52 protein-coding genes, 2 tRNA genes and 1 other RNA gene (2 of these 55 running past the window's edge) are annotated in these 57,071 nt (G+C 60.9%); 24 read left to right on the top strand and 31 right to left on the bottom strand.

The window, feature by feature from the left end; all coding sequences use genetic code 11:
• A protein-coding gene (locus HSS18214_RS0114200; RefSeq protein ID WP_016915942.1) for an aminotransferase class I/II-fold pyridoxal phosphate-dependent enzyme crosses the window boundary here: on the bottom strand, nucleotides 1-811 show its 5' portion. Its footprint begins 350 nt before the window's first position; only the first 811 of its 1,161 coding nucleotides appear in the window; it begins with the start codon at nucleotides 809-811; its stop codon lies off the left edge, out of view.
• 201 nt (nucleotides 812-1,012) lie between these two features.
• On the opposite strand from HSS18214_RS0114200, the gene dksA reads away from it, so the two are divergent.
• From dksA to HSS18214_RS0114145, 11 genes are all read left to right on the top strand, one after another.
• Complete coding sequence (gene dksA / locus HSS18214_RS0114195) at nucleotides 1,013-1,450, top strand: RNA polymerase-binding protein DksA (protein ID WP_016915941.1); 438 nt, start codon at nucleotides 1,013-1,015, stop codon at nucleotides 1,448-1,450.
• A gap of 120 nt (nucleotides 1,451-1,570) precedes the next feature.
• Nucleotides 1,571-2,470, top strand: a complete 900-nt coding sequence (gene gluQRS / locus HSS18214_RS0114190; RefSeq protein WP_016915940.1) for a tRNA glutamyl-Q(34) synthetase GluQRS — start codon at nucleotides 1,571-1,573, stop codon at nucleotides 2,468-2,470.
• 1 nt (nucleotide 2,471) lies between these two features.
• Nucleotides 2,472-2,648: a hypothetical protein gene (locus tag HSS18214_RS19270; protein ID WP_016915939.1), complete on the top strand. Its 177-nt coding sequence runs from the start codon at nucleotides 2,472-2,474 to the stop codon at nucleotides 2,646-2,648.
• Nucleotides 2,638-5,583, top strand: coding sequence for an ATP-binding protein (locus HSS18214_RS0114180; protein ID WP_016915938.1), 2,946 nt, complete (start codon nucleotides 2,638-2,640; stop codon nucleotides 5,581-5,583). Before HSS18214_RS19270 ends, HSS18214_RS0114180 begins: the two co-directional genes overlap by 11 nt.
• Complete coding sequence (locus HSS18214_RS0114175; protein WP_016915937.1) at nucleotides 5,561-6,946, top strand: sigma-54-dependent transcriptional regulator; 1,386 nt, start codon at nucleotides 5,561-5,563, stop codon at nucleotides 6,944-6,946. Before HSS18214_RS0114180 ends, HSS18214_RS0114175 begins: the two co-directional genes overlap by 23 nt.
• 821 nt (nucleotides 6,947-7,767) lie before the next feature.
• A complete protein-coding gene (pcnB, locus tag HSS18214_RS0114170; RefSeq protein WP_026001952.1) occupies nucleotides 7,768-9,153 on the top strand; it encodes a polynucleotide adenylyltransferase PcnB in 1,386 nt (461 codons plus the stop codon).
• Nucleotides 9,150-9,674: a 2-amino-4-hydroxy-6-hydroxymethyldihydropteridine diphosphokinase gene (gene folK / locus HSS18214_RS0114165; RefSeq protein WP_016915935.1), complete on the top strand. Its 525-nt coding sequence runs from the start codon at nucleotides 9,150-9,152 to the stop codon at nucleotides 9,672-9,674. The genes pcnB and folK overlap by 4 nt, the downstream gene beginning before the upstream one ends.
• A gap of 147 nt (nucleotides 9,675-9,821) precedes the next feature.
• Nucleotides 9,822-10,613 (top strand): 3-methyl-2-oxobutanoate hydroxymethyltransferase, encoded by a 792-nt coding sequence (panB, locus tag HSS18214_RS0114160; protein WP_016915934.1) that lies wholly within the window; start codon nucleotides 9,822-9,824, stop codon nucleotides 10,611-10,613.
• A gap of 21 nt (nucleotides 10,614-10,634) precedes the next feature.
• On the top strand, nucleotides 10,635-11,495 hold the full coding sequence (gene panC / locus HSS18214_RS0114155; RefSeq protein ID WP_016915933.1) for a pantoate--beta-alanine ligase: 861 nt from the start codon (nucleotides 10,635-10,637) through the stop codon (nucleotides 11,493-11,495).
• Nucleotides 11,496-11,527: 32 nt separating this feature from the next.
• Nucleotides 11,528-11,908 carry an aspartate 1-decarboxylase gene (gene panD / locus HSS18214_RS0114150; protein WP_016915932.1) on the top strand — a complete coding sequence of 127 codons (381 nt, stop codon included), beginning with the start codon at nucleotides 11,528-11,530 and terminating at the stop codon, nucleotides 11,906-11,908.
• A 224-nt stretch (nucleotides 11,909-12,132) separates the two neighbouring features.
• The gene (locus HSS18214_RS0114145) at nucleotides 12,133-13,311 is read left to right on the top strand and encodes an acetyl-CoA C-acetyltransferase (protein WP_016915931.1); all 1,179 of its coding nucleotides are present in this window, start codon (nucleotides 12,133-12,135) and stop codon (nucleotides 13,309-13,311) included.
• Nucleotides 13,312-13,374: 63 nt separating this feature from the next.
• On the opposite strand, the gene HSS18214_RS0114140 is transcribed toward HSS18214_RS0114145, so the two are convergent.
• From HSS18214_RS0114140 to rlmE, 16 genes are all read right to left on the bottom strand, one after another.
• Nucleotides 13,375-14,544, bottom strand: a complete 1,170-nt coding sequence (locus HSS18214_RS0114140) for an MFS transporter (protein WP_016915930.1) — start codon at nucleotides 14,542-14,544, stop codon at nucleotides 13,375-13,377.
• Nucleotides 14,545-14,663: 119 nt separating this feature from the next.
• Entirely contained in the window at nucleotides 14,664-16,826 is a 2,163-nt protein-coding gene (gene pnp / locus HSS18214_RS0114135) for a polyribonucleotide nucleotidyltransferase (RefSeq protein ID WP_040461223.1), read from the bottom strand.
• Between the two features lie 137 nt (nucleotides 16,827-16,963).
• Nucleotides 16,964-17,233: a 30S ribosomal protein S15 gene (gene rpsO / locus HSS18214_RS0114130; protein WP_016915928.1), complete on the bottom strand. Its 270-nt coding sequence runs from the start codon at nucleotides 17,231-17,233 to the stop codon at nucleotides 16,964-16,966.
• Between the two features lie 118 nt (nucleotides 17,234-17,351).
• Nucleotides 17,352-18,272, bottom strand: coding sequence for a tRNA pseudouridine(55) synthase TruB (gene truB / locus HSS18214_RS0114125; RefSeq protein ID WP_016915927.1), 921 nt, complete (start codon nucleotides 18,270-18,272; stop codon nucleotides 17,352-17,354).
• Nucleotides 18,272-18,685 carry a 30S ribosome-binding factor RbfA gene (gene rbfA / locus HSS18214_RS0114120; protein WP_016915926.1) on the bottom strand — a complete coding sequence of 138 codons (414 nt, stop codon included), beginning with the start codon at nucleotides 18,683-18,685 and terminating at the stop codon, nucleotides 18,272-18,274. The genes truB and rbfA overlap by 1 nt, the downstream gene beginning before the upstream one ends.
• 17 nt (nucleotides 18,686-18,702) lie before the next feature.
• Nucleotides 18,703-21,243: a translation initiation factor IF-2 gene (gene infB, locus HSS18214_RS0114115; protein WP_016915925.1), complete on the bottom strand. Its 2,541-nt coding sequence runs from the start codon at nucleotides 21,241-21,243 to the stop codon at nucleotides 18,703-18,705.
• 27 nt (nucleotides 21,244-21,270) lie between these two features.
• Entirely contained in the window at nucleotides 21,271-22,785 is a 1,515-nt protein-coding gene (nusA, locus tag HSS18214_RS0114110; RefSeq protein ID WP_026001951.1) for a transcription termination factor NusA, read from the bottom strand.
• A gap of 68 nt (nucleotides 22,786-22,853) precedes the next feature.
• A complete protein-coding gene (rimP, locus tag HSS18214_RS0114105) occupies nucleotides 22,854-23,315 on the bottom strand; it encodes a ribosome maturation factor RimP (RefSeq protein WP_016915923.1) in 462 nt (153 codons plus the stop codon).
• Nucleotides 23,316-23,597: 282 nt separating this feature from the next.
• A tRNA-Met gene (locus tag HSS18214_RS0114100) sits at nucleotides 23,598-23,674 on the bottom strand.
• Nucleotides 23,675-23,783: 109 nt separating this feature from the next.
• Nucleotides 23,784-23,870, bottom strand: a tRNA-Leu gene (locus HSS18214_RS0114095).
• Between the two features lie 30 nt (nucleotides 23,871-23,900).
• Entirely contained in the window at nucleotides 23,901-24,260 is a 360-nt protein-coding gene (gene secG / locus HSS18214_RS0114090; RefSeq protein ID WP_016915922.1) for a preprotein translocase subunit SecG, read from the bottom strand.
• Nucleotides 24,261-24,264: 4 nt separating this feature from the next.
• Nucleotides 24,265-25,014, bottom strand: a complete 750-nt coding sequence (gene tpiA / locus HSS18214_RS0114085) for a triose-phosphate isomerase (RefSeq protein ID WP_016915921.1) — start codon at nucleotides 25,012-25,014, stop codon at nucleotides 24,265-24,267.
• A gap of 77 nt (nucleotides 25,015-25,091) precedes the next feature.
• Nucleotides 25,092-26,456: a phosphoglucosamine mutase gene (gene glmM / locus HSS18214_RS0114080; protein WP_016915920.1), complete on the bottom strand. Its 1,365-nt coding sequence runs from the start codon at nucleotides 26,454-26,456 to the stop codon at nucleotides 25,092-25,094.
• A 1-nt stretch (nucleotide 26,457) separates the two neighbouring features.
• Nucleotides 26,458-27,369, bottom strand: coding sequence for a dihydropteroate synthase (folP, locus tag HSS18214_RS0114075; protein WP_016915919.1), 912 nt, complete (start codon nucleotides 27,367-27,369; stop codon nucleotides 26,458-26,460).
• 99 nt (nucleotides 27,370-27,468) lie between these two features.
• Nucleotides 27,469-29,463, bottom strand: coding sequence for an ATP-dependent zinc metalloprotease FtsH (gene ftsH / locus HSS18214_RS0114070; protein ID WP_016915918.1), 1,995 nt, complete (start codon nucleotides 29,461-29,463; stop codon nucleotides 27,469-27,471).
• Between the two features lie 213 nt (nucleotides 29,464-29,676).
• On the bottom strand, nucleotides 29,677-30,324 hold the full coding sequence (rlmE, locus tag HSS18214_RS0114065; RefSeq protein ID WP_016915917.1) for a 23S rRNA (uridine(2552)-2'-O)-methyltransferase RlmE: 648 nt from the start codon (nucleotides 30,322-30,324) through the stop codon (nucleotides 29,677-29,679).
• 114 nt (nucleotides 30,325-30,438) lie between these two features.
• Here rlmE and yhbY point away from each other — a divergent pair, with 114 nt between their 5' ends.
• On the top strand, nucleotides 30,439-30,765 hold the full coding sequence (gene yhbY, locus HSS18214_RS0114060; protein WP_016915916.1) for a ribosome assembly RNA-binding protein YhbY: 327 nt from the start codon (nucleotides 30,439-30,441) through the stop codon (nucleotides 30,763-30,765).
• A 129-nt stretch (nucleotides 30,766-30,894) separates the two neighbouring features.
• On the opposite strand, the gene greA is transcribed toward yhbY, so the two are convergent.
• The 9 genes from greA to grpE all read right to left on the bottom strand — a co-directional run bounded on the left by greA (nucleotide 30,895) and on the right by grpE (nucleotide 42,619).
• Nucleotides 30,895-31,371, bottom strand: coding sequence for a transcription elongation factor GreA (gene greA / locus HSS18214_RS0114055; RefSeq protein WP_016915915.1), 477 nt, complete (start codon nucleotides 31,369-31,371; stop codon nucleotides 30,895-30,897).
• Nucleotides 31,368-34,598: a carbamoyl-phosphate synthase large subunit gene (carB, locus tag HSS18214_RS0114050; RefSeq protein WP_016915914.1), complete on the bottom strand. Its 3,231-nt coding sequence runs from the start codon at nucleotides 34,596-34,598 to the stop codon at nucleotides 31,368-31,370. The genes greA and carB overlap by 4 nt, the downstream gene beginning before the upstream one ends.
• Nucleotides 34,599-34,673: 75 nt before the next feature.
• Complete coding sequence (carA, locus tag HSS18214_RS0114045) at nucleotides 34,674-35,819, bottom strand: glutamine-hydrolyzing carbamoyl-phosphate synthase small subunit (RefSeq protein ID WP_026001950.1); 1,146 nt, start codon at nucleotides 35,817-35,819, stop codon at nucleotides 34,674-34,676.
• A 387-nt stretch (nucleotides 35,820-36,206) separates the two neighbouring features.
• Entirely contained in the window at nucleotides 36,207-37,013 is an 807-nt protein-coding gene (gene dapB / locus HSS18214_RS0114040) for a 4-hydroxy-tetrahydrodipicolinate reductase (protein ID WP_016915912.1), read from the bottom strand.
• 113 nt (nucleotides 37,014-37,126) lie between these two features.
• Entirely contained in the window at nucleotides 37,127-37,408 is a 282-nt protein-coding gene (locus tag HSS18214_RS0114035) for a DUF2218 domain-containing protein (protein ID WP_016915911.1), read from the bottom strand.
• 80 nt (nucleotides 37,409-37,488) lie between these two features.
• Complete coding sequence (locus HSS18214_RS0114030; RefSeq protein ID WP_016915910.1) at nucleotides 37,489-38,433, bottom strand: DMT family transporter; 945 nt, start codon at nucleotides 38,431-38,433, stop codon at nucleotides 37,489-37,491.
• 209 nt (nucleotides 38,434-38,642) lie between these two features.
• Nucleotides 38,643-39,794: a molecular chaperone DnaJ gene (gene dnaJ, locus HSS18214_RS0114025; RefSeq protein ID WP_016915909.1), complete on the bottom strand. Its 1,152-nt coding sequence runs from the start codon at nucleotides 39,792-39,794 to the stop codon at nucleotides 38,643-38,645.
• 109 nt (nucleotides 39,795-39,903) lie between these two features.
• Nucleotides 39,904-41,838 carry a molecular chaperone DnaK gene (gene dnaK / locus HSS18214_RS0114020; protein WP_016915908.1) on the bottom strand — a complete coding sequence of 645 codons (1,935 nt, stop codon included), beginning with the start codon at nucleotides 41,836-41,838 and terminating at the stop codon, nucleotides 39,904-39,906.
• 151 nt (nucleotides 41,839-41,989) lie between these two features.
• Nucleotides 41,990-42,619, bottom strand: a complete 630-nt coding sequence (gene grpE / locus HSS18214_RS0114015; RefSeq protein WP_016915907.1) for a nucleotide exchange factor GrpE — start codon at nucleotides 42,617-42,619, stop codon at nucleotides 41,990-41,992.
• 200 nt (nucleotides 42,620-42,819) lie between these two features.
• Here grpE and recN point away from each other — a divergent pair, with 200 nt between their 5' ends.
• On the top strand, nucleotides 42,820-44,493 hold the full coding sequence (gene recN / locus HSS18214_RS0114010; protein ID WP_016915906.1) for a DNA repair protein RecN: 1,674 nt from the start codon (nucleotides 42,820-42,822) through the stop codon (nucleotides 44,491-44,493).
• Nucleotides 44,494-44,612: 119 nt separating this feature from the next.
• On the opposite strand, the gene fur is transcribed toward recN, so the two are convergent.
• Entirely contained in the window at nucleotides 44,613-45,065 is a 453-nt protein-coding gene (gene fur, locus HSS18214_RS0114005; RefSeq protein ID WP_016915905.1) for a ferric iron uptake transcriptional regulator, read from the bottom strand.
• 72 nt (nucleotides 45,066-45,137) lie between these two features.
• Here fur and HSS18214_RS0114000 point away from each other — a divergent pair, with 72 nt between their 5' ends.
• Nucleotides 45,138-45,605: an outer membrane protein assembly factor BamE gene (locus HSS18214_RS0114000; protein WP_016915904.1), complete on the top strand. Its 468-nt coding sequence runs from the start codon at nucleotides 45,138-45,140 to the stop codon at nucleotides 45,603-45,605.
• Nucleotides 45,606-45,608: 3 nt separating this feature from the next.
• Here the strand turns inward: HSS18214_RS0114000 and HSS18214_RS0113995 are convergent, their stop codons facing one another.
• Together HSS18214_RS0113995 and HSS18214_RS0113990 are read right to left on the bottom strand one after the other, a co-directional pair.
• Nucleotides 45,609-45,920, bottom strand: a complete 312-nt coding sequence (locus HSS18214_RS0113995; protein ID WP_016915903.1) for an RnfH family protein — start codon at nucleotides 45,918-45,920, stop codon at nucleotides 45,609-45,611.
• The gene (locus HSS18214_RS0113990; protein ID WP_016915902.1) at nucleotides 45,910-46,344 is read right to left on the bottom strand and encodes a type II toxin-antitoxin system RatA family toxin; all 435 of its coding nucleotides are present in this window, start codon (nucleotides 46,342-46,344) and stop codon (nucleotides 45,910-45,912) included. The genes HSS18214_RS0113995 and HSS18214_RS0113990 overlap by 11 nt, the downstream gene beginning before the upstream one ends.
• A 127-nt stretch (nucleotides 46,345-46,471) precedes the next feature.
• Between HSS18214_RS0113990 and smpB the strand changes: the two genes are divergently transcribed.
• The 4 genes from smpB to HSS18214_RS0113975 all read left to right on the top strand — a co-directional run bounded on the left by smpB (nucleotide 46,472) and on the right by HSS18214_RS0113975 (nucleotide 49,044).
• Complete coding sequence (smpB, locus tag HSS18214_RS0113985; RefSeq protein ID WP_016915901.1) at nucleotides 46,472-46,963, top strand: SsrA-binding protein SmpB; 492 nt, start codon at nucleotides 46,472-46,474, stop codon at nucleotides 46,961-46,963.
• A gap of 44 nt (nucleotides 46,964-47,007) precedes the next feature.
• Nucleotides 47,008-47,387: a transfer-messenger RNA gene (gene ssrA, locus HSS18214_RS18905) on the top strand.
• Nucleotides 47,388-48,082: 695 nt separating this feature from the next.
• Nucleotides 48,083-48,640, top strand: coding sequence for a Panacea domain-containing protein (locus tag HSS18214_RS0113980; RefSeq protein ID WP_016915900.1), 558 nt, complete (start codon nucleotides 48,083-48,085; stop codon nucleotides 48,638-48,640).
• A gap of 83 nt (nucleotides 48,641-48,723) precedes the next feature.
• A complete protein-coding gene (locus HSS18214_RS0113975) occupies nucleotides 48,724-49,044 on the top strand; it encodes a hypothetical protein (protein ID WP_156808524.1) in 321 nt (106 codons plus the stop codon).
• Between the two features lie 171 nt (nucleotides 49,045-49,215).
• Here HSS18214_RS0113975 and HSS18214_RS0113970 read toward each other — a convergent pair whose 3' ends face one another.
• Nucleotides 49,216-50,160: a sodium-dependent bicarbonate transport family permease gene (locus HSS18214_RS0113970; protein ID WP_016915898.1), complete on the bottom strand. Its 945-nt coding sequence runs from the start codon at nucleotides 50,158-50,160 to the stop codon at nucleotides 49,216-49,218.
• Between the two features lie 144 nt (nucleotides 50,161-50,304).
• Between HSS18214_RS0113970 and HSS18214_RS0113965 the strand changes: the two genes are divergently transcribed.
• Both HSS18214_RS0113965 and HSS18214_RS0113960 read left to right on the top strand, forming a co-directional pair.
• Nucleotides 50,305-51,273: a LysR family transcriptional regulator gene (locus HSS18214_RS0113965; RefSeq protein ID WP_016915897.1), complete on the top strand. Its 969-nt coding sequence runs from the start codon at nucleotides 50,305-50,307 to the stop codon at nucleotides 51,271-51,273.
• 97 nt (nucleotides 51,274-51,370) lie between these two features.
• Complete coding sequence (locus tag HSS18214_RS0113960; protein ID WP_016915896.1) at nucleotides 51,371-52,327, top strand: calcium/sodium antiporter; 957 nt, start codon at nucleotides 51,371-51,373, stop codon at nucleotides 52,325-52,327.
• On the opposite strand, the gene HSS18214_RS0113955 is transcribed toward HSS18214_RS0113960, so the two are convergent.
• Nucleotides 52,324-52,593 carry a TAXI family TRAP transporter solute-binding subunit gene (locus tag HSS18214_RS0113955; RefSeq protein ID WP_272942921.1) on the bottom strand — a complete coding sequence of 90 codons (270 nt, stop codon included), beginning with the start codon at nucleotides 52,591-52,593 and terminating at the stop codon, nucleotides 52,324-52,326. The genes HSS18214_RS0113960 and HSS18214_RS0113955 overlap by 4 nt on opposite strands.
• Before the next feature lie 275 nt (nucleotides 52,594-52,868).
• Here HSS18214_RS0113955 and HSS18214_RS0113950 point away from each other — a divergent pair, with 275 nt between their 5' ends.
• The 4 genes in view from HSS18214_RS0113950 to HSS18214_RS0113935 are tightly spaced (at most 45 nt apart) and all read left to right on the top strand, a layout consistent with a single transcriptional unit that may run on beyond the window.
• The gene (locus HSS18214_RS0113950) at nucleotides 52,869-53,636 is read left to right on the top strand and encodes an HAD family hydrolase (protein ID WP_016915894.1); all 768 of its coding nucleotides are present in this window, start codon (nucleotides 52,869-52,871) and stop codon (nucleotides 53,634-53,636) included.
• Nucleotides 53,637-53,655: 19 nt separating this feature from the next.
• Entirely contained in the window at nucleotides 53,656-55,254 is a 1,599-nt protein-coding gene (locus tag HSS18214_RS0113945; protein WP_016915893.1) for an ABC transporter substrate-binding protein, read from the top strand.
• A 14-nt stretch (nucleotides 55,255-55,268) separates the two neighbouring features.
• Nucleotides 55,269-56,228, top strand: coding sequence for an ABC transporter permease (locus HSS18214_RS0113940; RefSeq protein WP_016915892.1), 960 nt, complete (start codon nucleotides 55,269-55,271; stop codon nucleotides 56,226-56,228).
• A gap of 45 nt (nucleotides 56,229-56,273) precedes the next feature.
• Nucleotides 56,274-57,071 carry the 5' portion of an ABC transporter permease gene (locus HSS18214_RS0113935; protein WP_016915891.1) on the top strand. It continues 42 nt past the right edge of the window, so the window shows 798 of its 840 coding nt (coding positions 1-798); it begins with the start codon at nucleotides 56,274-56,276; its stop codon lies off the right edge, out of view.

Below are 57,071 nucleotides of genomic sequence, written 5' to 3'. Positions count from 1 at the left end.
ACTGGGAGGGCGTCGGCGCAGCCAGAAACACGTTCTGCGCCAGCCGCGTGAGTGGCTCGACCGCCTGCTCGGGCGCCCCCAGCCACCCCAGCCGCCAGCCCGTCATGCCGAAGTACTTGGAAAAGCTGTTCACCACAAACGCATTCTCCGACAGCGACAGAGCCGACAGCGGGGCATCGTCGTAATTCAGCCCCTGATAGATTTCGTCGACGATGAGATCGCCGCCCTTGGCGGCCACCGCCTGCATGACCTCCCTTAGCGCGGTAGCGCTGAGCGTATGCCCGGTGGGGTTGGAAGGCGTGGCCAGCATCGCCAGCCGCGTATCGGGCTGCCAGTGACGTTCGACCAGCGGTGCGGTCAGCTGCCAGCCGCTGTCACGGCCCACCGGTACGCTGTCGATGTGGGCACCGGCCAGCGCCATGAAGTGGCGATTGCACGGGTAATTGGGGTCGGCCATCAGCACGCGCTGACCGCTTTCCACCAGCAGCTGGCTGGCCAGCAGCAGGGCACCGGACGCGCCGGGGGTCACCAGAATCCGCGCCGGGTCCACCGTTGCCCCAAAGTGCTGGGCATAATGGTCGGCAATCGCTTCACGCAGTGTGGCCAGCCCCGCCGCCGGTGTATAGCGTGTACGGCCTTCCGCCAGCGCCTGCTGCCCTGCCGCCACGATGGGGGCTGGCGTGGCAAAATCGGGTTCTCCTACCTCCAGGTGGATGACATCATGACCCGCCGCCTCACGCGCCTGCGCCATTTCCAATAAGTGCATCACGCGAAAAGGTGCGACGTGTTCCACACGCGTATTCCAGGCCATAACGGTTCCTTTTCCTAGCAGTAGTCAAAACATGACCCATGGCGTACAAGATGTAGGACCATGGTCGAAAACGCACTATTATGCTTGCATCGCAGCTAATTTTCAGCTAAACAAGCACCCCTTTGGCGTGCGATCGTGACACACGCACATGGTCGATCAGCAGTCACAACGTTCAGTAGTCACAACGTAAGGGGCACTCCCATGCCAGTAGCGGAAAAGAAATCGGAAGCGTCCAAGTCCTTCATCCCGTACGAGCCGGCACCGGGTGAAGAGTATATGAACGAGAAGCAGCTCGCGCACTTCCGCCAGCTGCTTCTGGACTGGAAACAGGACCTCATGGAAGAGGTGGATCGTACCGTACGCCACCTGCAGGAAGACGCCAATAACTACGCCGACCCCGCCGACCGCGCGACCCAGGAAGAAGGCTTCAGCCTGGAATTGCGTACTCGGGATCGTGAGCGCAAGTTGCTGAAAAAGATCAACGAAACCATCGAAAAGATCGATGAAGACGACTATGGCTTCTGCGAGGCCTGCGGGGTCGAGATCGGTATTCGCCGCCTCGAAGCACGCCCGACGGCCACGCTGTGCGTCGACTGCAAAACGCTGGCCGAGCTGAAAGAGAAGCAGCTGGGCGGTTGACACCGCGGCCACCGCAACATGAGTGACGGCCGCTGACGGGCACCCTTGAGGTGCCCGTTTTTGTTTGTCATCTTGTGTCTTTCCACGCTTGTGCTCTTTGATTGCCAGAAACGGGTTGCCATGACCGCTACCGCTTCCTATCGCGGGCGTTTTGCCCCTACGCCCTCCGGCCCTTTGCATCTTGGCTCACTGGTGGCCGCCCTGGGTAGCTATCTGGACGCCCGTGCCGCCGGTGGCCAATGGCTGGTGCGCATAGAAGACATCGACCCGCCACGCTGCCCAGACGGCGCCGACCGCACCATCCTGCAGCAGCTGGAAAGGTTCGGCTTGTATTGGGACGAAGCGGTCTGCTGGCAGCACACCCGCTCAGACGCCTATCAGCGGGCGCTGGAGCAGCTGATCACTCAGCGCCTCGCCTACCCCTGCAGCTGTTCGAGAAAACAGTGGCAGGATTTCGACGTCTATCCTGGCTGGTGCCGAGACGGCGTGCGCGACGCAACTAAACCTATTGCCTGGCGGCTGCGCAGCGACCTCGGCCAGCGCCCTGTGGTCTGGCAGGACCGCCTGTTTGGTCGCCAGCAGTTCGACCCGGCGGCGCTGGGCGACGTGGTGCTCAAGCGTAAGGATGCCTTGTGGGCCTATCAGCTGGCGGTCGTGGTCGATGATGCAGACCAAGCCATCACCGATATCGTGCGCGGCTACGACCTGCTCGACAACACCCCCTGGCAGCGCCAGCTGCAAGCGGCACTGGGCTATGCCACGCCGCGCTACCTGCACCTGCCGCTGGTGGTATCTGCGGATGGTCAGAAGCTCTCCAAACAGAACCTCGCCCCGCCGCTGGCGGATGCACCAGACGCCGTGCGCCGCCAGCTCCACCAGGCGCTCACGCTGCTCGACCAGGCGCCCCCGGCAACCCTGGCAAGCGAGCCAGTCGACACTCAGCTGCAGTGGGCCATTGCCCACTGGTCGCCCGAGCGCCTGACGCCCCACGCCCATCGGCCCACGCCCGAGGAGCCCTGACATGTACGTTTACCGCATCATGCTGTTTCTGGTGTTTGGCGGCTATCTGCTGTCGCCTCTGTTCATGAACGGCTGGGGCGACCCGGACACGGCCTGGTATCGCCCTTTCGCCATCTGGGGTGGCCTGATCGCCCTGACCCTATGGCTCGAACAGAAGAGGAAACTGGATGAGCGTTGAGCTAGCGGGGGTTGCCCTGCTGGGCCTGGGCTATCTTGGCCTGCTGCTGGCCTGCGGCATGGCCGTCGAGCGCGGCTGGGTCCCTATTCGGGTCACGCGTCACCCCATGGTCTACACCCTGGCGCTAGGGGTCTATGCCAGCGCCTGGGCGGTCTACGGCAGCGTCGAGATGGCTTCCAAGGCCGGTTTCGGCTACCTGGCCTACTACCTGGGCGCGGCCGGTGCCTTCTTGCTGGCACCGGTACTGCTGGTGCCCATCCAGCGTATCACCCGCACTTACCAGCTCTCTTCTCTGGCCGACCTGTTTGCGTTCCGCTATCGGTCACGCTGGGCCGGTACGCTGGTCACGCTGCTGAGCCTGGCGGCCGTCCTGCCCTTGCTGGGCATTCAGGTGCAAACCCTCAGCGACACCATTGCGCTGCTCTCGGGCAGCCATTACAGCGGGGCCGTCACGCTGCTGCTCTGTGCCGCTATCGCTGCCTGCGCGGTGCTGTTTGGTGCCCGCCATAGCCACCGCCAGCGCCACGATACGCTGCTGACCGTGATTGCCTTCGAGTCGGTGATCAAGCTGCTGGCCCTGCTGGGGCTTGGCGTGATTGCGCTGTGGTGGGTGTTCGATGGCCCCCAGGACCTGCAGCGCTGGCTGGAAGGCCCGGGGGCCGCCGTGCAGGCCGCTACCCCACAGCTGGAAGCGCCACAGTGGAGAACCCTGCTGCTGCTGTTTTTTGCCGCCGCCTTCCTGATGCCGCACCTGTTTCAGATCACCTTCGCCGAAAGCCTCTCACGGCACACTCTGCTTCAGGCCAGCTGGTCACTGCCACTGTTTCTGCTGCTGATGGCGCTGCCCGTCCCGCTGATCTTATGGGCAGCCCAATCGACCCAGCCCGACGTGCCCGTCGCGGCCTACGCCGCCTATCTGATGAGCGAGCACTGGTGGGTCGGTGCGCTGGCTTTCATCGGCGGCCTGGCCGCAGCCAGCGGTACCATGATGATGATTGCGCTGGCGCTGTCGGGCATGGTGCTGAATCACCTGGTGCTCGTAGCCCGGCCGCCGGAAGCGCGCAGCGACCTCTATGGCTGGCTGCTGTGGCTACGTCGCGCGCTGGTGGTCGCGGTGATTGCCGGTGGCTGGCTGTTCGCCGAAAGCCTGGGCCGCTATCACTCCCTCACCAGCCTGGGGCTGGCCGCCTTCGTGGGCATGGCCCAGTGCCTGCCGGGAATGCTGGCACTGCTCTACTGGCCCGGCGCCAATCGCAAGGGCACCCTGGCGGGATTGGTCGGCGGCATCGTCATCTGGCTGTGGGGGCTTTGGCTGCCCCTGCTGCTCAACACCCCGCTGCCCGCCCTGCCCTTCACCCCGCTGATGAGCGCCGATGACCCTGCCTGGTTCAGCGTCACGCTGATCTCGCTGGCCATCAATATCGTTCTGCTGATGGTGGTATCGCTGTTCACGCGCATGTCCGAAGGCGAAAGCTCGTCTGCCGAGGCCTGCTCGGTGGACGCGGTCATTCGTTCCAAGCGCCTGCCGCTGGAGGCCGCCACCGCCGGTGATTTCACCGCACACCTGGCCCAGGCGCTGGGCGAGGAAGCCGCTGGCCGTGAGGTCAGTCGCGCCCTGAAGGCGCTCAACCTGACACCTCAGGAGCGCCGCCCCTACGCACTGCGCCGCCTGCGTGATCGTATCCAGGCCAACTTGTCCGGGCTCATGGGGCCTTCGGTGGCGCGCGACATCGTGGACCGCTACCTGCCCTATCGCCACGACGATGCACCGGTCACCGACGACATTCACTTCGTCGAAAGCCGCCTGGAAGCCTACCGTTCACGGCTGACCGGGCTGGCCCGCGAACTGGACGGTCTGCGCCGCCACCACCGCCAGACGCTGGCGTATCTCCCCGTCGGGCTCTGCGTACTGGGTGACGACGACGAACTCCTGATGTGGAATCAGGCGCTGTCGCAGCTCTCGGGTATCAGTGGAGACAGCGTGATCGGCTCACGCCGCGACAGCCTGCCCGCACCCTGGCCGGAACTGCTGGGCAGCGTACTGGAAGCAGACCAGACCCCGCTTTACAAGCAGGCCGTCTCGCTGCACGGCAAGGACTACTTTCTCACCCTGCATAAAGCGGTTCTGAGTGGCCATGACAGCCGTGGCGGCAGCGTGGTGCTGGTCGAAGACCACACCGAGATGAAGTGGCTGGAAGAGGAACTCGTGCACGCCGCGCGGCTGGCCTCGATTGGCCAACTGGCCGCCGGCGTGGCCCATGAGATCGGCAACCCGATTACCGGCATCTCATCGCTGGCCCAAAACCTGCGCTACGACACCGAGGACCCAGCACTGCTGGAAACCGCCGACCAGATCCAACAGCTGACCCAGCGCGTAACCCGCATCGTCAACTCGCTGGTCGGCTTTGCCCATGGCGGCCGAGCTGCCCTGCCCCAGCCCGCCGCTCCGGTCGCCCTGGCCAGCGTCAGCGACGATGCCTTGCACTTGATCCACCTGGCCCGCTCAGGGGAGGATGTGCGCTTTACCAATGCGTGCGCGGATGACATTGTGGTGCGTGGTGACGCCCAGCGGCTGACCCAGGTGATGGTCAACCTGCTGAGCAATGCCAAGGATGCCTGTGCCCCGCAAGGCAGCGTGGTGATCGAGGCTGGCCACCAGGCCAACCACGCCTGGTGGCGCGTGACCGACGACGGCCACGGCATCGACGACAGCGTCAAACACCGGCTGTTCGAACCGTTCACCACCACGAAACCGGCAGGCGAAGGTACCGGGCTTGGGTTATCGTTGGCATATCAAATCATCAATGAGCACCAAGGCAACATAGAAGTGGCTTCGCCACCTCCCGGACAGCCTCGCGGCACGGCCATCACGCTATGGCTCCCGCTTTACCGACAGGATGATCACTTGCCCCATGCCCCGGATACTGATTGTTGAAGATGAAGCGATTATTCGCAGCGCCCTCAAGCGCCTGCTGGAGCGTCATGACTATCGCGTCAGCGAGGCCGCCAGCGTCGAGGAAGCCCGCGAGCTCCCCCCCAGCGACTTCGATCTGGTGATCAGCGATCTGCGCCTGCCTGGGGAACCGGGCACGGCGCTGATCGCCCTGGCCGCCCCGGCCCCGGTGCTCATCATGACCAGCTATGCCAGCATGCGCTCGGCGGTGGATGCCTTGAAGCAGGGCGCCGTAGATTACGTGGCCAAGCCCTTTGACCATACCGAACTGCTGGAAACCGTCGAGCGCATTCTGCACAAGCAATCCATGCAGCAGGGTACTCCCCCGGACATCACCGACGATGGCGGTGGCAGGCAGACGATGATCGGTGATTGCAGCGCCATGCAGCAGGTCTATACGCGCATTCGCAAAACGGCGCCCGCCGATGTGACCGTGCTGATCCAGGGCGAGTCCGGCACCGGCAAGGAGCTGGTCGCCCGCGCCATTCATCAACAAAGCAAGCGTGCCAAGGCACCGTTGATCTGCGTGAACTGCGCGGCGATCCCCGAAACTCTGATCGAGTCCGAACTGTTTGGCCATGAAAAGGGAGCCTTTACCGGCGCCAGCGCCGCCCGCACCGGGTTGGTGGAAGCCGCGGACGGCGGGACGCTGTTTCTGGATGAAATTGGTGAACTGCCGCTGGACGCCCAAGCCAGGCTCTTGCGGGTGCTGCAAGAGGGCGAGATCCGCAAGATTGGCTCGGTCGAAACACGCCACGTGGATGTGCGCCTGATTGCCGCCACCCACCGGGACCTGCGCGCCCTCTCCAGGAGCGGCGAATTCCGGCTCGACCTCTACTACCGCCTGAACGTCATGCAGATTGCCCTGCCGCCGCTGCGGGAGCGCGAGGATGACGTGCTGAAGATTGCCGACATTCTGCTGGAGAAAGCGTGCAAGCGACATGAGCGGCCGGGGCTGAGGCTTTCACGGGCGGCACGCCAGGACCTGCGCGACTACCCATGGCCCGGTAACGTGCGCGAGCTGGAAAATGCCCTGGAGCGCGGCGTCATTCTGGCCGAGGGGCATCTGATCCATCCTGACGACCTGGGGCTTGGTCCAGTGACCAATCGCCCGGCGCCGTCCCCCACCGCCAGCGTCACACCCACGGCTCCTGCCAGCGACGGTGAACCGGAACCCAACGAGGACGACCTCTCTCTGGAGGACTATTTTCAGCACTTCGTGCTGGAGCATCAGGACCAGATGAGCGAAACGGAGCTGGCACAGAAGCTGGGCATCAGCCGCAAGAACCTCTGGGAAAGGCGTCAACGGCTAGGGATTCCACGTAAAAAAACGACACGCCGATAAACTTAAGTCGACAATAAGACTAACGTCCAATAGATTGATTTGCATAAGAATTATCCAAAAACCGTTACCCCTTCACTGTTACCTTCCCACACAACGACTCGGCAAAAAGGGCAATTTCGGGGTAACACTTCCTGTGCGGATAAGTTCCCTGGCCCGCCTTTAAAACGCCAAGCCCATGAAAAATAAACGCTATCTGATAGGTGGCACAGCGAGTGCAATATTACTCAGCAAGAAGAACAAACTGGGCCACGCGGCAGTCGCCAACAAAAACAACATGACGCCGCCCCCACCTGAGCCACAACAAGAACAACAGGGCCAGGTAGAGATAACGGTACTAACAAGAACAACAGGCTCGAGTCTCACTACTTGTAAGCACAGGGTTTGCAAACACGGCGCAGACCCTGATGTGACAACAAAAACAACAGCAACCTACAAGTGCCCAAATAAGGACGCGACGTACACAAAAAGCTGCACCCCAACAACAATAACAGCAGCATAGGTGTACACCCCCGGAGCCAATAACAACTCGCCGGGAGAGAAAAGTTCGCGGTTGGATTATTGTTTTGAATACGAGGCGGTCGGAATCAGAGTGGTTCTTACGCCTACCGACTGCGGTGCGTATTCAGGGCGATGTGCCATCATGAATAAAAACAGCAGCATGGATGCTGATTGTCTGCTTAGTAGGGGGAGGCTCATGTAGCCTCCCCTTTCCGCATTTGTCACCTGTTACCGCCCAAACGCTACCTCGGCGCTTTGCAAGCTATCGGGGGTCGGATACACTCAACGCCTTGATCGATACCCCTGCGAGTCGATATCGCCGCATGTTTAAAGGATTTACCCGTTTATTACATCGTCCGGGAGAGCACTTGAAATCACTGCTCGATTCCCCAGAGAGCGCTGACAACGCGCTCAGCCCACGTATTATTCCGCGCTCCGAGCATCCCGTTTCTCGTAAGCAAATCAGTGAAGCCGCGCTGAAGGTGCTCTATCGCCTCAATGGCGCTGGCTACGATGCCTACCTGGTGGGTGGCTGCATTCGTGATGCGCTGCTGGGCAAGATGCCCAAGGATTTCGACGTGGCCACCAACGCCACGCCGGAGCAGGTGCGTGATCTGTTTCGTAACTCGCGCCTGATCGGCCGTCGCTTCCGCATCGTACATGTGCGCTTTGGTCGTGAGGTCATCGAGGTGACCACCTTCCGCGGCAAGCCGCAGGACGAGCACGGCGACCACATTGCCCATCAGTCCGACGATGGCCTGCTGCTGCGCGACAACGTGTGGGGCAGTATCGAGGAGGATGCGCTACGGCGTGACTTCACGGTCAACGCGCTCTATTACAACATTGCCGACTTCACCATTCACGACTTCGCCAACGGCGCACAGGACATTGACTCACGCACTCTGCGCCTGATCGGTGACCCTGCCACGCGCTACCGGGAAGACCCGGTGAGGATGCTGCGGGCGGTCCGCTTTGCCGCCAAGCTCGATTTCACCATCGAGCCGGCCACCGAAGCGCCGATGTACGACCTTGCTCCGCTGCTGCTGAACATTCCTCCGGCACGCTTGTTCGACGAAGTGCTTAAGCTGTTCATGTCCGGCCATGGGCTGATTACCTTCCGCCTGCTGAGCCACTACAACCTGTTCGGCATGCTCTTCCCGGAAGCCGAAGAGGCCATGGCCGATGCCGCCTGGGCAGAGGAGTTGATCGAGCAAGCGCTGATCAATACCGACAAGCGTATTGCCGAAGATCGCCCGGTCACGCCCGCGTTTCTGCTGGCGGCGTTCCTGTGGGCACCGGTGGTGCATCGTCAGGCAGAACTCGAACGCGATGGCATGCCCCCAGTGCCCGCGCTGCAAAACGCCGCCCAGCAGGTCGTCTCACGCCAGTTGCAGCACACGTCGATTCCCAAGCGTTTCGGTATTCCCATGCGGGAAATCTGGGAGCTGCAATCGCGTCTGCCCATGCGGCGGGGCAAGCGCGCCTTCCAGACCCGCGAGCATCCACGTTTTCGGGCAGCCTACGACCTGCTGTTGCTCCGTGAGCAGGCGGGCGAGATCCCGCGTGGCCTGGGCGACTGGTGGACGGCCTTCCAAAAAGGTGACGAACACGAACAGCTGCGCCTGCTGCAAAAAGTCGGCAGCGACCCGGCAAGCCAGGGCGACCGGCGGCGCAAGAAAAAGCGTAAATCTCGCAAGGGCGAAGCGTGAGCCCGGTACGCGCCTATATTGGCCTGGGCAGCAATCTGGACGACCCCAAGGGGCAGCTCATTCGGGCCCTGGAGGCGCTGGCCGAGCTGCCCCTGTGCCAGATGCAGGGCCACTCCTCGCTCTACGCCACCCCGCCGATAGGCCCTCAGGACCAGCCTGACTTCATCAATGCCGTGGCCTGCCTGGAGACCCGCCTCTCGCCGCTGGCCCTGCTGGATCAGCTGCAGGCGCTCGAGCAGCGCCATCGGCGGCGGCGTTTGCGCCACTGGGGGGCCCGCACCTTGGACCTGGACCTGCTGCTCTATGGGTCACAGCACTGCCAATGGCCGCGCTTGACCGTGCCCCATGCGCAAATGCACTTGCGCGCCTTCGTACTGGTGCCGCTGGCAGAGCTTGCCAGCACGCTGGAGCCATCGCTCACCCTACATGGGCAGCCGCTCGACCAGTGGGCATCGACACTTCCGCTGGACGACATCCGTCGCTTACCCAATACGGCCGCCCCCTCGACGGCTAGCGTCTGACACAAATCTCGACACCATGCCCGCATTCAGGTGACAATTGCCGGTTAAACCCCTTCGCACACGCAGGGATGCCGCGATAATAACGGTCGAGCAGCGCTGACGTTCAGCCATGCCCTCGACCCCATGAAGAAACAACGAGAGCACGCCATGAAAACCGTTACCCTGAGCACGCTACAAGCCTATAAGCGCGCCGGCGAAACGTTCAGTTGCCTGACCGCCTACGATGCCTCTTTTGCTCACGCCGCCAGCGCCGCTGGTGTCGATGTGCTGCTGGTCGGTGATTCGTTGGGCATGGTGCTGCAAGGTCACAGCAGCACGCTCCCCGTCACCATCGACGATATCTGTTACCACACCCGCTGTGCCGCGCGGGGCAAGGGCCATAGCCTGCTCATGGTCGACCTGCCCTTCATGAGTAATGCCACTACCGCCCAACTGTTACAGGATGGCGCAGCGCTGATGCGTGCCGGTGCCGAGCTGGTCAAGGTGGAAGGCGAAGCCTGGATGGCCGACGGCATTCGCGAACTGACGCGCCGGGGCGTGCCGGTATGTGCCCACCTGGGTCTGACCCCGCAAACCGTCTATCAGTTGGGCGGCTATAAGGTGCAGGGCCGCGAGGCCGAGCAGGCAGCGCAGATCATCGAGGATGCCAGGGTACTGGTAGAGGCCGGTGCGTCAGTCATTCTGCTCGAATGCGTGCCTGCCAGCCTTGGCAAAGCCGTCACCGAAGCGCTGGATGTGCCCGTCATCGGCATTGGCGCAGGGCCGGATACCGATGGACAGATTCTGGTGATGCACGATGTACTGGGGGTTACCCATGGCCGCACGCCGCGTTTCGTGAAGAACTTCATGAGCGAGGCCAGCTCCATTCAAGGGGCCTTCGAAGCGTACCATCAGGCGGTCAAGCACCGCACTTTCCCCGCCACGGAACACTGCTTCTAAGCGAGTCATTGCGAATTTCCTATGCGCACTTTGCGAGATATCAACGAGCTACGCGCCATGCTGCGCGAATATCGGCGCCAGGGGCAGCGTATTGCGCTGGTGCCCACCATGGGCAACCTGCATGCCGGTCACCTGGCTCTGGTGGCCACCGCCCGGCAGCACGCGGACGTGGTGGTCTCCAGCCTGTTCGTCAACCCGATGCAGTTTGGCCCGGGTGAAGACCTGGATGCCTACCCGCGCACCTTCGAGGCCGACCAGGCCCAGCTCACCGAGGCGGGCTGCCATGTTCTGTTCGCCCCCACGGTGAGCGCGCTCTACCCCAATGGCCTGGCGGCACAAACCCGCGTTCACGTGCCGGTGGTGGGCGAAGGGCTATGCGGCGGGTCACGCCCTGGCCACTTCGATGGCGTCTCGACGGTGGTCAGTATGCTGTTCCACCTGGTTCAGCCCGATGTCGCCTGCTTTGGCGAAAAGGACTATCAGCAGCTGGCGGTGATCCGCAAGCTGGTCGCCGACCTGCACATGCCCATCGAGATTCTGGGCGTGCCCATCGTGCGTGCCGAGGACGGTCTGGCCCTGTCGTCGCGCAATGGCTACCTCAGTGCCGAAGAGCGCGCCCAGGCGCCTGCGCTATATCGCACGCTGTGCGCATTACGCGAGGCGCTGGGGCAAGGCGAACCCACCGAACAGGTACTACAACGCGGCAAGGCTGCGCTGTATGATGCCGGCTTTACGCCCGACTATCTGGAGCTGCGTGACACCGAACTCAGCCCGGTCACGCCGTCCACCCACCAGGCCGTTCTGCTGGCGGCTGCCAAACTCGGCCCGGCACGGCTTATCGATAACATCAGTGTGCAGCTACCCAAGGCTGCCCGGAGCTAGCCGTTAGGCTGGCTCGTCATCCAGGAGTTTTCATGCATACCATCATGCTCAAGGCCAAGCTGCACATGGCCCGCGTCACCCACGCCGTGCTCAACTACGAAGGCTCCTGCGCCATCGACGGCGAGCTGCTGGACATGGCCGGGATCCGCGAAAACGAACAGATCCAGATCTACAACGTGGAGAACGGCGAACGCTTCACCACCTACGCCATTCGCGGCGAGGAAGGCTCACGGCTGATCTCCATCAACGGCGCGGCGGCGCATTTGGCCTCGCCTGGGCACCGCATCATCATCTGCAGCTACGCCCACTACTCCGAAGCCGAAGTGGAGCAGCACCAGCCCGCGCTGGTCTACCTGCAGGAAGGCAACCACGTCAGCCACACCAGCAATGCCATACCGGTACAGCTGGCGTAAGACGCATGCATTGAGAAACGACAGTTCAGAAACGATGTTTCCAGCGGGCCGTTGATCGGCCCGTTTTTATTTGCCAAAAAAAGCGTATTGCCGCAATGCACAACCTTCCCCTATGCTGGTAGCCAAGCCTGACACGACACGCAGTAACGTCGCTAATAACAAGAGATAGGCGACACGTCTATCTGCCATAGGAACGATGCAACACTCACTCAAGGAGTCAATGTATGCAAGACGTGGTCATTGTGGCGGCTCGCCGCACAGCTGTAGGCTCATTTGGCGGTTCACTTGCCGGTATTCCTGCCAGCGACCTGGGCGCGCTGGTCATCAAAGACATCATGGCATCGACGGGCGTGGCTCCTGAACAGATCGATGAAGTGCTGCTGGGTCAGGTACTGACCGCAGGCGTTGGCCAAAACCCCGCTCGCCAGGCCGCCATCAAGGCAGGCCTGCCAGAGAGCGTGCCGGCCATGACCATCAACAAGGTCTGTGGCTCCGGCCTCAAGGCGCTGCACCTGGCCACTCAGGCCATTCGCTGTGGCGATGCCGAGATCATCCTGGCAGGCGGCCAGGAAAACATGTCAGCCTCCCCGCACATCCTGCCGAATTCGCGTAACGGCCAGCGCATGGGCGACTGGAAAGCCATCGATTCCATGGTCCACGACGGCCTGTGGGACGCGTTCAACAACTACCACATGGGCATCACCGCCGAAAACCTGGCCGAAAAATACGCCATCACCCGGGAAGAGATGGACGAATTTGCCGCCGCTTCGCAGCAAAAAGCCGCCGCCGCCATCAAAGAGGGCAAGTTCAAAGGCCAGATCGTGCCGGTGGAAGTCCCCCAGCGTAAAGGCGACCCGGTGGTTTTTGATACTGACGAAAACCCGCGCGAAGTGTCTGCCGAGAAGCTGGGCGGCATGCGCCCTGCCTTCAAGAAAGATGGCACCGTGACAGCCGGCAACGCTTCATCGCTCAACGATGGTGCTGCCGTGGTCATGCTGTGCTCCGCTGAAAAAGCCAAAGAGCTGGGCCTGGAGCCGCTGGCACGCATTGCCGCATACGCCAACGCAGGGGTCGACCCGGCCATCATGGGCATTGGCCCGGCACCGGCCACCCGCCGCTGCCTGGAAAAAGCGGGCTGGAGCCTGGATGACCTGGACCTGGTCGAAGCCAACGAAGCCTTCGCGGCTCAGGCGCTGTCGGTCAACAAGGAGCTGGGCTGGGATACCTCGAAGGTCAACGTCAACGGCGGCGCCATTGCCATTGGCCACCCCATCGGCGCCTCCGGCTGCCGCGTGCTGGTCACGCTGCTCCACGAAATGATCGCCCGCGATGCCAAGAAGGGCCTGGCCACCCTGTGTATCGGTGGTGGGCAAGGGGTGGCGCTGGCCATCGAGCGCCCCTGATACCGCGCACTCGCGCTGTGATGACTGCCCCCGCACACGCGGGGGCATTTTTTTGCCTGACGGCTAGCGGTGCTTTTCCCCCACGATGCGCGCGGGGGTGCGCCATACCAGCAGCATCCCCAGCAGGAACAGCCCCGCCGATGCCCACATGGTCACCGGCAGGCTGGTGCTGTCCACCACCTGACCGCCCACCATGGCGCCCAGGCCAATCGACATATTGAAGACAAACGCCATCAGCGCCGTGGCGGCTTCGGTATTGGGGGCCGTGCGCAGAATCCAGGTCTGGATACTGACCGAGACGCTGCCAAACACGGCGCCCCACAGCATCAGCAGCAGCACACCGCTGGTCGGTTGCACGCCCAGCAGCGGAAACAGCCCGACTACCACCAGCAGCAGGCTGGGGATGACCAACACCGCCCGATAAGGATGGCGCCCGGCAAAAGCCCCAGCGGCGATATTGCCCAGAATGCCTGCCGCCCCATAGAGCAGTAGCAGGCTGCCTACATGCCGCTGGGCCACGCCGCTGATCTCCTGCAGGATTGGGCTGATAAAGGTGTACGCCACGAAGTGCCCAACCACCACCAGACCGGTGGTCAGCACGGCGACCCGAACGCCTCGGTTTTGCAGCTGCTGCGCCAGCATGCGCAAGCGCACCGGCTCCCGGGGTGGAAGCGGCGGCAACCACACCCATAGCGCCACGGCGGTGAGCAGGCTCAAGCCGCCAAGGGCGCCGAAGGCCACCCGCCAGTGGCTGGCATCCCCCAGCAGGGTCCCCAAAGGCACGCCCAGCACCGAGGCTGCCGCCACGCCTCCGAAGATGATGGTCATGGCACGGGCCACCTGATGCGCCGGCACCAGGCGCGGCGCAATGCTGCCAGCAATGGCCCAGAAACCGCCAATACTCATCCCCACCAGCACCCTGGCGGCCAGGAGAAAGATAAAGGTCGTGGCCAGGGCCGACAGCAGGCTGCCAATGACCATCACCACCATCATCAGCGTCAGCATGATGCGGCGGTCCAGACGGCCGACGGCCACCGGCAGCAAGGGGGCAGAAAACGCCGCCACTACTCCCGGCACGGTAACCATCAATCCGGCCATGCCGGGGGTCACGCCCATGTCTGCGGCAACCTGCGAGAGCAGCCCAATGGGCAGCTGCTCGGCGGTTACCAGTAAAAAGATGCCGATCATCACGGCGACCACCGCCCACCAGCGCGGTGACTCCTGCTGCTCCATGCTGCTTCCTCTGTATGGGTCTATCAAAATACGTGGGGCTTCAAATATGCGGGGCTACCAAACGACACCGCCCCCACAGCCAGGGGCTGCAGGGGCGGTGGTCATACGCGGGTGGCCGATTAGCCTGCGATATCCGCCTCGGCAGCGGCAAACGCGGCCTTCTCTTCCTCGGTGATCTCTTTGATCGAGAGCTTCACGCGGTTGCGGTTGTCGATATCCAGCACCTTCACGACGACGTCGTCACCTTCGTTGAGGAAATCGCGCACGTTGTTGACGCGCTCGGCGACGATTTGCGAGATATGCACCAGGCCATCGGTACCCGGCATGATGTTCACGAAAGCACCGAAGTCGGCGATGCGCACGACCTTGCCCTGGTAGAGCTTGCCGATTTCCGCTTCTGCCGTGATGGCCAGTACGGTATCGATGGCCTTCTTGGCCGCGGTCTTGTCTTCGGCATAGATGCGCACGGTGCCGTCGTCATCGAGGTCGATGGACGCGCCGGTGTCTTCGCAAATCTTGCGGATGGTAGCACCGCCCTTGCCGATGACGTCACGGATCTTGTCCGGATCGATCTTGATGGTGGCCATGGAAGGCGCATTCTCGGAGACGTCGGTACGGCTTTGGCTGATCACGGCGTTCATCTGCGCCAGGATACCGATACGCGCATCGTGAGCCTGCTGCAGCGCGGTTTCCATGATCTCTTCGTTGATGCCTTCGATCTTGATGTCCATCTGCAGGGCCGTAACACCCTCTTCAGAACCCGCTACCTTGAAGTCCATGTCGCCCAAGTGGTCTTCGTCACCCAGGATGTCGGTCAGCACCGCGTAGCCGTCTTCGTCCTTGACGAGACCCATGGCAATACCCGCCACCGGGGCTTTCAGCGGAACGCCTGCATCCATCAGCGCCAGCGAGGAGCCACAAACCGAGGCCATGGAGCTGGAACCATTGGATTCGGTGATTTCCGACACCACGCGAATGGTGTAGGGGAAATCTTCTTCGGAGGGCAGCATGGCCTGGACGCCACGACGAGCCAAACGGCCGTGACCGATTTCACGACGCTTCGGGCCACCCATGAAGCCTGCTTCACCCACCGAGTAGGGAGGGAAGTTGTAGTGCAGCATGAAGCGGTCTTTACGCTCGCCTTCCAGCGACTCGATCAGCTGCGAGTCGCGCAGCGTGCCCAGTGTCGCCACGGCGATGGCCTGGGTTTCGCCACGGGTGAAGATGGCCGAGCCGTGAGTCTTGGGCAGCACACCGACTTCGATGGCCAGCGGGCGCACAGTGACGTTGTCGCGGCCGTCGATGCGCGGCTCGCCCTTGACGACGCGAGAGCGCACCACGCGCTTCTCCAGCGCCGCAAAGGCCCCCTTGACATCATCGGCACTGAACTTGCCTTCCGAGGAGTCGCCTTCTTCAGCTGCCAGCTGGGCCAGAGCAGCCTCTTTCAGCTCGGCCAGCGCATCCTGACGCGCCATCTTGTCGGTAATGCGGTACGCATCGCCCACTTTGGCTTCGAACGCGTCGGCCATGGCGGTTTTCAGCGCCACGTTTTCGGCGGGCGGCTGCCAGTCCCAGCGCGGCTTGCCTGCTTCAGCGGCCAGTTCCTTGATGGCGTTGACCGCCACCTGCATCTCCTGGTGGCCGAACAGTACGGCACCCAGCATTTCGTCTTCCAGCAGTTCCTGAGCTTCCGACTCCACCATCAGCACGGCGTTTTCGGTACCGGCCACCACCATGTCCAGCTCGGAGGTGGTCAGCTCTTCGACGGTGGGGTTCAGGAAGTAGCCCTGCTCTTCGTTGAAGCCAACGCGCGCAGCGCCAATCGGGCCATTGAACGGAACGCCTGAGATGCTCAGCGCTGCCGAGGTGCCCAGCATGGCCGCAATATCCGGATCATGGTTGCGGTCAGTCGACAGAACGGTACAGATCACCTGCACTTCGTTCATGAAGCCCTTGGGGAACAGCGGGCGAATGGGGCGGTCGATCAGCCGTGACGTGAGAGTCTCTTTCTCGGTGGGGCGACCTTCACGCTTGAAGAAGCCGCCAGGAATCTTGCCGACCGCGTAGGTCTTTTCCTGGTAGTGCACCGAGAGCGGGAAGAAGGATTGGGCGGGATTGACGTCTTTCTTCGCTACCACCGTACACAGTACGACGGTCTCGTCCATGGTGACCATGACGGCACCAGTGGCCTGGCGAGCGATACGCCCAGTTTCGAGGGTGACGGTGCTACGACCGTATTGGAACGTTTTCTTGACCGGATTCACGGCGACTTCCTTTAACATTAATAGCTACTTGTCTTTTCGCTTGGGTCGTTTTGACTCGCCACCATTCTAGGCGTTGACGCGGCTGACGGCTACCTCAAACAAAAAAACGGGCAGCTCGCAAGGAGCTGCCCGTTTTGAATCGTTGCCGTTACTGCTTAGCGACGCAGACCCAGTTTCTGGATCAGAGACTGATAACGCTCGAAATCCTTACGCTTCAGGTAGTCCAGCAGCTTACGACGCTGGTTTACCATGCGGATCAGACCACGACGAGAGTGGTGATCCTGCTTGTTGGTCTTGAAGTGGTCCTGCAGGCCATTGATGTTGGCGCTCAGCAGTGCAACCTGCACTTCAGGGGAACCGGTGTCGTTGTCGCCGCGGCCGTATTCGTTGACGATTTCGGCCTTTTTCTCAGCGGTTAATGCCATCTGTCTCTCCAGTAAGCAATATGCCTAAAAATGAATGGGTGAGACCACGCATATTTGCAGTCTCAAGCTGCTATTTTCGCGCAAATCGCCGCATCCTTGCAACGTTTTCACGGCGAAATTACGAACGAGCGACCGTACTCAACAGTCGCTTGGGAGCCACTTCCTGCGGCCCTTTTACAACGCCAAGGCCGATAAAGGTCTCGGCGTGATAAAGTCGTGCCAACGCATCTGCTGCCAACTCGCCACTGGCCAGCTGCACCGACTGCCCGTGGGCCAGCCTGTCATAGGCAGCATCGTCCACGCTGAGCGATGGCAGATGATCCACCAGCACATCGACGGGCATCAGTTCCGCCTCGCGATGGGCCTGACTTGCCAGCGCTTCCAGCGCCTCCAGGGTCCACATGGCGTCGCCACCGAAGGGGCCGGTCTTGAGCCTGCGCAGTTGACTGATGTGGGCACCACACCCCAACGCCAGGCCAATGTCTTCGGCCAGGGTTCGGATGTAAGTTCCCTTGCTGCAACTGACTTCCAGCTCGAAGGCATGACCCTCGAACGCCAGCAGGCGCGCATCATACACGCTAACCCGCCGTGCTGCACGTTCAACCTGCTTGCCCTCGCGCGCCAGCTCGTAGAGCTTCTTGCCCTGGTGCTTCAACGCCGAATACATGGGCGGCACCTGGTCGATCTCGCCACGAAAGCGGACCAGCACGGCCTCCACATCCTCGGCTGTGAGGCTTGGCACCTCACGCCGCTCGATGACGTTACCCTCGGCATCGCCGGTGTCGGTGATCACGCCCAGTTCGACCCGGGTGCGATACATCTTGTCGGCTTCCAGCAGGTGTGCGGAAAACTTGGTGGCCTCCCCCAGGCAAATGGGCAGCAAGCCCGTTGCCATGGGGTCCAGCGTGCCGGTATGCCCGGCTTTCTGCGCCTCGAACAGACGGCGCACACGCTGGAGTGCATGGTTGCTGGAAATGCCCTTGGGCTTGTCCAGCAGCACCACGCCATTCACCGGTAATCCGCGACGGCGACGAGCCATTAGCGCGTCTCCTCACCCTGGGCGTCGGTGTCGTCCTCGTCATCTGATTGGCGGGCACGGTCGGTAGAGACCGCCTCGTCGATCAGCGATGAGAGGTGCTGGCCACGCACCACGCTTTCATCGTAATGAAAACGCAGCTCGGGCACGTGGCGCAGCTTGATGCGCTTGGCAATCTGGCTTCTCAGAAACCCCGAGGCGCGCTTGAGCACCTGCAGGTTTTCCTTGATACGCTCGGGCTCCTGTTCACCCAGCAGGGTGACATAGATATCGGCGTAGCCCAGGTCACGGCTGACGGCAGCGCCGCTCACCGTGATCATGCCAAGACGCGGGTCTTTTACTTCCCGCTGGATCAGTACCGCCAGCTCCTTCTGGAGCTGGTCGGCTACCCGGTCGGTACGCTTGAATTCGCGCATGTTGACTCCTCGCTGCCTTACAGGCTGCGCTCGACCTTCACTTGGTCAAAGACTTCGATCTTGTCGCCGACCTGAACATCGTTGTAGTTCTTCACGCCGATGCCACACTCCATGCCGTTACGCACTTCCTGTACGTCGTCCTTGAAGCGGCGCAGCGATTCGAGTTCGCCTTCGTAGATGACCACGTTGTCACGCAGAACGCGGATACGCTTGCTGCGGGAAACCGTGCCTTCGACGACCATACAGCCGGCCACCGCACCGATCTTCGGCGCGCGGAAGACGTCGCGTACTTCGGCCACGCCCACGATCTCTTCTTTCCACTCGGGAGCAAGCATACCGCTCATCGCCTGCTTGACCTCGTCGATCAGCTGATAGATGACGCTGTAGTAGCGCAGATCCAGACCTTCACGCTCGATGATCTCACGGGCTGCGGCATCGGCACGTACGTTGAAGCCGACCACGATGGCTTCCGACGCCAGCGCCAGGTTGGCGTCGGTTCCGGTGATACCACCCACGCCGGAGGAGACCACCGCCACTTGCACTTCGTCGGTGGAGAGCTCTTCCAGAGCGCCCTTGATGGCTTCCAGTGACCCCTGAACGTCGGCTTTGAGGACGATGTTGACCTTGGCCACTTCGTCCTGGCCCATCTGGCTGAACATGTTCTCCAGCTTGGCTTTCTGCTGACGCGCCAGGCGCACTTCGCGGTATTTGCCTTGACGGAAGTTGGCCACTTCACGGGCTTTCTTCTCGTCGGCCACGACCATGAAGTCGTCACCGGCATCCGGCGTGCCGTCGAGACCCTGGATCTCGACCGGCATGGCGGGGCCAGCGGTATCGACCTGTTGACCCAGCTCATTGGTCAGCGCACGAACGCGACCGTAGTGCAGGCCTGCCAGCACGATATCACCCTTCTTCAGCGTACCGTTCTGAACCAGCACGGTAGCCACCGGGCCACGGCCTTTGTCCAGGCGAGACTCGACAACGACACCTTTGCCAGGCGCCGACGGAACGGCTGTCAGCTCAAGCACTTCGGAGGCCAGCTGGATCGCTTCCAGCAGGTCTTCCATGCCTTCGCCGGTTTTGGCGGACACGTGAACAAACTGCGTGTCACCGCCCCACTCTTCGGAGATCACGCCGTGCTGTGACAGCTCGTTACGAATGCGGTCAAAGTCCGCGCCCGTTTTATCGATCTTGTTCACCGCCACGACCATGGGCACTTCAGCCGCTTTGGAGTGCTCGATCGCTTCAACGGTTTGCGGCATCACGCCATCGTCGGCAGCCACGACCAGGATGACCACGTCGGTGGCTTTGGCACCACGAGCACGCATGGCGGTAAACGCCGCGTGACCGGGGGTATCCAGGAAGGTGACGCCGCCATGGTTGTCTTCCACGTGGTAAGCACCGATGTGCTGGGTAATACCGCCCGCTTCGCCAGTGGCGACCTTGGCACGACGGATGTAGTCCAGCAGCGAGGTCTTGCCGTGGTCAACGTGACCCATGACGGTCACCACGGGTGAGCGGGTGATCTCTTCGCCTTCGTAGGAGATGCCTTCCAGCATTTCCGTTTCCAGCGCGTCATCCTTCACCAGCTTGACCTTGTGACCCATCTCTTCCACGACGATCGCCGCAGTATCCTGGTCGATGGTCTGGTTGATGGTCACCGCCGCGCCCATGGTGAACATGGCCTTGATGACTTCGTTGGCCTTGATCGACATCTTGTCGGCCAGCTCGGCAACGCTGATCGATTCAGGGATCGAGACTTCACGCACGATCGGCTGAGTCGGCTTCTGGAAGCCGTGCTTGCCGTTGCCGCTCTGGCTGGCGCCGCCACGACGACCACCACGGCGCTCGGCACGCTTGACCTTCTTGCCGCCACCGCCACGCTTGCGCTCTTCGCGATCACCGCGATCGTCGTCATCGTCGCGGCCTTTTTTCTTGGCAGCGGTTTTCTTGGGCGGTGCCGTGCGACGGTCGGTACGGCCTTCCTTCGGCGGTGCAGGCGGCAGGTCTTCACCCGTCGGTGCATCGTCGATTTCCAGGTCAGGCACGGCGATGTCCGGCACTTCTGCCGCCTTGGCCTTGGCTTGCTCATCCGCTGCTTTGCGCGCTGCGTCTTCAGCCGCCTTGGCTTTTGCGGCAACGGCTTTCTCTTCCGCCGCCTGGGCTTCCTGCGCCTTGCGCTCGGCTTCCGCTTCGGCCATGTCGCCTACCAGCTGGCGCGGGCCAGAGTGCTGGGGCTCGGCGGCCTTGGGCTTCTCTTCTTCACGCTTGACGTAGGTCTTCTTCTTGCGCACCTGAACTTCGATGGTTTTACCGCGCTCGCCGGTCTTGATGCGGCTACGGGTTTTACGCGTCAGGGTGATGCGGTTCTTGCTCGGCTCGTTGTCGCTGCCGCCGTGGCTCTTCTTCAGAAAGCTCAGCAGCGTCTGCTTGTCTTCTTCAGATACGGCGTCGCTTTCCGAGGCGTGCTGCAAACCGGCTTCTTTCATCTGTTCCAATAGGCGGGGCACATCGCGGCCCACCTTCACTGCAAAATCTTTAACTGTCATATCCGACATAGTGACCCTCCTCAGCCCGTGACCTGTTTACTGTGTGTTCGAATCCGATGTGTCGTCGGTTTCGAACCAGGGCGCACGGGCAGTCATGATCAGTGCCGCTGCGCGCGCTTCGTCCAACTCCTCGATATCGACCAGATCGTCGACAGACTGCTCGGCGAGATCTTCCATTGTGACAATGCCGCGGCTGGCGAGAATGAAGGCCAGGTGGCGCTCCATACCGTCCATTTCCAGCAGGTCATCCGCTGGTTGGGCACCGTCCAGCGCTTCTTCCGAGGCAATCGCCATCGTCAGCAGCTCGTCTTTTGCGCGTGCACGCAGCTCTTCCACCAGCTCTTCATCGAACTCTTCGATTTCGAGCATCTCTTCCAGCGGCACGTAAGCAACTTCTTCCAGGGTGGTGAACCCTTCTTCAACCAGCAGGCGGGCAACGTCTTCGTCCACTTCCAGGTGCTGAACGAACGTGTCCACCAGGCTGTCGATTTCCTGCTCGCGCTTGGATTCCGCCTCGTCTTCGGTCATGACGTTGATACGCCAGCCGGTCAACTCGGACGCCAGGCGCACGTTCTGGCCGCTGCGACCAATGGCCTGGGCCAGGTTGTCCTGGGCGACCGCCACGTCCATCGCGTGGGCGTCTTCGTCCACCAGAATAGACGCCACATCGGCAGGCGCCATGGCATTGATGACCAGCTGCGCCGGATTGTCATCCCACAGCACGATATCGACGCGCTCGTTCTGCAGTTCGGAAGAGACCGCCTGCACCCGCGAACCACGCATACCCACACAAGCGCCCACCGGGTCGATACGGCGGTCGTTGGTTTTTACCGCGATCTTGGCCCGAGAGCCGGGGTCGCGAGCCGCCCCTTTGATTTCGATCAGCTGCTCGGCGATTTCCGGCACCTCGATCTTGAACAGCTCGATGATGAACTCCGGGCAGGTACGCGACAGCTGCAGCTGGGCACCGCGGGCATCCGGGTCCACCTTGACCAGCAGCGCACGCACTCGCTCGTTCATGCGGTAGCGCTCGCCGTGAATCATCTCGTTGCGCGGCAGGAACGCTTCGGCGTTCTCGCCCAGGTCGATGATCAGGCCATCACGGGTGGTTTTCTTGACGATACCGGCCACCAGCTCGCCTTCACGGTCTGCGTATTGACGCACGACCTCGGCACGCTCGGCTTCGCGCACCTTTTGGACGATGACTTGCTTGGCAGTTTGTGCCGCAATGCGGCCAAACATGGCGTTTTCGATCTTCTGCTCGACCACATCGCCCAACGCCAGCGGCGGATCCCGCTGCTCGGCGATGCTCTGCTTGATTTCGTAGTCGGGCGTCTCGAACTCATCGTCTTCCACGACGGTCCAGTAGCGGAAGGTGTCGTAGTCGCCGGTTTTACGGTCGATACGCACCCGCACATTGGCTTCTTCCTGCTCGAAACGCTTGCGCGACGCGCTGGCCAGCGCGGCTTCTACCGCTTCGAAAATTACATCACGGGGGACGCCTTTTTCGTTGGAGATCGCGTCCACGACCATTAAGATTTCTTTACTCATGCGTATGCCTCGCCAGAAAACCTGTCCTTTTGTGCGCCGACCCGGCATCTACCGGAAGCCGCCACCCGTTATTCTTCGAACTGCGGGACAACGTGCGCAGCGTCAATGCTTTCAATGGGAAAGCAGTACTCCTCACCTTCCATTTGCAGCAGCACTTCATCCCCTTCGACCCCAGCCAGCAGCCCCTGGAACTTGCGCCGACCATCGAAAGCGAGGCGTAGTTTCAGCGCCACCTGATGGCCCTGGTAACGGATGAAATGGTCCAGAGAATAAAGGGGGCGTGCCATACCGGGTGACGAGACTTCCAGGCGGTACTCGCCGGGAATCGGATCTTCCACATCCATCACGGCACTGACTTGACGGCTGATGTCGGCGCAATCTTCCACGCTGACACCGCTCTCGCGCTCGATATAAATGACCAGCCGCGAATGCTTGCCCTGGGAAACATGCTCGATGCCCCAAAGCTCGAAGCCCATGGCGGCAACGATGGGTTCGATAAGCGCATGAAGCGCAGCGTGTTTTGTGGCCACAGACAAAGCTCCTATAGCCGTTGCATCAGGCACCTGGCCAGGAGTCTTGATAAAAGCCAGGAGGCTGATTGGCATTACCTGGGAATGTGTCTCTGGCTACTGAACAACGTCCGCGCGTGAGACACTCTTGGCTCGCAAAAAAGCTACTAACAAAAAGCCCCTTCACAGGAAGGGGCTTTTCGAAAGAAACCTGTAATACCATTTTAGCAACATGCTGCGATTTTTCCGCTGCCTCGAAGCACATTGCGAACTGCTTCACGGCACTACAAGCTGCTAAATAAATGGTAGCGGGGACCGGATTTGAACCGATGACCTTCGGGTTATGAGCCCGACGAGCTACCAGACTGCTCCACCCCGCATCAATCTAGGTCGACGATAATAGACACTTAAACTACTGACGTCAAGTGCTGTTTTCGTCTCAGGTGCCAATCCTGATATTCTGGGAAGCTGGCAAGCCAGCGAATCAGATGGTGCCGAAGGCGGGACTTGAACCCGCACGACCATACGGTCACTACCCCCTCAAGATAGCGTGTCTACCAATTCCACCACTTCGGCATCAGGGGAGGCTAAAGAAAAGGCGGCTGATTACTCTCCGCTTTCCTCGAGCACTGGCGCGGTATTATCCATACTTGCAGGGCTGTCGTCAAGCGTAGGGATGCTACGCTGCTGCTCGATCAGGCGTGCGTCGGGAATCCCCGCTTCCGGTGCCTGGCCCGCCTGGGTGGCAAAGTACGCCAGCGCCATGGAGGTGACGAAGAAACCGGCTGCCAGCACACCCGTGGTGCGAGAAAGGAAGTTACCGCTACCCCGTGAGCCAAACACCGTTTGCGATGCGCCACCACCGAAGGCAGCCCCCGCTTCAGCGCCTTTACCCTGCTGAAGCAGGATGAGTACTACCAGGGCGACCGCAATCACCACATGAACCATAAGAATTGCAACTTGCATGGCGTTATCCTGCTGACTGACAAATGGCGTAGAAATCGTCGGTTTTAAGCGAGGCACCGCCCACCAAACCGCCGTCGATATCCGGCTGAGCAAGCAGCTCTGCCGCATTACTTGCATTCATGCTGCCGCCGTAAAGCAGTTTCAACTGCTCCGCCAGCGACGCATCGAACCCTGCCTGGTAGGCACGAATACCTGCCATGACTTCCTGAGCCTGCTCCGGCGAGGCCGTGCGCCCGGTACCAATGGCCCAGACAGGCTCGTAGGCAATCACCACCTGACGACGCTGCTCTGGTTCCAGTCGCGCCATGGCATAGCCCACCTGGCGCAGCACGACATCCATGGTCTGACCAGCGTCGCGCTCTTCAAGGGATTCACCAACACATAGAATCGGCGTCAAGCCGACATCCAGAGCGGCCACCAGGCGATTGAATACCTGCTCGTCGCTTTCACGGTAGAGCTGACGGCGCTCGGAGTGGCCCACCAGCACGTAGCCAACGCCAAACTCCTTGAGCATGCGGCCACTGACTTCACCGGTATGCGCCCCGGCGTGCTGAGGATTGAGCGTTTGCGCCCCCAGCTTCAGCGGCGTATCACCAAAGGCCTGACGCGCCATGTCCAGGTAAGGAAAGGGTGGAATAATCACCACCTCGACACCTTCCGGTAGCGTGGCGGAAGCAAACGTTTTACCAAACGACTCGATCAATGCCGCCGAACCGTTCATTTTCCAGTTACCGGCAATCAAGGGCGTGCGCATGGGTAATCCTCAATCCAGGTGGAGCGAAATGGTATAGGAGCCGCCTTGTCAAGACAACCGCTGTGACGCGTCCTGCGTTATTTGCTGGCGTCGTCACCGAGCAGCGCCTGGACCTCCTGGGCCAGCCGATTGGCCAGGCGGTCGACATCCAGATGGGCACGGCCTTCTACCATGACCCGAATCAGTGGCTCCGTCCCCGAGGCGCGCAACAGCACGCGCCCCTGGTCGCCCAACTCGGTTTCCAGCGCCGCCACGGCTTCCTGCAAGGGTGGAGCTGCCATCACCTGGCGAGCATCGGAGCCGGCCGGTAGCCGCACGTTGACCAGCGACTGGGGGACTTTTTCGAGCCCCTTGAGCAGGGTTGGCAGCGGCTTCTGCTCGCGAACCATCAAGGCCAGCACCTGCAGCGCGGACACGATGCCGTCGCCGGTGCTCTGCACATGGCCACACACGATATGCCCCGAAGCCTCGCCCCCCAGCTCCCAGCCGTTGGCAGCCATCATCTCCATGACGAAGCGGTCGCCCACCTTGGCACGTTGAAAAGGTATACCCAGCCGCTCCAGCGCCATGGCCAGCCCAAAATTGCTCATCAGGGTGCCCACCACACCACCGTCCAGCAGGCCACGCTCAAAACGGTCACGGGCGATCAGATAGAGAATGTCATCGCCATCCACTTCTCGGCCATCGGCATCCACCAGCAGCACACGGTCGCCGTCGCCATCGAAGGCGACGCCCAGATCGGCCCCTTGCTGAATGACCGCGGCACGTAGCGCAGCGGGATGGGTGGACCCCACCTGTTGGTTGATATTCAATCCGTCGGGAGACGCCCCAATCACGCTGACATCGGCCCCCAGCTCGCGGAATACGCTGGGGGCGATATGGTAAGTGGCCCCATGAGCGCAATCCAGCACCACTTTCAGGCCATGCAGGCTCAGCCTGTCCGGCAGCGTGGATTTACAGAACTCGATATAGCGGCCCGCCGCATCGTCGATACGCGTCGCCTTGCCCAGCTGCGCGGCCTCGGCCGTGGTCAGCGGCGCTTCCAGCATGGCTTCGATACGGTCTTCGATCTCATCGGGCAACTTCTTGCCTTCGGCAGAGAAAAACTTGATGCCGTTGTCATCGAAGGGGTTGTGCGAGGCCGAAATGACGATCCCGGCATCCGCGCGGAAGGTCTGCGTCAGGTAGGCAATACCGGGCGTGGGCATCGGCCCCAACAGCGCCACGTCCACCCCAGCAGCAGACAGCCCCGCCTCCAGCGCCGACTCGAACATATAGCCGGAAATACGCGTATCCTTACCGATCAACACCCGGGTGCGGCCTTTTTCGCGACGCAACACCTGCCCGGCGGCCCAGCCCAGCTTGAGCATGAAATCGGCCGTAATGGGCGCTTGCCCTACCGTGCCACGAATTCCGTCGGTGCCAAAATAACGACGCGTCATGTTACAGCTCCTTCTTCACGAGCGGCTCACAGCCTTCTTGCAGTACGGCCCAGGCCATATTCACGGCATCCACCGTGGGCCCAACGTCATGCACCCGAATCACCTTGGCTCCGCGCTCCACCGCCATGGCGGCTAGCGCCAGCCCTCCCGCCAGGCGCTCTTCCACAGGGCGGCCCAGCACCTTACCGATCATACTCTTGCGCGACATACCCACCAGCAGCGGCAGGCCCAACTCGTTCAGCGAGGCCATGTGCTTCAGCAGCTGCAGGTTATGCTCGACGGTTTTGCCAAAGCCAAAACCGGGGTCCAGCAGCAGCCGATGACGACGCAGCCCCACTGCTTCGCAGGCAGCGATCCGCTCCGCCAGATAGGCCGCCACGGCCTGCTCCACCGGCACATCGTAGCCAGGCGAGTGCTGCATATCCCGTGGCTCACCCTGACGATGCATCAGGCATACCGGTAGGCCACTGCTGGCTGCCGCAGCCAGCGCGCCATCACGCTCCAGAGCGCGCACATCATTGATCATGCCCGCTCCCAGCGCGCTCACCTCACGCATGACCAGAGCGCTGCTGGTGTCCACCGACACCAGCGCATCCAGCTCACGCACCAGCGCCTCCACCACCGGGGCAACCCGATCCAGCTCCTGCTGCTCGGACACCGGCGTAGCACCTGGGCGGGTCGACTCTCCCCCTACATCGATCATCGCCGCTCCTTCCGCCAGCATGCGCTCGGCATGGCGCAGCGCATCATCGAGGGCCACATGCTGGCCACCGTCGGAAAACGAGTCCGGGGTGACGTTCAATATGCCCATCACCCGGGGAAACGAGAGATCGAGCGAATGGCGCCCACAGCGCAGGTGAAAGGCATCTTCCGGGACGTGCGGAGCCGAGATAGGGTCAACGATCGGGTTCATCTTGCCGCCTGAAATCAAAAAAATTCACTGTCATTGGCCACAGGATAACAAAAAGGCGCCCCGCTGGGGCGCCTTTGCTGGTTGGCGTGATGGCCAGGCTCACGAGCCTGCCGAACCACCCAACGGGTCCGAAGGGCGACGACGCGGCTCGTCATCGTCTTCTTCGCTATCGCCTTCCGAGGGGGCTTCAGGCTCTTCTGGTTTCGCTTCCGGCTTGTCGCCACCTACCGGAGAGCCGCCACCCGACGAGTCGCCGTCACCCCAGCCTTCCGGCGGGCGAGGATCACGCCCTTCCATGATGTCTTTCAGCTGATGCGCATCGATGGTCTCGTACTTCATCAGCGCTTCGGCCATGGCATCCAGCTTGTCGCGGTTGTCATGCAAAATCTGGCGAGCCTGTTCGTAGCACTCGTCGATGATCTTGCGCACTTCCTTATCGAGGCGCGTGGTGGTTTCGCCGGACCTCAGCTTGCCGCCACCCTGACCCGGGCCACCGAGGAACTGGTGAGACTCGTCCTCGTCGTACATGAGCGGACCCATTTCATCGGATAGGCCCCACTTGGCCACCATGTTATGGGCCAGCTCCGTGGCGCGCTTGATGTCGTTGGAGGCACCGGTGGTGACGCCATTTGGCCCAAGCGTCATCTCTTCGGCAATACGACCACCGAACAGCGAGCAGAGCTGGCTGATGATCTGCTGGCGCGACAGGCTGTAACGATCCTCTTCCGGCAGGAACATCGTCACACCCAGGGCGCGGCCACGGGGAATAATCGTGACCTTGTAGACCGGGTCGTGCTCGGGCATGACCAGACCAATGATCGCGTGACCTGCTTCGTGGTAAGCGGTATTGAGCTTCTCTTTATCGGACATGACCATGGATTTGCGCTCGGCGCCCATCATGATCTTGTCCTTGGCCAGTTCAAGCTCTTCCATGCCTACCAGGCGCTTGTTACGACGCGCCGCAAACAGGGCAGCCTCGTTCACCAGGTTGGCCAGGTCGGCACCGGAGAAACCAGGCGTACCACGGGCAATCAGCTGCGGCTTCACGTCATCTGCCAGCGGCACCTTGCGCAGGTGCACGCCCAGAATATGCTCACGGCCACGGATATCCGGCAAGCCCACGGTTACCTGACGGTCGAAGCGGCCCGGGCGCAGCAGCGCGGGGTCGAGTACGTCCGGACGGTTGGTGGCCGCAATCACGATGATGCCTTCGTTGGCCTCGAAGCCGTCCATCTCGACCAGCAGCTGGTTCAGCGTCTGCTCGCGTTCATCGTTACCGCCGCCCATGCCGGTGCCACGCGAGCGCCCCACGGCATCGATTTCGTCGATGAAGATGATGCAGGGCGCCTGCTTCTTGGCCTGCTCGAACATGTCACGCACGCGGGACGCACCCACGCCCACGAACATCTCGACGAAGTCGGAACCCGAGATGGAGAAGAACGGCACCTTGGCCTCACCGGCAATGGACTTGGCCAGCAGCGTCTTACCGGTACCGGGAGGGCCGACCATCAGCACGCCACGGGGAATGGTGCCACCCAAGCGCTGGAATTTGGTGGGGTCGCGCAGGAAGTCGACCAGCTCTTCCACCTCTTCCTTGGCCTCGTCACAGCCCGCCACGTCAGCAAAGGTGGTCTTGATCTGGTCTTGCGAGAGCAGCTTGGCCTTCGACTTGCCGAAGCTCATCGGGCCACCCTTGCCGCCACCGGCACCGCCTTGCATCTGGCGCATGAAGAACATGAAGATCGCCAGGATCAGCAGGATCGGGAAACTGGCAATCAGCAGCCGCGTCCAGATGCTTTGCTGCTCCGGCGCCTTGCCGACCACCGTGACATTGTTGCTCAGCAGGTCGTCGATCAGCTTGGGATCTTCTGCGGCAGGGCGGATGGTCTGGAACTGCGAACCATCGGTCCGCTCACCAGTGATGGTATAGCCATCGATGGTGACGCTGCGGATCTGCTGATTTTGCACCTGCTGCACAAACTGGGAGTAGTTGGTGCTTTGCGGCGCGCTTTCCGTACTGAAATTGTTGAACACTGTCAGCAGAACGGCCGCGATGACCAACCACAGAATCAGGTTCTTCGCCATATCGTTCAAGGGGCTACCCTCATTACAAGAATCCGTCAGTTAACCGTTAGTACTCAGACCTTACACTAGAGTTTAACGTTCAACCATTGCCAAAGCGCATAACGCCCTGGGCCATCTGTGTCACGCTCGTCCAATGTGCATAATGTGACACACCTTACGCCTGCCTGTCTGGCAATCGTGGTGATAAATCGTCGCTATCGTGGCCATGCACGCGGTCACTTGCTAACCGCGAAAGCCTTCGGCCAGAAAATAGACTTCTCGTGAACGGGCCCGCGAAGCATCCGGCTTGCGGGTCACGACGCGCTGAAAGCTGCCGCGCAGCTCCTTCAAATAGGTGTCGAAGCCCTCCCCCTGAAACACTTTGACCAGAAAACGCCCCTTGGGCGAGAGCGTTTCACGCGCCAGCTCCAGAGCAAGCTCGACAAGGTACATGGCCTGTGGCTGGTCGATGGCGGCCATACCACTCATATTGGGGGCCATGTCGGACATAACAAGGTCTACCGGCCGATTTCCCAACCGCTCGAGAATCGCATTGAGTACACGTTCTTCGGTGAAGTCGCCCTGAATGAAGTCGACCCCTGCCAGGGCGTCCATCTCCAGAATGTCGGAGGCGATCACGACACCTTCCGGGCCGACTTTTTCGGCGGCGATCTGACTCCACCCGCCAGGCGCTGCGCCCAGGTCGATCACCGTCATGCCATTGCGAAACAGCTTGTCTTTCTCATCCAGCTCCAGCAGCTTGTAGCTTGCCCGGGAGCGATAGCCATCCTGCCAGCTCTGTTTCACGTACTGGTCGTCGAAATGTTCTTTCTTCCAGTTGTTGCTGGTTTTGCTCACTGAATGTTTACGGCTTGGAGGCTTTTGCTGCATAGAGGCATCTGACGCTGGAATAAGAGATGGGCGCATTGACGGGATTGCTTTCACTTGACGGCATTTCACCGTAAGATGGAACGTTAAGCGCTAACCGGGATACCGCAAGATACCATGAGCTTGTCACAGGCACAAAAGAAAGCATTTCGTAGCATTGGCCACCATTTGAACCCCGTGGTCACCGTTTCTGAGAACGGCGTCTCCGAAAACCTGCTCGCAGAACTCAGCCGCGCGCTCAACGACCACGAGCTGATCAAAGTGAAGCTCGCCCTGCCCGAGCGGGATGATCGCGCCGCGATGATCAACGAGCTGCTGGCTGACAGCAAGGCCGAGCTGGTGCAAACCATCGGCAAGATGGCGCTGCTGTACCGTCGCAACCCCAAGGCCAACCCCAAGCTCTCCAACGTGACCCGCTTCGAGAACCACCACGGGCGGCACTGACGCAGGAGCGTTTGGCTGAGCGGACGCTTGGCTGAACGGATCTGGCGCCCATCATAAAACAGCGCCAGACGAAAAGGCCCGATGCAGGAAACTGCACCGGGCCTTTTTCATGGCGCTAGCGGAACGTGATCAGAGGTGCTCGACACTCTCGATTTCGTACTCCACGTCGCCACCGGGGGTTTTCACCACCACCACGTCGCCCTCTTCCTTGCCGATCAGCGCGCGGGCAATGGGCGATGTCACGGAAATGCGCCCGGCCTTGATGTCCGCTTCGTCTTCACCCACGATGCGGTACGTCACGCTGGCGTCGCTGTCCAGGTTCAGCAGTGACACGGTGACGCCAAAGATCACCTTGCCGGTTTTCGGCAGCCTGGTGACGTCGATCACCTGGGCACCGGAGAGCTTGCTCTCGATTTCCTGAATACGGCCTTCGATGAAGCCTTGCTGTTCGCGCGCAGCGTGGTACTCGGCGTTCTCCTTGAGATCGCCGTGCTCACGCGCTTCGGCGATGGCGGCAATCACCTGAGGGCGAGCTTCGCTCTTCAGATGGTTGAGCTCATCGCGAAGGCTCTTCTCTCCCGCAACCGTCATCGGGACCTTGTTCATTGCGTTGCTCCTGCGTGCAGATCCTGAAGGCGCCGCACCGTAATCTCCCTACCGTACTCCACCGCCATGCAAACAGCATTAGCGCCCGCCAAGGTGGTCGCATAGGGCACCTTGCGCGCGAGAGCAGTACGGCGAATGATCGAAGAGTCGTTGATTGCCTGACGACCTTCGGTGGTATTCACGATGTAGGCGATTTCGTCGTTCTTCAGCAGATCGACGATATGGGGACGGCCTTCATTGACTTTATTGACGTGCTCCACGGGCAGCCCGGCGGCTTCGAGGGCCGCAGCGGTACCGCGTGTTGCACATAGCGTGAAGCCCAATGTTAGCAGAGAACGAGCCACTTCGATAATCCCCTGCTTGTCCGGCTCGCGTACCGACAGGAACGCCTTGCGGTCGCCTTCCAGCGCCGGAATCGCCTCACCCGCGCCCAGCTGCGCCTTGAAGAAGGCTTCGGCGAAGGTATCGCCCGAGCCCATGACTTCACCGGTGGACTTCATTTCCGGCGAGAGGATCGGGTCCACGCCCTGGAACTTGTTGAACGGGAAAACGGCTTCCTTGACGCTATAGAAGTGCGGCACGATTTCACGCTCGAAGCCCTGCTCCGCCAGGGTCTTGCCTGCCATGCAGCGGGCGGCAATCTGCGCCAGCGAGGTGCCGATGCACTTGGAAACGAAAGGCACGGTACGCGAAGCACGCGGGTTGACCTCGATCACGTAGATCTCGCCATCCTGCCAGGCCAGCTGCACGTTCATCAGGCCTTTCACGCCCAGCTCGACGGCCATTTTCTTGACCTGTGCGCGCATCTCGTCCTGCACGTCGGCGGGCAGCGAGTAGGGTGGCAGCGCACAGGCAGAGTCGCCAGAGTGAACGCCTGCCTGCTCGACGTGCTGCATGATGCCGCCGATGACCACTTGATGACCATCGGAGACCGCGTCGATGTCTACTTCCACTGCCGCGCTGAGGAAGTGATCCAGCAGTACCGGCGAGTCGTTGGAGACCTTGACCGCGTTGGTCATGTAGTTTTCGAGCTCGGAGGCATCGTAGACGATCTCCATGGCACGGCCACCCAGTACATAGCTGGGACGCACGACCAGCGGATAGCCGATCTTCTCGGCCTTGGTGAAGGCTTCTTCGAAGCTGCGAGCCGTGGCGTTGGGCGGCTGCTTCAGACCGAGCTTGTCGATCATCACCTGGAAGCGCTCGCGGTCTTCGGCGCGGTCGATGGCATCCGGCGTGGTACCGATGATCGGCACGCCTGCCGCTTCCAGCTCACGAGCCAACTTCAGCGGCGTTTGGCCGCCGAACTGGACGATGACGCCCACCGGCTTCTCCTTGTCGGCGATTTCCAGCACGTCTTCCAGCGTCACCGGCTCGAAGTAGAGGCGGTCGGAGGTGTCGTAGTCGGTGGAGACGGTTTCCGGGTTGCAGTTGACCATGATGGTTTCATAGCCGTCGTCGCGCATGGCGAAGGCGGCGTGCACGCAGCAGTAGTCGAACTCGATACCCTGGCCGATACGGTTCGGGCCACCGCCCAGCACCATGATCTTCTGGCGATCCGACACGTCCGCTTCGCACTCCTCTTCATAGGTGGAGTACATGTAGGCGGTATCGGAGGCAAACTCGGCGGCACAGGTGTCGACGCGCTTGTAGACCGGGCGAATCCCTGCTGCCTGACGCGTCTTGCGGAACTCCTTCTCGGAGACGCCCAGCAGCTTCGCCAGCCGCGCATCGGAGAAGCCCTTGCGCTTGAGCTGGAACAGCTCACGCGCCGAGAACTCTGCCAGGGCGCGCTTGGACACGGCGGCTTCGGTGAGAATCAGGTCTTCCATTTGCACCAGGAACCAGCGGTCGATGTTGGTCAGCGCAAAGATCTCATCCACGCTCATGCCCGCACGCATGGCGTCGGCGACGAAGAAGATGCGCTCGGCACCCGCTGCCTGCAGCTCGCCCTTGAGCTGGGCCATGGCTTCGTCGGTGAACTCGGTGATGATCGGGTCGAGGCCGTCGTTGCCGGTTTCCATGCCGCGCAGCGCTTTCTGCAGCGACTCCTGGAAGGTACGGCCAATGGCCATCACCTCGCCCACCGACTTCATCTGGGTGGTCAGGCGGTCGTTGGCCTGGGGGAACTTCTCGAAGGTGAAACGCGGAATCTTGGTGACCACGTAATCGATGGAGGGCTCGAACGAGGCCGGGGTCTGGCCGCCGGTGATGTCGTTCTGCAGCTCGTCCAGGGTGTAACCCACCGCCAGCTTGGCAGCGATCTTGGCAATCGGGAAACCGGTAGCCTTGGACGCCAGCGCCGAGGAACGCGACACCCGCGGGTTCATCTCGATCACCACCATGCGACCGGTTTTCGGGTCCATACCGAACTGCACGTTCGAACCCCCGGTTTCCACGCCGATCTCGCGCAGCACGGCCAGAGAGGCGTCACGCATGATCTGATACTCTTTATCGGTCAGCGTCTGGGCAGGCGCGACGGTAATCGAGTCGCCGGTGTGTACGCCCATGGGATCGAAGTTTTCGATGGCGCAGACGATGATGCAGTTGTCGTTGCGGTCACGCACCACTTCCATCTCGTACTCTTTCCAGCCCAGCAGCGACTCGTCGATGAGCAGCTCGTGGTTGTTGGAAAGCTCGAACCCACGGGTACAGATCTCTTCGAACTCTTCCTTGTTGTACGCCACGCCGCCGCCGGAGCCGCCCATGGTGTAGGAAGGACGAATGATGGTCGGAAAGCCCAGCTCTGCCTGAATCTCCCAGGCCTCGTCCATGGTGTGCGCCACTTTGGCCTTGGGGCACTCCAGGCCGATGTTCTTCATCGCCTTGTCGAACAGGTCGCGGTCTTCGGCCTTGTTGATGGCATCGGCGTTGGCACCGATCATCTCGACGCCGTACTTGGCCAGCACGCCGTGCTTGTCGAGGTCCAGCGCGCAGTTCAGCGCCGTCTGGCCGCCCATGGTGGGCAGAATCACATCCGGGCGCTCGGCTTCGATGATCTTCTCTACCGCCTGCCAGGTGATCGGCTCGATGTAGGTGGCATCGGCCATGGCCGGGTCGGTCATGATGGTGGCCGGGTTGGAGTTCACCAGAATGACCCGGTAGCCCTCCTCGCGCAGCGCTTTACAGGCCTGGGCGCCGGAGTAGTCGAATTCGCAGGCCTGGCCGATGACGATCGGACCAGCGCCAATGATGAGAATGCTGTTGATATCGGTACGCTTAGGCATAACGGTTCCCGCAAAAAGTGGTGACGATGAGCATCGAGGCGACGTAACTGGGCAATGAGCGGCAGCGCGGCTGACTTAGCGGCGCGCCTGCATCATCGCGATGAAGCGATCGAACAGCGGCGCTACATCGCGCGGGCCGGGGCTGGCTTCCGGGTGCCCCTGGAAGCTGAAGGCCGGGCGGTCGGTGCGCTCGATTCCCTGTAAGGTGCCGTCGAACAGCGAACGGTGCGTGGCGCGCACGTTGCTGGGCAGGGAAGCTTCATCGGCGGCAAAGCCATGGTTCTGGCTGGTGATCATCACCGTGCCGGTGTCCAGGTCTTGAACCGGATGGTTGGCGCCGTGGTGGCCGTGGCCCATCTTGACGGTTTTCGCGCCAGAGGCCAGCGCCAGCAGCTGGTGGCCCAGGCAGATACCAAACACCGGGGTGTCGGTTTCCAGCACTTCCTGGATCGCCTTGATGGCGTAATCGCAGGGCTCGGGGTCGCCGGGGCCGTTGGCCAGGAAGACGCCGTCCGGGTTCATGGCCAGCACGTCTGCCGCAGGGGTTTGCGCAGGCACCACCGTCAAGCGACAGCCGCGGGCCGCCAGCATGCGCAGGATGTTGAATTTCACGCCGTAATCAAAGGCCACCACATGGTAGGGACGCTCACCCTGGCTGGCATCCGCGTAACCTTCGCCCAGGGTCCACTCGCCTTCCGACCACTCATAGGCCTCCTTGCAGGAGACTTCTTTCGCCAGGTCCATGCCCTTCAGGCCCGGAAACGCCTTCGCCGCCGCCAGCGCACGCTCGACGGCATCATCACCTTCGGCCTCGGCACCAGCCAGAATCGCCCCGTTCTGGGCGCCCTTGTCACGCAGAATGCGCGTCAGGCGGCGGGTATCGATATCGGCAATGCCCAGCACGTTCTGGCTGACCAGATAATCGGAAAGGCTCTGTTCGGAACGGAAGCTGCTGGCCAGCAGGGGGAGATCGCGAATCACCAGGCCCGCCGCCGCAATGGACGCGGACTCGATGTCTTCGGAATTGATGCCGGTATTGCCGATATGCGGGTAGGTCAGGGTGACGATCTGGCGGGTATAAGAGGGGTCGGTGAGAATTTCCTGATAGCCGGTCATGGCTGTATTGAACACCACCTCACCGCTCGTGATTCCCTCCGCGCCGATGGCCGTTCCATGAAACACACTGCCATCTTCCAGGGCCAATATCGCGGGTTTGCTCAATGCGGGGTTATTCAAAACACGTTCTCCCATGCTGGTGGGAGCCTGTGGGCGCAGGCTCGGCGATCCGGTTACGGCGTTTGCGTACAAACGTCGGGTCGTAAAAAAGCGGGACGAAGCCGACAATAAAAAAATCGGTTTCATCCCGCTTGTTGTTCTCTTTCCGTGGCCTTCATAACGGTGTTGGCCATGGCGCAGCATGTCGCTGACTACTTTTCCCACTTGACGACCAGTGCAACAAGCGCGGTGCTCTTTCGACAGCTTGGTGCTTGACTGCCGATATGGTGCTGCTTTTTGCAGCCACTGGGCCAAAATTTTTGGAATGTTACAGCATTTAGCGCACCAGGGCCAGCGTTTTATGCCGACCCTGGTCTAACAAGAGCCCACGGCTCAGCTCAGTGCCAGCACGTCCTGCATGTCGTAGCGGCCTTGTGGCTGAGCGGCCACCCAGCGCGCCGCCCGCACGGCCCCTTTGGCGAAGGTCATGCGGCTGGACGCCTTGTGGGTGATTTCGATGCGCTCGCCTTCGGTGGCGAACATCACCGTGTGCTCACCGACGATATCGCCTGCCCGCACGGTAGCAAAACCGATCTCTTTATCGGTACGCGGGCCGCACTGCCCCACGCGCTCGAAAACGCCGTGCTCTTTCAAGGTGCGCCCCAGGCTCTCCGCCACCACTTCGCCCATCTTGATGGCCGTTCCGGACGGCGCATCGACCTTATGGCGGTGGTGAGACTCGATCACTTCGATGTCGTAGCCTTCGTCGCCCAACGCTTTGGCCGCCGTTTCCAGCAGTTTCAGGGTCAGGTTCACGCCGACGCTCATGTTGGGTGCAAATACCATCGCTACGCGGTCGCGGTAGCTGTCCAGCTCGGCCAGCTCGTCATCGTTCATGCCGGTCGTGCCGATCACGATGCGCTTGCCGTGCTCGGCACAAAACGCCAGGTTCGCCAGCGTCACCTTGGGTGCCGTGAAGTCGATCAGCACGTCGAAGTCGTCCACGATGGCCGCCAACGAGTCCACCGCCACCACTCCCCGCTTGCCTACGCCTGCCAACTCGCCGATATCCGCCCCCGCCAGCGAACTGCCCGGCTCGACGATTCCCCCGGCCAGTTGGGCACCGGCATCCTGTTCTATGGCGTTGACTAACGTGCGGCCCATACGGCCAGCTACGCCCACAATGGCAATTCGGGTCATGGGAACTCCTGTGCGTGTGCCGTTCGGCATCAGCGAGAAACAAAAAAGGTGGCCGCGATTATAGCAGACCACCTGACGGGATGCGGTGCTGACGGAAGCACGGCGGATGGCGCTCAGTTCTCCCAGACGATCTCCAGCGGCTCATCTTTCGCCATGCGCACCAGATGGCTTTCCACCACGCCTTCCAGCTGGTCCAGATGCTCTTCTTCGAGGGTTTCGATGGAGACCACCAGGCGCTCAGGCTCCGCGTGCATCAGGCAGGTGCCGCTGGCAAACACGATCCTGGCATGCTGCTCGCCCTGCTCCACCTCCAGCTTGTGGGCCCAGTGCTTGCACAACCGGTTGATCAATCGTGCCCCAGACGGGGTGGCAATCTCGGCGCGAGATAACGGCATACGCTCTACTCCTGTTCGATGACGGCTCAGCTCCCAAGCCTAAAGCCCGCCCTGCCAACCGCCAAGTGACCAATGAGAATTTACTGCAACGATACGTTCGCTTTCCTGCAAGCGCTGCCGCCTAACGCTGCCGACGCTTCGCCCCCCCGGCGCCCCTCCAGCGTGGCCAGGCCCACGCCGCCCAGCAAAAAGGGCAAGGCCATCAGGAAGCCGCTGGACACGGGCAGCCCGAACAGCCACGCATCGGCCAGCACCGGCCAGGCCAGCGCGATGTATTCGAACGGGGCCAGCCGCGACACTTCGGCGTAACGCAGCGCCAGCGTCATGGCGATATGCGCCGCGCCGCCGAACAAACCGGAAAGCACCAGCAGCCCGAACTGCCGTGCATCCAGCGCCGCCCACCCCAGCGGCAGAGTCAGCAGCCCGGCCAGCGCCGAGACCACGATAAAATAGAACGCGATGGACGCCGCCGTTTCCGTGCGGGAAATACGCCGTACCGTGAGCAGAGCCCCCGCCGTCAGCAGCGCGCTCAGCGCCCCCAGCCCATACCCCAACAGCGAGCCCTGCCCACTACTCCCCAGCAGCTGGGGCACTACCAGCACGCCCACCCCGCACAGCGCCAGACCAAACGCCCCGGCACGATAGAACGAAAAGCGCTCCCCTAGCAGCAGCACGCCCCCCAGCGCCATGAAGACCGGCGTCAATTGCGCCAACAGCGTGGTTTCCGCCACCGGCAGCAGCGCCACCGTGGCAAACGAAGCGAACATGGCCGCCGCCCCCAGCCCTGAGCGCAGCGCGTGCCCCAACGGCCGCCGCGTCGCCAGCCCGCGCGGAAACTCATGGCGCAGCACCAGAAACACCACGATGGGCAACAACGCAAACAGCGAGCGAAAAAACACCGACTGCCCCACGGGCACCGCATCACTGACGGCCTTGATGCACACCAGCATGCCGGTGAACAGCACCCCCGACAGCACCCGCAACACGATCCCCAAACCAGGGCGACCCATGGCCTCCGTGGTCATCCGGCTACATTCCTTTTTCGTTAGGCTGGCGGCAAACATCTTCGCTTGAGCCATTCTGACCCAACCCACCATTAGCTGCCTAATAAAAATACCGCGTGTTCAGGGCATGCAAAAGAGCCAGAGCGAACGCTTCCGAAGCCAGTGGCAGATACAAAGACGCCCCGGCACGTTACCGTGCCGGGGCGTCCCTGGTCGTCAGGCCGTAACCTTTACGGCTTCATCTCTTCGAAGAACTTCTTCACGCTGTCGAAGAAGCCGGTCTTCTTCGGTGAGTGGCTGTGGCTGTTGCTGCCATCGAAGCTCTCCTGCAGCTGGCGAAGCAGGTCTTTCTGCTCGTCGTTGAGATTGACGGGCGTTTCCACCACTACCCTGCACAGCAGGTCGCCGGGGGTGCCGCCACGAACGGGCTTCACGCCTTTGCCGCGCAGGCGGAAGAGCTTGCCGGTTTGGGTTTCCGGTGGGATCTTCAGCTTCACGCGTCCATCCAGCGTCGGCACTTCCAGCTCGCCTCCCAGCGCGGCGTCCACGAAATTGATCGGCACGTCGCACTGCAGGTGTTTGCCGTCGCGGCGGAAGATATGGTGAGGCTTGATGGACACCTGTACGTACAGGTCGCCCGCTGGGCCGCCATTCACGCCGCTTTCGCCTTCGCCATTGAGGCGAATGCGATCACCGGTATCGACACCCGGCGGAATTTTCACCGAGAGAGTGCGGGTTTCGCGTACACGCCCTTCGCCATTACATTTGTGGCACGGCACTTTGATGTGCTGGCCGCTGCCATGACACGTGGGGCAGGTCTGCTGAACCGCAAAGAAGCCCTGCTGCATGCGTACCTGGCCATGGCCGTGGCACGTGGGGCAGGTTTCCTTGGAGGAACCTGGCTCGGCACCGTCACCGTCACAGCGGTCACATTCGATATGGCGCGGAACGCGAATATCCACCGTGGTACCGGCCACGGCGCTTTCGAGGTCCAGCTCCAGGTTGTAGCGCAGGTCGGACCCTCGCGCAGGCGCATTGGGGCCCCGCCGACGGCCACCGCCACCCCCGAAGATGTCGCCGAACACATCGCCAAAAATGTCGCCAAAATCACCGGCTCCGCCGCCGAAGCCGCCGCCACCAAAGCCACCGCCCTGGCCATCCACACCGGCATGACCAAACTGGTCATAGGCGGCGCGCTTTTCGCCGTCGCTCAAGACTTCGTAGGCTTCAGACACCTCACGGAATTTTTCCGCTGCGGTGTTATCGTCCGGGTTTCGATCAGGGTGGAATTTTTGCGCCAGACGGCGATAGGCCTTTTTGATCTCTTTCTGATCGGCCCCTTTTTCGACACCCAGGACTTCGTAATAATCGCGCTTGGACATGGGTCCTACGCCTCCTGGTTAGCTACGCACTATTGGCGTCTCGGCCGCGGAAACAGCAACGCGGGAGTTGCCTCCCGCGTCACCGCTTTCCTTGGCAGAAAGAGGTGGGTTACTGCTTCTTCTGCTCGTCGTTGACTTCTTCGTACTCGGCGTCAACCACGTCGTCGTCCTGCTTGGCGTTGGTGCTTTCCGCGCCTTCTGCGCCTGCCTGCTGGGCAGCGTCTGCCTGCTCGGCGTACATCTTCTGCGCCAGTTGGCCAGAGGCTTCGGTCAGCGCATCCAGTTTCTTCTGGATGTTGTCCTGGTCATCGGTCTTGACCGCTTCTTCCAGTTCGGCGATGGCCGTCTCGATGGCTTGTTTCTCGTCATCGGTGGCCTTGTCACCTGCTTCCTGCACGGTCTTGCGGGTGGCGTGAATCATGCCGTCCGCCTGGTTGCGCAGTTGCACCAGCGCTTCGAACTTCTTGTCTTCGTCGGCGTGGGCTTCGGCGTCGCGAACCATCTGCTCGATCTCTTCGTCCGTCAGGCCGCTGGACGCCTTGATCACGATGGACTGCTCTTTGCCCGTCGCCTTGTCCTTGGCCGATACGTTCAGGATACCGTTGGCATCCAGATCGAAGGCCACTTCGATTTGCGGTACGCCACGCGGTGCCGGCGGAATGTCGGAGAGATCGAAACGACCCAGCGACTTGTTCTGCGACACTTGCTTACGCTCGCCCTGCACGACGTGAATGGTCACCGCCGTCTGGTTGTCATCCGCCGTCGAGAAGGTTTGAGTCTTCTTGGTGGGGATGGTGGTGTTCTTGTCGATCAGCGGCGTCATGACGCCACCCATGGTTTCGATACCCAGGGTCAACGGCGTGACGTCCAGCAGCAGAACGTCTTTCACGTCGCCGCCCAGTACGCCACCCTGAATCGCGGCGCCCACGGCGACGGCTTCATCGGGATTGACGTCTTTACGGGCTTCTTTACCGAAGAAGTCTGCCGCTTTCTTCTGAACCATCGGCATGCGAGTCTGGCCGCCGACCAGGATCACTTCGTCGATTTCAGACGCGGACAGGCCAGCATCTTTCAGAGCCGTTTTGCATGGCTCGAGAGAGCGCTGCACCAGGTCTTCTACCAGCGACTCCAGCTTGGCACGGGTCACCTTGACGTTCAGGTGTTTCGGGCCTGTGTTGTCTGCCGTGATGTACGGCAGGTTGACGTCGGTCTGCTGAGCGCTGGAAAGCTCGATCTTGGCTTTCTCGGCGGCTTCTTTCAGGCGCTGCATGGCCAGGTTGTCGCCCGACAGATCAATGCCGCTGTCGGTTTTGAACTGGTCGACCAGATAGTTGATCAGCGCCAGGTCGAAATCTTCACCGCCCAGGAAGGTGTCACCGTTGGTGGCCAGTACTTCGAACTGGGTTTCACCGTCAACGTCGGCCACTTCGATGATGGAGATATCGAAGGTACCGCCGCCCAGGTCGTAGACCGCAATGGTCTTGTCACCACGAGACTTGTCCATGCCGTAGGCAAGCGCTGCGGCAGTCGGCTCGTTGATGATGCGCTTGACGTCCAGACCGGCAATACGGCCCGCATCTTTGGTGGCCTGACGCTGGCTGTCGTTGAAGTAGGCCGGAACGGTGATGACCGCTTCGGTCACCGGCTCGCCAAGGTAGTCTTCGGCGGTCTTCTTCATCTTCTTCAGCACTTCGGCGCTGACCTGCGGGGGAGCCATCTTCTTGCCTTTGACTTCTACCCACGCGTCACCGTTGTCGGCTTCGGCAATCTTGTACGGCACCATCTTGATGTCTTTTTGCACGACGTCGTCCTTGAAACGACGACCGATCAGACGCTTGATGGCGTAAAGGGTGTTTTCCGGGTTGGTCACGGCTTGGCGCTTGGCCGCCTGACCGACCAGCGTTTCGCCGTCATCGGTGTAGGCAATGATGGAAGGCGTGGTACGACCGCCTTCGGCGTTTTCAATGACTTTAGCGCTGTCACCATCGAGCACGGCTACACAAGAGTTTGTGGTGCCCAGGTCGATACCAATAATGCGTCCCATAGCAAAAACCTCGAATTCGGTTGAAACAAAAAACTAGTGGTTTACGCCGTCAAAACTGTTTAAGGCGTTTGCGAGCATTCTCGCGGGTTGCCCTTTATTTGGGGGCCGGCTGGCGCATTTCAAGGGCTTTTTTCTGCAATGCGTCATCGGATTAACCGGCTTTCTGGCTGACCACCACCATCGCGGGACGCACCAGACGGCCATTCAGGGAGTAGCCCTTCTGCATGACGTCCATTACCGTATTGGGCTCCAGCTCGGGATTGGGCACCATGGCCATGGCTTCATGCATCTGCGGGTCGAAGGGCTCGCCCTGGGGCTCGATGCTTTCGACGCCAAACTTGGCCAGCACGTCCAGCTGCATCTTCAGGGTCATGGAGACGCCTTCGCGATGCGCGTCGGAAGCGTCTTGCTGCATGCTTTCCAGAGCTTTCTCCAGGCTGTCCACGACGGGCAGCAGTTCCTTGACGAACTTCTCCAGCGCAAACTTGCGCGCCTTTTCGGCCTCTTGCTCGGCGCGACGGCGCACGTTCTGTGCTTCAGCGGCGGCGCGCAGGGCCTGGTCCTTGGCCTGGGCCAGGCTCTGCTCCAGCTCTTCTACCTGGGCGGCCAGCACGTCGGCTTCAGGGTTGCCTACGTTGCCATCGAGTACTGCTTCGTCTTCGACCAGCCCTTCCAGCTCACCTTCTACCAGGCGCTCTTCTGCCGTTGGTTGCGTGACTTCGGCTTCCTGCTCCTGACGCGCCAGCTCTTCATCCAACGGGGTTTGCGGTTCTTTAGCCATGCCTTGCTCCTGAAATACGTAGCGGTGCCGTTGGCGGCCACCTGAGTTGATTCGCGGGATTTAGACCACGGATAAAAGCTATATGGGGGCCATCAAAGCCATCTCAAGAGGGGCATTGAAGTGAGTTATCGACTACTGTATAAAACAACAATTATTGGATAAGTATCCAGCACTCGGGATGCACCGCCTCAGGAGGCCTCATGCTGACACAGCTAGCGATCCAGGATTACGCGATTGTTGACCGCCTTGAACTCGACCTCAGTCGTGGCATGACCGCCATCACGGGGGAAACCGGGGCGGGTAAATCCATACTGCTGGGCGCGCTGGGGCTCTGTCTGGGCGAGCGCGCCGACGCAGGCAGCGTGCGCCACGGCTGCGAGCGCACCGACCTTTCCGCCCGCTTCGACATTCAACACCTGCCCGCCGCCATCGAGTGGCTGCAGGCCCGGGAACTGCCTACCGACGAGTGCCTGTTACGCCGCGTCGTTACCGCCAGCGGGCGCTCCAAAGCATGGATCAACGGCCACCCGGCCACCATTGCCGACCTAAAATCGCTGGGCGAACAGCTGATTCAAATCCATGGCCAGCACGCCCACCAGGCGCTCATGCGCGAAGAAACCCACTTGGCGCTACTGGATGACTACGCCGGGCTTGGTGAGCGCAGCCAAAAGTTGGCCGAGACTTACCGTGAATGGCGCAATGCCCGTCGTCGGTTGAAAAAGCTCAGTGAAGAGGGCAGCGAGGTAGAGGCCAAGCGCCAGCTGTTGCGCTACCAGGTGGAAGAGCTCGACCAGCTGGGCCTCGCCGAAGGCGAGCTGCAAACCCTGGAAGAAGAGCAGCACACGCTGGCCCACGCGGAAGAGACCCTGCGAGAAACCCAGTTTGCCGCCGACTGCTGTGAAAGCGATGAGGGCGGTGCGCTGTCGTTGCTGAACCAGGCCTACGCACACTTGAGCGCCCTGCCCGGCAGCGACAAGGGTACGCTGGCCAACACCCTGGCCATGCTCAGCGATGCACGCATTCAGGTAGAAGAAGCCGCCAGCGAGCTACAGCGCCTGGCCAGCACCACCGAACTGGACCCCGAGCGCCTGGCCTGGGTCGAGGAGCGCATGGGCGACGTGCACCGCATTGCGCGCAAGCACCATGTCGCCCCGGAGGAAATCTGCGCTCTGCATGCCCAGCTACGCCAGGAAGTGGCGCAACTGGAAGCCAGCGATGATGATCTGGAGGCCCTGAGCAGCCAGGTGGCCGACTACCGCGAGCGCTACCGCAACGATGCCAAGCTGCTCAGTGACGCTCGCCAAAAGGCGGCGGTGCGGCTGGGCAAGGAAGTCCAGCAGCAGCTGGCTTTTCTGGCCATGGGCAAGGCGCGTTTCGATGTCGACGTTACCCCTCGCGACACGCCCACCCCAGAAGGGCTGGATCACGTCCAGTTCCTGATCAGCGCCAACCCTGGCCAGCCTGCGCGCCCACTGGCGAAAGTGGCATCCGGCGGTGAACTGTCGCGCATCAGTTTGGCCATTCAAGTCGTGGCGGCCTCGCACTCCACCATTCCCAGCCTGGTCTTCGATGAAGTGGACGTGGGTATTTCCGGTGCGACGGCCGAAATCGTCGGCCAGCTGCTGCGCAAGCTGGGCGAAAACGGCCAGGTGATGACCGTGACCCACCTGCCGCAGGTGGCCGCCCAGGCGCATCAGCATCTGCACATCGAAAAACGCGCCAAACGCGATACCACCTTGACCCACATGGCACTGCTGGACGAGCGAGGCCGCATCAGCGAACTGGCCCGCATGCTGGGCGGGGTTACGCTTTCCGACCAGACCCTGGCCCATGCACGTGAGATGCTGCACGCCAGCCAGCGCCCTCCTCACTAAGCACAACCAAACTCAACCAAACTCAACCAAACTCATACCGAGCACTGTCTACAAAAACGCCCCTGAGGCGCCAGATGAACTGCTCTGGCACCCCAAGGGCGTTTTCATGTAGCAGCGGACTACTTGCGGTTCGTGGGGCCACTGTCCTGGCGCGTGACGTCCGACCCACGGGGGCGTACGTACAGCACCAGAGCGTGGTCCACTAGCTCGTAGCCGTGCTCTTCGGCGATCTCTTGCTGGCGACGCTCGATGATGTCATCGACGAACTCGATGATTTCACCGCTTTCCAGACACACCATGTGGTCATGGTGGTCTTCTTGGGTCATCTCGAAGACCGCATGGCCACCGTCGAAATTGTGACGAATCACAAGGCCTGCCGACTCGAACTGAGTCAGCACGCGGTAGACGGTCGCCAGACCAACATCCTCGCCCGCATCAATCAGTGTTTTATACACTTCTTCTGCGCTAAGGTGGTGTTGGCCCGAAGCATTTTCGAGAATCTGCAGGATCTTGACGCGCGGCAGGGTCACTTTCAGCCCGGCTTTGCGTAGTTCATGGTTCTGATCGGCCATGGTTGCTCTTCGCAGTAACAGGTTAGGTCGGGTATCATCGACCGAAACCACGATAGTGAAGAACAGGCTCAAATGCAAAAATTGACTCGTATCATTACTCTTTCCGTTGCCCTGACCGTCGTTAGCGGCTGCAGTTACGTCGGCGTGTACAAGCGCGACATCCCTCAGGGCAACCTGGTCACCCAGGAGATGGTCAGCCAGCTCCAGCCGGGCATGACCCAGGAACAGGTTACCTATGTGATGGGCAGGCCGCTGCTGGAAGCGCCCTTCGATGCCCGCCAGTGGGACTATGTATACCGCCTCGATAAAGCGTACGGGGGCGTGGAACAGCGTCGCGTCACGCTCACCTTCGATAACGCTGGCCGACTGGTGAACGTCGAGCAGCAAGGCGACCTTTCTGGCGACCTGCCGGTCAGCTCTGACCGTGGCATGGGGCCTGCCGTCGAAGGCACTGACCCAATGGACAGCATGCAGCCAACCCAGCAGGCCCCCACGCCTGAGACCGCCCCCGAGCCCCAGCCAGTACCGATTGCTCAGTAACGGCTACTGGCCGCTGGCCTGACGTTTGGCCCGCTCCAGGCGGGCCGCCTTGGGGTCGATCTGCAGCGGCCGGTAGACTTCTACCCGGTCGCCTTCGCGCAGCGGCTCCTTATCGGGGTGGCGCAACGCCTTGCCGAAGATGCCCAGCGGCGCCTGCTCGAAGGTCTCGGCGGGCAGTTCCTGAAACAGGCTGGGCAGGTCGGCCATGGCAACGGCTGCTCTGGCAGTGGTGCCGCTGGGTACCTTCAGCGCGACGATACGCTGCTTGTGAGGCAGCGCGAAGGCCACCTCGACGGCAATGTCATCAACGGCCATACAGTTCGTTGGCGCGCTTGGTGAAGGCATCGACCAGTTGCCCGGCGATTTGTTGAAACAGCTTGCCAAACGCCATGCTTAGTAATCGATTGGCGAAAACGAACTCCATTTCCAGACTAACCTTGCAAGCATCATCCCCCATGGGGATAAACAGCCAGCGACCTTTGAGCTGCTTGAAGGGCCCTTTGACCAGCGAAAGCTCGATCCGCTCTGGAGCATGCAGGTCGTTGCGCGTAGTGATGGTTTGCTCGACCCCCGCCCGGCCCAGGGTCATTTCTCCGACCAGATGTAGCTCGTCTCTCTCCAGCAAACGCGCGCGGCGGCATCCCGGCAGGAACTCGGGATAGCGTTCGAAGTCATTGACCAGGTCGAACATTTGCTGGGGGGTATGGCGCACCAAAGCGGTACGATTGACGGTTGGCATTGACCTCTCCGCTGACTTCACAGTGCCCAAAGCGTATCATGGGAAATTATAGTTACAGACCTTGAATGGTATCACGCCTCCCCGCATAACGAAGGGGGTGCGCACGACAGATCAACGATGAGGTTCCATGGCCACTAAAAAAGGTAACAGCAAGGGCCCCGGCAGCAGCGTGATTGCCCAGAACAAGAAGGCGCGATTTGAATACCATATCGACGAAACCTTCGAAGCAGGCCTGGCACTGGCAGGCTGGGAAGTCAAAAGCATGCGCGCCGGAAAAGCCCAGCTCACCGACACCTATATTTTGATTCGCAACGGCGAAGCATACCTGCTGGGCAGCCATGTGACGCCACTGAATACGGCCAGCACCCACGAAATAGCCGACCCCACCCGCACCCGGAAACTGCTGTTGCACCGCAAGGAGATCGCCAAGATCTTCTCGGTCACGCAGGACAAGGGCCACACTTGTGTACCGCTCAAGCTGTACTGGAAGCGCAACAAGGTGAAGTGCGAGCTGGCGCTGGTGACGGGCAAGAAGATCCATGACAAGCGCGCCACCGAGAAGGACCGCGACTGGAATCGCCAGAAAGGCCGAATTATGCGGGAACATAACAAGGCATAACTGGTCAATTGGGCACGAGCACGTTAGAATGCGGCTCTGAATAAGGGGGCGACATGGTTTCGACGCCGGTGACAAACCCTGCGGTGCATGCCGAGAGCGTGATGTATCTCGTAAATACCACATCACGAAAAATAGTCGCAAACGACGAAAACTACGCTCAAGGCGCGCTGGCAGCTTAAACCCTGCTAGCTTCTTGTCTGGCCCCAAGGTGATGTGCCTATTCATCACTGCGGGGATATGAGCTAAAGCTGATAGGACCGCGGTTGGTGGTGTCTTCTCGCCAACCGTCAAACTTTAGAAGGCTCGCGTGGCTGAATCCTGATCGTCGGAGTCAGACACGTTAAAGCAAATGACGAAATCTAAGCATGTAGAGCCAATGGGCGCGTGCTGGCGGACGCGGGTTCAATTCCCGCCGCCTCCACCAGACACCCCTTCGAATCAAGCACCCTCGGGTGCTTTTTTCGTTTCTGGGCGCATGAGAATGCGTTTATTTAAAGCGGTGCCCTTAGCAGCCCACTCCAGCGGCGGCCTACCGCTAATTTAGCTTGGAGCAAATCGGAGCTGGTCGAGCTGGATTGGGGAGGTAACAGCTGTCGGCAAAAGCGCTGCCGAATCACTCGGGCAGCCAAAGGCGAAGCAAAAACCACCAATACTTCGGCAGGCACACATACCATTGACCTGCTCCCACGCGCTTTGGAAGCACTGAAAGCGCAGAAGACACCTAGCTATCTACACCCCAGCGGCCGCGTGTGTCTCACCCCCCGCACAGGCGAACCATGGACCGGCGATCAAGCGATACGCAAAACACTATGGGCCCACGCATTAAAGCGCGCCGACGTCCGGTACCGCCGCCCGTATCAAACCCGCCACACCTACGCATCCATGATGCGCTGGCGTGGGTATCCAAGCAGATGGGGCATACCAGCGTAGTGACCACGGCGCGGATATACGCGGGATGGATACCGACTACGAACAGCCAAGCGGGCATGCTGGCTAACGAGAAATTTTCGGTCAAACATAACGCGACGCAGCTTGCAAGACGAGAAGCTTGCATTTATGCTGCGCATCCTCCATTAATAGTGGAGAAGCTCTAAGCTAGAGCATCTGGAGGTAGCTATCATGCTTAACGAAGAAAAAGTTGCGCAAATTGCAGCCTACTTCACATGGCGGCGTGGTGGACAAATGTCTTATTTGAAGCTGATGAAGCTGATGTATCTGGCAGATCGTGCTTCGATGGAAAAATATGACGAACCATTAAGCCATGACGCTTGGTTCTCAATGGACAAAGGCCCTGTGCTTTCCTCTGTGCTTGAACTAATGCAAGGAGGTAGTCGTACAGGTGAATGGGAAAAATGGATCGCAGAAGGCTCTGTGCGTCATGAAGTTGCCCTTGCTCAAAGTGATTGCACTCGAGAAGCCTTTGACGAATTGAGTGACGCAGACATTGAATTGCTGGACTCTGTATGGAACGATTACGGCTCAATGACTCGCTGGCAGCTTGTAGATTTCACCCACGAATATTGCTCCGAGTGGGTTGATCCAAACAAGTCAGCACGACCAATCCCCCCTCAGGACGTCTACAAGGCATTAGGGAAAACCCCTGAAGAAGCTGAACAGCTAACAGCTGAAATTTTTCAGCGCCGCCAGCTTCACGCCGTAATGGATCGTCTCAGATGACAGGGTATTGTCCTTTTCGCAAGGGGACTCTCCTGATACTTTCAGGCCCTGTCAACCATCTACACATAGTGATGAATGACCCCGTGTACTATCCCGAAAGGGGCTACCACGGGGTTTTGCTTGTTAACATCTCTACTGTCAGAGATGGGCGCAAGTTTGACAGCACATGCCTATTCCACCCCGGTGAGCATCCGTTCGTGAACCAGCAAAGCTATGTGGTCTATAGTGAGGCTGTTGTCAAAAATGCTGAAGATATCTCCCAATTTGTCAACATGGGTGAATTCACACCAAGAGCGCCTATTTCAGATCACCTTTATGAACGTACCTTGGCAGGTTTTCACACCTCTCCCAGGGTCAAACCCAAGATTAAGCGTTTCATTAAAAATTACATGCAGCTTGAATGAGTTAAACTCCCATAGTCATCATCTAGTCAGTTTTCTTTGTAAGCCTATGATATTAATAATAAGAGCGCGGGTTCAATTCCCGCCGCCTCCACCAGACACCCCTACGAATCAAGCACCCTCGGGTGCTTTTTTCGTTTCTGGGCGCGGTGAAAGCGCCCAGAAACCATGGCGTTACGACACCAGCAGCCACTCGATCAGCCGGTGGTAGACCGGGATGCCCAGCATCACGTTGAGCGGGAACGTGATGCCCAGCGAGGCCAGCATGGCGAGGCCGATGTTGGCTTCAGGGATGGCGGCCCGCATGGCGGCCGGGGCCGCGATGTACGAGGCGCTGGCGGCCAGGGCCGCGAGAATCACCACCGAACCAATCGGCAGGCCGACCAGCGCTCCCACGGCAATCCCCATCAGCGACAACACCATGGGCGTGACCAGCGCAAAGGTCACCAACCGCCAGTGATGCCAGGGCATTGGTCGCAGCGTTTGGGCGGCAGTAAGACCCATTTCGAGCAGGAACAGGGCCAACACGCCCTTGAAGGCACCGGTAAACAGATTGGTGACTTCTTCGCCCTGGAAGGGGCCGTAAAGCGCACCGATGACGACACCACCCGCCAGCAGGATGACCCCACGGTTCGTGAGCGTTTCATGCCACAGTTTGCTGGTACTTTCCTTGACGGCTGCGCCCTGGTAGCGCCGGTACAGGGCAATGGCGATCATGATGGCGGGTAGCTCCATGGCCACTAGATAGAGGGTGACCTCGCTGCCCACGGCCAACTGGCGCGCCTCCACGTACGCCAGTGCCACGGCGAAGGTACCTGCGCTCACCGAACCGTAGTGGGCGGCAATGCTGGCACTGTCCGCAGGCGATAGGCGTACCAACCGCCTGAGCACGGGCATCAGCATCAAGGGAATGACCGCAGACAGCAGCGCTACGCCCATCAGTTCGGGCACCAGCCCCCAGTGCAGATTGCCATGCAGCGCCATGCCCCCCTTGAGGCCAATGGTCAGCATCAGCAACAGGCTCAGCGTATCGTAGGTGGCCTTGGGAACCTGAAGGTCGGACTTGACCGCGCCAGCCAACAGTCCAAGTAGAAAAAACATGACCACTATATCGGGCATCGCCGCTGCTCCATCGGATGAAAGTGGCCGCATTTTGCGATGTACACGGCAAGACAACTAATCATATATTGAATGCTCGGCATAGATGATTTTCTATACCCTGAATTTGACCTTCGATTTGACCTTCGTATAAAGGCTGTCTTCGTGAATATCCGCCATTTAACCTTTCGTCTGTTGCAAGTGTATGTCGCCGTGGTGCGCCATGGCTCGATCAGCGAGGCCGCCCGGCAGCTGCACCTGACACAACCCACCGTGTCGCAGCAGTTGAAGCGGCTTAGCGAGGCCATTGGCAGCCCGCTGCTGGAGCATCACTCTCAAGGGCTGACCATGACCGCCACGGGCCAGGCGCTTTATCAGGCCAGCCGTGACGTATTGGGGCGCTTCGATGATTTCGCGGACCAGCTCAGCGATTTGCAATATGGCAGCAAGGGGCGCTTCAGCATTGCCCTGGTGAACACGGCGCAATACGTGCTGCCGCGCCTGCTGGGCCCGTTCAGCCATGCGTTTCCCGATGTGGACGTCACCGTCAATATCGGCAATCGACGGCAGGTCCTGGCCCGCTTCGAGCGGCGCGAAGACGACTTGTATATCTTCAGCCACCCCCCTGCCCTGGCCCACGCCGTAGCGGCCCGCTTCATGCGCAACCCGCTGGTGGCCATTGCCGCCGCCCATCATCCGCTGGCCAGCCAGCCAAACGTGACCATGGAGCAACTGCTTGGCGAGCGCCTGCTGCTCCGCGAGCCCGGCTCGGCATCGCGCATGCTGCTGGAAAGCTGGCTACAGGAGCATGGCCTGACCATGCGCAAGACCCTGCAAATGGCCAGTAACGAAGCCATTCGCGTGGGCGTGGCCGCCGATATGGGGGTAGCGGTATTGTCGGAGCATGTGCTGCCCAGCGAACACTCGGAACTGGCTGTGCTGTCGGTCGATGGCTTGCCCATCGAAAGCCATTGGCAGTTCATCGTGCGCAACGACCAGCGTCTACCACCCGCCGCACAGCGCTTTCTACACTATGTGCATGAGCATCTGAGCCAGTGGATCGAGCCACGCTTCGTATGCAACGAATTAGGGCTTTTACTGGAGGCCTACCCCACCTTCCCGGTGCGCGAGTGAGCCATCAAGCAAAGACGTTGCAGCCCTCTTCAATCCCGCTATGTTGACAACATGAGGTCTGATACCAGGTCGGGCCATTGAACAAGGAAGCGACAACATGCTGTATGGGCTGAGCCTGCTGGCAGGGATTGGATTACTGTTTCTGGGCGGTGAAGCACTCATCCGTGGAGCCGTCGCCAGCGCACAGCGCATGGGCGTCTCTCCGTTATTGACCGGGCTGGTAGTGGTGGGTTTTGGTACCTCCGCGCCCGAGCTGGTGGTGTCGGTGGACGCAGCGCTTCGTCAACAGCCGGATATTGCCGTGGGCAATATCGTGGGCAGCAACATCGGCAACATCTTGCTGATTCTGGGCTTGTGTGCCGCCATCTGCCCCATGACCGTACAACCATTGGCACTGCGCCGGGATGGCGTGGTCGTCGTGGCGGCCAGCGTGCTTTTCATCCTGCTCTCATGGGGAGGAGCATTGGGGGTATGGCAGGCCATGCTGCTGCTGGCCTCATTGGCCGCTTACCTGGTGTGGGCCTATCGTACCGAGCGCAATGTGCCGCAACCTGCCGGTGAGATGCACAGCGCTGAAGCCGAAGAAGTGTCAGCGGTCCCCACGTCTACCGGCATGATCGTCACGGCGCTGGTCGTGGGGCTAGGCATGCTGATTGGTGGCTCGCAGCTGCTGCTATACGGCGCCATCGGGCTGGCGCAGGCCGTGGGTATTTCGCAAGCGGTGATTGGCTTGACCATTGTCGCGGTGGGCACCTCACTACCGGAAATGGCGGTATCGGTCATTGCAGCCCTGCGCCGCCATGCCGACGTTGCCGTTGGCAACATCCTGGGCAGCAATATTTTTAATGTGCTGGGCATACTGGGCATTTCCGCCCTGCTGCAACCCCTGCCCATCGCCGCGCGCGTCGGCCAGTTCGACCAGTGGGTCATGCTGGGGTCGGCAAGCTTGCTGCTGCTGTTCCTGTATACCGGCATGCGCCTTTCACGCGGAGAAGGGGCGGCGCTGCTGGCGGGATATGGCGCTTATATTGCCCTGAGCTTCACGGTGTTCTAACGCAACGCTTCCGGTAGTTCGACCTCGGCTTCTTCATAGTAGCGCAACGCTCCGGGGTGCAGGTCCACCGGCAGATGGGCCAGCAGTTCAGCGGTCACGCTGCCCCACCAGGGTGATGTCTCCGTCAACGCGACCTGCTGCTCCCAGAATGTTTTGGTCAACCGATAGGCCACGTCTTCGTCCATGTGCACCGTGGCAAGCGCGAAGACTGGCGACGACGTGGTCACCACCCGCTTGTCGATGCCTGGGTAAGTACCGCCGGGAATGATCTGGTGTACGGCCCTGTGCGCTCGACCTGCTCATCGGTCAAACTGATCATGTAGACGTGACTGGCCAACCCCTGCGACCCCCCTTCAACTTGACATCAACGATAGGAATGCTCAGGATAAATTTTTATTTTCAATTGAACGTTCAAAAAAAATCCTTGGTAATGGTTTGGGTGATTTTCACGCTGCCTGACACGGCTAGTGTCATGAAACCCGTGTAACCTATGTGCCATTGTCACCTTCATGAGATGGCTGCATCACAGCCCTGACACTTTATGCCCCAACTCATCTTGCACGGCGCGACTTACGATATCGATGCCATTTTGTTCGACAAGGACGGCACGCTGCTCAATTTCGGCGACCTCTGGATTGGTTGGTTCGACCAGCTGGTCACGACCCTTAACCAAAGCCTTCCCGAGGCACACGCGCTATCGCACCAAGCGCTCTACCCCAGGGTCGGCATCGATCCTGAGCAGCGCCTGTGGGACCCCACCGGCCCGTTGACCATTGGCTCATTGGACGATATTGCCACCATCGTCTCGCTTAGCCTGTTCGAGGCGGGCGTCGCCTGGAATGACGCTACTCAGCTATCCCACGATGCCATCGCCCGCCTGGCCGACACGCTGGACTGGCCCAACTGCGTGACCCCCGTAAAGGGCCTGATGAACTTCGTAGCGCAGGCACGACAGGCGGGGATAGCGCTGGCGGTGGTCACCTCCGATGACGCCCACAATGCGCATTTGCATTTAAAGCTGCTCTCGCTGGCCGATGCGTTTTCTGCTGTGTTGGGGCATGATCAAGTGTCGCGCGGCAAGCCCTACCCGGAGATGGCGCTACTCGCCTGCGAACAGCTGGGCACGGCACCGCAACGTACGCTGATCATCGGCGACTCCAATGGCGACATGGCCATGGGTCAGGCCGCCGGTCTGTTGGCCGGTATCGGTATCTGCGCCGCTCCTCACCTGGACGGCTCCCACCTTACCCACGCGGATCACGTGATTCGTGACTATGACGAGTTGACTATCGCACGGCCTCATCATTAATCCATCAAGGGAACACACCATGCATCCAACACTCGAGTCTCTCACCCAGCAAGCAAAACGCGGCCAGCTGTCGCGCCGTGACTTCATGCGTCGCGCCATGGCACTGGGCATTGCCGCGCCCTTTGCTGGCTCGCTGCTCTCCAGCCAGGTATTGGCCAGCACGGGCACTCCTCAACGCGGCGGTATTCTGCGCGCCGGTATGCAAGGCGGGGAGTCGACGGACAGCCTTGACCCAGCCAGCTGGACCAGCCAAGTGCAGCACTCCTTCGGGCAGTCCTGGGGGGAAGCCTTGACCAATGTTTCACCAGAAGGCGAGCTGGTACCCCGCCTTGCGGAAAGCATTGACTCTTCCTCGGATGCCAAGACCTGGGTCTTCAAGCTGCGCCGTGGCGTGCTGTTCCACGATGGCCAGGAGATGACCGCCGACGACGTCGTGGCCACGCTGGAGCGCCATTCGGACGAGAGCTCGCAGTCGGGTGCGCTGGGCATCATGCGCGGCATCGAGTCGATTCGCGCCACGGACACCTACGAAGTCACCATCGTCACGCTGGAACCCAATGCCGACCTGCCGTTTTTGCTTTCCGATTACCACCTGATGATTCAGCCGGGCGGTGGCAAGCAGGACCCGGCCGCAGGCATCGGCACCGGCCCCTACAAAGTGGTGGAGTTCCAGCCCGGCGTGCGCCAGATCGCCGAGCGTTTCGATGGTTACTGGAACCCGGACGAGTACGGCTTCGCCGACCAGATCGAGATCACCATCATCAACGACCCGACGGCGCGCATCTCGGCGCTGCAGAGCGGTCAGGTGCACATGATCAACCGGGTCGAGCCGCGGGTGGTGGACATGGTGCAGCGCCTGCCCAACATCGTGATCAACAACACTTCCGGGCGTGCTCAGTATGTCTTCCCCATGCACTGCGACACGGCGCCGTTCGATAACAACGACCTGCGACTGGCCCTGAAGTACGCCATCAACCGCGAAGACATGGTCGAGCGTATCCTGCGCGGGTATGGCAGCGTGGGCAACGATTTCCCCATCAACGCCGCTTACCCGCTGTTTCCCGACAGCATTCCCCAGCGGGAATTCGACCCCGAGCGGGCCAGCTATCACTACAAGAAATCCGGCCACGACAGCCCCATCGTGCTGCGCACCTCCGACGTGGCCTTTCCCGGTGCCGTGGATGCCGCACAGCTGTTTCAGCAGAGCTGCGCCCAGGCGGGCATCAACATGGAAGTCCGCCGCGAGCCCAGCGACGGCTACTGGTCGGAAGTGTGGAACAAGCAGCCCTTCTGCGCCTCCTACTGGAGCGGCCGCCCCACCCAGGACCAGATGTACTCCACAGCGTACATTTCCAGCGCCGACTGGAACGACACCCGCTTCTTCCGCGAGGACTTCGATGCCCTGGCCCGCGAAGCACGCGGCGAGCTGGATACAGACCGCCGCAGCGAGCTGTACCACGACATGGCCATGATCGTCCGCGACGAAGGCGGATTGATTCTGCCCATGTTCAATGACTACATCGAGGCCACTCTGGACAACGTGGGCGGCTGGTCAGCCAACCCGATGGGCGAAATGATGGCAGGCTTTGCGCTTTCGAAGTGCTGGTTGACGTCATAACCCGGAAGGCTGCCATGAACTCTTTTGTCCTTAAACTGATTGCCCAGCGCCTGGCGCTGGGCCTCTTGCTCCTGCTGGCCGTGTCGGTGCTGATTTTCGCGGGCACCGAAATGCTGCCCGGCGACGTGGCCCAGTCGATTCTGGGGCAAAGCGCCACGCCCCAGGCCGTCGACAACCTGCGCCGCGAACTGGGCCTCGACCAGCCCGCCTGGTCACGCTACATCGACTGGCTGGGCGGCATTCTGCAAGGCGATCTGGGCACCGCCCTGTCCAACCGTCAGGATATCGCCCAGTCTCTTTGGGGCCGCGCAGGCAACACGCTGTTTCTGGCCTTCTGGACGGCGATCGTTGCAGTGCCGCTGGCCATCCTGCTGGGGCTGGTCGCCGTGCGCTACCAGAGCCGCTGGCCCGACCGGGTGATTTCCGGCTCCACGCTGACCGCCATTTCCCTGCCGGAATTCTTTATCGGCTACCTGTTGATCTACCTGTTCGCCGTCCAGCTCAACTGGTTTCCCAGCGTCTCCACGGTGCATGGCGGCATGAGCCTGGGGGAACGGCTGCACGCCATCGCACTGCCTGCGGCCACGTTAACGCTGGTGATTCTGGCCCACATGATGCGCATGACTCGGGCCGCCATTCTCAACGTCATGCAGTCGCCCTATATCGAAACCGCCGAACTCAAGGGGCTGGGCTCGTTTCGCATCATTGCCCGCCACGCGTTTCCCAACGCCATCGCGCCGGTGGTCAACGTGGTGATGCTGAACCTCGCCTTCCTGATCGTCGGCGTGGTGGTGGTCGAAGTGATTTTTGTCTACCCAGGCATGGGGCAGTACTTGATCGACCACGTCTCGAAGCGCGATGTCCCGGTGGTCCAGGCGGTGGGGCTGATCTTTGCGGCGGTGTACATCGGGCTCAATATGCTGGCCGACATCATTGCCATCTTGACCAACCCACGCCTGCGTCATCCCAAATGACCGGCTGCTTGCCAGGCCACAGTGACCAGACAGGAACGTAACACCATGTCGAAACCCTTAACGCTGCTGAAGCGCATGCCCGTGACCGCGCTGGTCGGGCTGCTGCTGACCTTCAGCTTCTTGATCATGGCGATATTCGCCCCTTGGCTGGCGCCCTACAGCATGTCCGAGAGCGTCGGCGACATGTGGATGGGCCCGTCTGCCGATTTTTTGCTGGGCACCGACAACCTGGGCCGCGACTTACTCTCGCGGCTGATCTACGGTGCCCGTACGACCATTACCATTGCCGCCCTGGCCACGGCGCTGGCCTTTTCGATTGGCTCGGTGCTGGGCATTCTGGCGGCAGTCTATGGCGGCTGGATAGACCAGCTGATTTCCCGAGGGGTCGATATCGTGATGTCGATTCCCACACTGATCTTCGCGCTGGTGATCCTATCGGTCATGCCCAGCACCCTTCTCATGTTGATTCTGATCATGGGGGTGCTGGACTCCACGCGCGTGTTTCGTATCTCCCGCGCCGTGGCGGTCAATATCAACGTGATGGATTACGTGGAAGCCGCACGGCTACGCGGTGAAGGCAAACGCTGGATCGTCTTTCGCGAGATTCTGCCCAATGCGCTAACGCCCCTGGTGGCCGAGCTGGGCCTGCGGTTCATTTTTGCCGTGCTGTTCTTGTCGTCGCTGTCGTTTCTGGGCCTGGGGGTACAGCCTCCGGAAGCCGACTGGGGCAGCATGGTGCGCGAAAACCGACAGGGCATCGTGTTCGGCGTTCCCGCCGCCCTGATTCCCGCCGCCGCCATTGCCGTGCTGGCGATTTCGGTCAATCTGGTGGCCGACTGGATC

The sequence above is a fragment of the Vreelandella stevensii S18214 genome, assembly GCF_000275725.1.
GTDB lineage: Bacteria > Pseudomonadota > Gammaproteobacteria > Pseudomonadales > Halomonadaceae > Vreelandella > Vreelandella stevensii.
This window is presented reverse-complemented; position numbering and strand designations above follow the sequence as displayed.

Bases quoted from the DNA above. Each gene is read 5' to 3' on its own strand.
- HSS18214_RS0114030 (WP_016915910.1), bottom strand. From the start codon at position 38,433: ATGACCACGGAGGCCATGGGTCGCCCTGGTTTGGGGATCGTGTTGCGG.
- secG (WP_016915922.1), bottom strand. From the start codon at position 24,260: ATGCAAGTTGCAATTCTTATGGTTCATGTGGTGATTGCGGTCGCCCTG.
- rpsO (WP_016915928.1), bottom strand. From the start codon at position 17,233: ATGGCATTAACCGCTGAGAAAAAGGCCGAAATCGTCAACGAATACGGC.
- dksA (WP_016915941.1), top strand. From the start codon at position 1,013: ATGCCAGTAGCGGAAAAGAAATCGGAAGCGTCCAAGTCCTTCATCCCG.
- glmM (WP_016915920.1), bottom strand. From the start codon at position 26,456: ATGACGCGTCGTTATTTTGGCACCGACGGAATTCGTGGCACGGTAGGG.
- recN (WP_016915906.1), top strand. From the start codon at position 42,820: ATGCTGACACAGCTAGCGATCCAGGATTACGCGATTGTTGACCGCCTT.
- dapB (WP_016915912.1), bottom strand. From the start codon at position 37,013: ATGACCCGAATTGCCATTGTGGGCGTAGCTGGCCGTATGGGCCGCACG.
- HSS18214_RS0113945 (WP_016915893.1), top strand. From the start codon at position 53,656: ATGCATCCAACACTCGAGTCTCTCACCCAGCAAGCAAAACGCGGCCAG.
- truB (WP_016915927.1), bottom strand. From the start codon at position 18,272: ATGGCTCGTCGCCGTCGCGGATTACCGGTGAATGGCGTGGTGCTGCTG.
- HSS18214_RS0113960 (WP_016915896.1), top strand. From the start codon at position 51,371: ATGCTGTATGGGCTGAGCCTGCTGGCAGGGATTGGATTACTGTTTCTG.
- HSS18214_RS0113950 (WP_016915894.1), top strand. From the start codon at position 52,869: ATGCCCCAACTCATCTTGCACGGCGCGACTTACGATATCGATGCCATT.
- HSS18214_RS0113990 (WP_016915902.1), bottom strand. From the start codon at position 46,344: ATGCCAACCGTCAATCGTACCGCTTTGGTGCGCCATACCCCCCAGCAA.
- fur (WP_016915905.1), bottom strand. From the start codon at position 45,065: ATGGCCGATCAGAACCATGAACTACGCAAAGCCGGGCTGAAAGTGACC.
- pnp (WP_040461223.1), bottom strand. From the start codon at position 16,826: ATGTTAAAGGAAGTCGCCGTGAATCCGGTCAAGAAAACGTTCCAATAC.
- greA (WP_016915915.1), bottom strand. From the start codon at position 31,371: ATGAACAAGGTCCCGATGACGGTTGCGGGAGAGAAGAGCCTTCGCGAT.
- HSS18214_RS19270 (WP_016915939.1), top strand. From the start codon at position 2,472: ATGTACGTTTACCGCATCATGCTGTTTCTGGTGTTTGGCGGCTATCTG.
- HSS18214_RS0113995 (WP_016915903.1), bottom strand. From the start codon at position 45,920: ATGGCCGTTGATGACATTGCCGTCGAGGTGGCCTTCGCGCTGCCTCAC.
- HSS18214_RS0113970 (WP_016915898.1), bottom strand. From the start codon at position 50,160: ATGCCCGATATAGTGGTCATGTTTTTTCTACTTGGACTGTTGGCTGGC.
- HSS18214_RS0113980 (WP_016915900.1), top strand. From the start codon at position 48,083: ATGCTTAACGAAGAAAAAGTTGCGCAAATTGCAGCCTACTTCACATGG.
- nusA (WP_026001951.1), bottom strand. From the start codon at position 22,785: ATGAGTAAAGAAATCTTAATGGTCGTGGACGCGATCTCCAACGAAAAA.
- yhbY (WP_016915916.1), top strand. From the start codon at position 30,439: ATGAGCTTGTCACAGGCACAAAAGAAAGCATTTCGTAGCATTGGCCAC.
- carB (WP_016915914.1), bottom strand. From the start codon at position 34,598: ATGCCTAAGCGTACCGATATCAACAGCATTCTCATCATTGGCGCTGGT.
- infB (WP_016915925.1), bottom strand. From the start codon at position 21,243: ATGTCGGATATGACAGTTAAAGATTTTGCAGTGAAGGTGGGCCGCGAT.
- HSS18214_RS0114140 (WP_016915930.1), bottom strand. From the start codon at position 14,544: ATGGAGCAGCAGGAGTCACCGCGCTGGTGGGCGGTGGTCGCCGTGATG.
- folP (WP_016915919.1), bottom strand. From the start codon at position 27,369: ATGAACCCGATCGTTGACCCTATCTCGGCTCCGCACGTCCCGGAAGAT.
- rlmE (WP_016915917.1), bottom strand. From the start codon at position 30,324: ATGCAGCAAAAGCCTCCAAGCCGTAAACATTCAGTGAGCAAAACCAGC.
- rbfA (WP_016915926.1), bottom strand. From the start codon at position 18,685: ATGCGCGAATTCAAGCGTACCGACCGGGTAGCCGACCAGCTCCAGAAG.
- HSS18214_RS0114175 (WP_016915937.1), top strand. From the start codon at position 5,561: ATGCCCCGGATACTGATTGTTGAAGATGAAGCGATTATTCGCAGCGCC.
- smpB (WP_016915901.1), top strand. From the start codon at position 46,472: ATGGCCACTAAAAAAGGTAACAGCAAGGGCCCCGGCAGCAGCGTGATT.
- dnaK (WP_016915908.1), bottom strand. From the start codon at position 41,838: ATGGGACGCATTATTGGTATCGACCTGGGCACCACAAACTCTTGTGTA.
- tpiA (WP_016915921.1), bottom strand. From the start codon at position 25,014: ATGCGCACGCCCTTGATTGCCGGTAACTGGAAAATGAACGGTTCGGCG.
- dnaJ (WP_016915909.1), bottom strand. From the start codon at position 39,794: ATGTCCAAGCGCGATTATTACGAAGTCCTGGGTGTCGAAAAAGGGGCC.
- HSS18214_RS0114180 (WP_016915938.1), top strand. From the start codon at position 2,638: ATGAGCGTTGAGCTAGCGGGGGTTGCCCTGCTGGGCCTGGGCTATCTT.
- panD (WP_016915932.1), top strand. From the start codon at position 11,528: ATGCATACCATCATGCTCAAGGCCAAGCTGCACATGGCCCGCGTCACC.
- panC (WP_016915933.1), top strand. From the start codon at position 10,635: ATGCGCACTTTGCGAGATATCAACGAGCTACGCGCCATGCTGCGCGAA.
- gluQRS (WP_016915940.1), top strand. From the start codon at position 1,571: ATGACCGCTACCGCTTCCTATCGCGGGCGTTTTGCCCCTACGCCCTCC.
- HSS18214_RS0114145 (WP_016915931.1), top strand. From the start codon at position 12,133: ATGCAAGACGTGGTCATTGTGGCGGCTCGCCGCACAGCTGTAGGCTCA.
- grpE (WP_016915907.1), bottom strand. From the start codon at position 42,619: ATGGCTAAAGAACCGCAAACCCCGTTGGATGAAGAGCTGGCGCGTCAG.
- HSS18214_RS0113940 (WP_016915892.1), top strand. From the start codon at position 55,269: ATGAACTCTTTTGTCCTTAAACTGATTGCCCAGCGCCTGGCGCTGGGC.
- pcnB (WP_026001952.1), top strand. From the start codon at position 7,768: ATGTTTAAAGGATTTACCCGTTTATTACATCGTCCGGGAGAGCACTTG.
- HSS18214_RS0114000 (WP_016915904.1), top strand. From the start codon at position 45,138: ATGCAAAAATTGACTCGTATCATTACTCTTTCCGTTGCCCTGACCGTC.
- HSS18214_RS0114035 (WP_016915911.1), bottom strand. From the start codon at position 37,408: ATGCCGTTATCTCGCGCCGAGATTGCCACCCCGTCTGGGGCACGATTG.
- panB (WP_016915934.1), top strand. From the start codon at position 9,822: ATGAAAACCGTTACCCTGAGCACGCTACAAGCCTATAAGCGCGCCGGC.